Origin of the sequence: Paenibacillus medicaginis (assembly GCF_042138635.1) — a bacterium.
GTDB lineage: Bacteria > Bacillota > Bacilli > Paenibacillales > Paenibacillaceae > Paenibacillus > Paenibacillus medicaginis.
Genome location: NZ_JBHIRY010000023.1, coordinates 1 through 57671, shown reverse-complemented (window position 1 = coordinate 57671; position 57671 = coordinate 1). Strand labels below are relative to the sequence as shown.

Annotated in this window: 55 protein-coding genes, 1 tRNA gene, 1 rRNA gene and 1 pseudogene (1 of these 58 running past the window's edge); 15 read left to right on the top strand and 43 right to left on the bottom strand. The window is 49.0% G+C overall.

All coding sequences use genetic code 11. From position 1 onward, the window contains the following. From yycI to ACE5LO_RS20105, 5 genes are all read right to left on the bottom strand, one after another. Positions 1-97, bottom strand: the 5' portion of a protein-coding gene (gene yycI, locus ACE5LO_RS20125; RefSeq protein ID WP_375521784.1) for a two-component system regulatory protein YycI. Its footprint begins 656 nt before the window's first position; only the first 97 of its 753 coding nucleotides appear in the window; the start codon lies at positions 95-97; its stop codon lies off the left edge, out of view. 50 nt (positions 98-147) lie between these two features. After that, positions 148-1455: a YycH family regulatory protein gene (locus tag ACE5LO_RS20120; protein WP_375521783.1), complete on the bottom strand. Its 1308-nt coding sequence runs from the start codon at positions 1453-1455 to the stop codon at positions 148-150. Further along, positions 1452-3203, bottom strand: a complete 1752-nt coding sequence (gene walK, locus ACE5LO_RS20115) for a cell wall metabolism sensor histidine kinase WalK (RefSeq protein ID WP_375521814.1) — start codon at positions 3201-3203, stop codon at positions 1452-1454. The genes ACE5LO_RS20120 and walK overlap by 4 nt, the downstream gene beginning before the upstream one ends. A gap of 71 nt (positions 3204-3274) precedes the next feature. Then, positions 3275-4003 (bottom strand): response regulator YycF, encoded by a 729-nt coding sequence (yycF, locus tag ACE5LO_RS20110; protein WP_375521782.1) that lies wholly within the window; start codon positions 4001-4003, stop codon positions 3275-3277. 308 nt (positions 4004-4311) lie between these two features. After that, positions 4312-4611: a DUF6809 family protein gene (locus ACE5LO_RS20105; protein WP_375521781.1), complete on the bottom strand. Its 300-nt coding sequence runs from the start codon at positions 4609-4611 to the stop codon at positions 4312-4314. Between the two features lie 221 nt (positions 4612-4832). Here ACE5LO_RS20105 and ACE5LO_RS20100 point away from each other — a divergent pair, with 221 nt between their 5' ends. Beyond that, positions 4833-5015, top strand: coding sequence for a hypothetical protein (locus ACE5LO_RS20100; protein ID WP_375521780.1), 183 nt, complete (start codon positions 4833-4835; stop codon positions 5013-5015). A gap of 406 nt (positions 5016-5421) precedes the next feature. Here the strand turns inward: ACE5LO_RS20100 and ACE5LO_RS20095 are convergent, their stop codons facing one another. Then, a complete protein-coding gene (locus tag ACE5LO_RS20095) occupies positions 5422-5763 on the bottom strand; it encodes a DUF3139 domain-containing protein (RefSeq protein WP_375521779.1) in 342 nt (113 codons plus the stop codon). 100 nt (positions 5764-5863) lie between these two features. Here ACE5LO_RS20095 and ACE5LO_RS20090 point away from each other — a divergent pair, with 100 nt between their 5' ends. Together ACE5LO_RS20090 and ACE5LO_RS20085 are read left to right on the top strand one after the other, a co-directional pair. Beyond that, positions 5864-6493 (top strand): hypothetical protein, encoded by a 630-nt coding sequence (locus ACE5LO_RS20090; protein WP_375521778.1) that lies wholly within the window; start codon positions 5864-5866, stop codon positions 6491-6493. A gap of 155 nt (positions 6494-6648) precedes the next feature. After that, positions 6649-8101 (top strand): annotated as a pseudogene (locus ACE5LO_RS20085) (IS1182 family transposase). A gap of 272 nt (positions 8102-8373) precedes the next feature. Here ACE5LO_RS20085 and ACE5LO_RS20080 read toward each other — a convergent pair. From ACE5LO_RS20080 to rpsF, 22 genes are all read right to left on the bottom strand, one after another. After that, positions 8374-8742, bottom strand: coding sequence for a VOC family protein (locus ACE5LO_RS20080; protein WP_375521777.1), 369 nt, complete (start codon positions 8740-8742; stop codon positions 8374-8376). 300 nt (positions 8743-9042) lie between these two features. Continuing rightward, positions 9043-10584 (bottom strand): peptidoglycan DD-metalloendopeptidase family protein, encoded by a 1542-nt coding sequence (locus tag ACE5LO_RS20075; protein ID WP_375521776.1) that lies wholly within the window; start codon positions 10582-10584, stop codon positions 9043-9045. Between the two features lie 264 nt (positions 10585-10848). After that, positions 10849-11478 carry a hypothetical protein gene (locus ACE5LO_RS20070; protein WP_375521775.1) on the bottom strand — a complete coding sequence of 210 codons (630 nt, stop codon included), beginning with the start codon at positions 11476-11478 and terminating at the stop codon, positions 10849-10851. A gap of 192 nt (positions 11479-11670) precedes the next feature. Then, the gene (locus ACE5LO_RS20065; RefSeq protein ID WP_375521774.1) at positions 11671-12957 is read right to left on the bottom strand and encodes an adenylosuccinate synthase; all 1287 of its coding nucleotides are present in this window, start codon (positions 12955-12957) and stop codon (positions 11671-11673) included. A gap of 355 nt (positions 12958-13312) precedes the next feature. Continuing rightward, a complete protein-coding gene (dnaB, locus tag ACE5LO_RS20060; RefSeq protein ID WP_375521773.1) occupies positions 13313-14671 on the bottom strand; it encodes a replicative DNA helicase in 1359 nt (452 codons plus the stop codon). A gap of 1 nt (position 14672) precedes the next feature. Continuing rightward, entirely contained in the window at positions 14673-15116 is a 444-nt protein-coding gene (gene rplI / locus ACE5LO_RS20055) for a 50S ribosomal protein L9 (protein WP_375521772.1), read from the bottom strand. Continuing rightward, positions 15113-17107, bottom strand: coding sequence for a DHH family phosphoesterase (locus ACE5LO_RS20050; protein WP_375521771.1), 1995 nt, complete (start codon positions 17105-17107; stop codon positions 15113-15115). The genes rplI and ACE5LO_RS20050 overlap by 4 nt, the downstream gene beginning before the upstream one ends. Before the next feature lie 11 nt (positions 17108-17118). Further along, positions 17119-18033 (bottom strand): DUF2232 domain-containing protein, encoded by a 915-nt coding sequence (locus tag ACE5LO_RS20045; protein ID WP_375521770.1) that lies wholly within the window; start codon positions 18031-18033, stop codon positions 17119-17121. A gap of 6 nt (positions 18034-18039) precedes the next feature. Then, positions 18040-18342, bottom strand: coding sequence for a MazG-like family protein (locus tag ACE5LO_RS20040; RefSeq protein ID WP_375521769.1), 303 nt, complete (start codon positions 18340-18342; stop codon positions 18040-18042). Between the two features lie 152 nt (positions 18343-18494). Continuing rightward, complete coding sequence (locus tag ACE5LO_RS20035) at positions 18495-18923, bottom strand: CBS domain-containing protein (RefSeq protein WP_375521768.1); 429 nt, start codon at positions 18921-18923, stop codon at positions 18495-18497. A gap of 117 nt (positions 18924-19040) precedes the next feature. Then, the gene (locus tag ACE5LO_RS20030) at positions 19041-20093 is read right to left on the bottom strand and encodes an LCP family protein (protein ID WP_375521767.1); all 1053 of its coding nucleotides are present in this window, start codon (positions 20091-20093) and stop codon (positions 19041-19043) included. Positions 20094-20445: 352 nt separating this feature from the next. After that, complete coding sequence (locus tag ACE5LO_RS20025) at positions 20446-21396, bottom strand: D-alanyl-D-alanine carboxypeptidase family protein (RefSeq protein WP_375521766.1); 951 nt, start codon at positions 21394-21396, stop codon at positions 20446-20448. Positions 21397-21474: 78 nt separating this feature from the next. Continuing rightward, the gene (locus ACE5LO_RS20020; protein ID WP_375521765.1) at positions 21475-22467 is read right to left on the bottom strand and encodes an ABC transporter ATP-binding protein; all 993 of its coding nucleotides are present in this window, start codon (positions 22465-22467) and stop codon (positions 21475-21477) included. After that, entirely contained in the window at positions 22464-23480 is a 1017-nt protein-coding gene (locus ACE5LO_RS20015; protein ID WP_375521764.1) for an ABC transporter ATP-binding protein, read from the bottom strand. The genes ACE5LO_RS20020 and ACE5LO_RS20015 overlap by 4 nt, the downstream gene beginning before the upstream one ends. A 32-nt stretch (positions 23481-23512) precedes the next feature. Further along, on the bottom strand, positions 23513-24478 hold the full coding sequence (locus ACE5LO_RS20010) for an ABC transporter ATP-binding protein (RefSeq protein WP_375521763.1): 966 nt from the start codon (positions 24476-24478) through the stop codon (positions 23513-23515). Next, on the bottom strand, positions 24475-25458 hold the full coding sequence (locus tag ACE5LO_RS20005) for an ABC transporter ATP-binding protein (protein WP_375521762.1): 984 nt from the start codon (positions 25456-25458) through the stop codon (positions 24475-24477). Before ACE5LO_RS20005 ends, ACE5LO_RS20010 begins: the two co-directional genes overlap by 4 nt. Before the next feature lie 39 nt (positions 25459-25497). After that, a complete protein-coding gene (opp4C, locus tag ACE5LO_RS20000; protein WP_375521761.1) occupies positions 25498-26421 on the bottom strand; it encodes an oligopeptide ABC transporter permease in 924 nt (307 codons plus the stop codon). A 54-nt stretch (positions 26422-26475) separates the two neighbouring features. Next, positions 26476-27441, bottom strand: coding sequence for an ABC transporter permease (locus tag ACE5LO_RS19995; protein WP_375521760.1), 966 nt, complete (start codon positions 27439-27441; stop codon positions 26476-26478). 255 nt (positions 27442-27696) lie between these two features. Further along, on the bottom strand, positions 27697-29436 hold the full coding sequence (locus ACE5LO_RS19990) for an ABC transporter substrate-binding protein (RefSeq protein ID WP_375521759.1): 1740 nt from the start codon (positions 29434-29436) through the stop codon (positions 27697-27699). A 694-nt stretch (positions 29437-30130) separates the two neighbouring features. Next, positions 30131-30400, bottom strand: coding sequence for a 30S ribosomal protein S18 (gene rpsR, locus ACE5LO_RS19985; protein WP_355323004.1), 270 nt, complete (start codon positions 30398-30400; stop codon positions 30131-30133). 20 nt (positions 30401-30420) lie between these two features. After that, positions 30421-30909, bottom strand: coding sequence for a single-stranded DNA-binding protein (gene ssb, locus ACE5LO_RS19980; RefSeq protein ID WP_375521758.1), 489 nt, complete (start codon positions 30907-30909; stop codon positions 30421-30423). Positions 30910-30957: 48 nt separating this feature from the next. Then, positions 30958-31242, bottom strand: coding sequence for a 30S ribosomal protein S6 (rpsF, locus tag ACE5LO_RS19975; protein WP_375357745.1), 285 nt, complete (start codon positions 31240-31242; stop codon positions 30958-30960). Positions 31243-31438: 196 nt separating this feature from the next. On the opposite strand from rpsF, the gene ACE5LO_RS19970 reads away from it, so the two are divergent. Continuing rightward, a complete protein-coding gene (locus tag ACE5LO_RS19970) occupies positions 31439-31633 on the top strand; it encodes a YjzC family protein (protein ID WP_375521757.1) in 195 nt (64 codons plus the stop codon). A gap of 348 nt (positions 31634-31981) precedes the next feature. Next, positions 31982-32299: a hypothetical protein gene (locus ACE5LO_RS19965; protein ID WP_375521756.1), complete on the top strand. Its 318-nt coding sequence runs from the start codon at positions 31982-31984 to the stop codon at positions 32297-32299. Between the two features lie 99 nt (positions 32300-32398). On the opposite strand, the gene ACE5LO_RS19960 is transcribed toward ACE5LO_RS19965, so the two are convergent. The 3 genes from ACE5LO_RS19960 to ACE5LO_RS19950 form a co-directional block, all read right to left on the bottom strand. After that, positions 32399-32489, bottom strand: a tRNA-Ser gene (locus ACE5LO_RS19960). 65 nt (positions 32490-32554) lie between these two features. Then, a complete protein-coding gene (locus ACE5LO_RS19955; RefSeq protein WP_375521755.1) occupies positions 32555-32776 on the bottom strand; it encodes a DUF951 domain-containing protein in 222 nt (73 codons plus the stop codon). Next, positions 32766-33701 carry a mechanosensitive ion channel family protein gene (locus ACE5LO_RS19950; protein ID WP_375521754.1) on the bottom strand — a complete coding sequence of 312 codons (936 nt, stop codon included), beginning with the start codon at positions 33699-33701 and terminating at the stop codon, positions 32766-32768. Before ACE5LO_RS19950 ends, ACE5LO_RS19955 begins: the two co-directional genes overlap by 11 nt. 136 nt (positions 33702-33837) lie before the next feature. On the opposite strand from ACE5LO_RS19950, the gene yyaC reads away from it, so the two are divergent. After that, positions 33838-34446 (top strand): spore protease YyaC, encoded by a 609-nt coding sequence (gene yyaC, locus ACE5LO_RS19945; RefSeq protein WP_375521753.1) that lies wholly within the window; start codon positions 33838-33840, stop codon positions 34444-34446. On the opposite strand, the gene ACE5LO_RS19940 is transcribed toward yyaC, so the two are convergent. From ACE5LO_RS19940 to rpmH, 11 genes are all read right to left on the bottom strand, one after another. Beyond that, the gene (locus ACE5LO_RS19940) at positions 34397-34918 is read right to left on the bottom strand and encodes a DUF4446 family protein (RefSeq protein ID WP_375521752.1); all 522 of its coding nucleotides are present in this window, start codon (positions 34916-34918) and stop codon (positions 34397-34399) included. The two genes, yyaC and ACE5LO_RS19940, sit on opposite strands and share 50 nt — an antisense overlap. A 225-nt stretch (positions 34919-35143) precedes the next feature. Continuing rightward, a complete protein-coding gene (locus ACE5LO_RS19935; protein WP_375521751.1) occupies positions 35144-35986 on the bottom strand; it encodes a ParB/RepB/Spo0J family partition protein in 843 nt (280 codons plus the stop codon). Further along, positions 35979-36740 (bottom strand): ParA family protein, encoded by a 762-nt coding sequence (locus ACE5LO_RS19930; protein ID WP_375357737.1) that lies wholly within the window; start codon positions 36738-36740, stop codon positions 35979-35981. The genes ACE5LO_RS19935 and ACE5LO_RS19930 overlap by 8 nt, the downstream gene beginning before the upstream one ends. A 117-nt stretch (positions 36741-36857) precedes the next feature. Next, positions 36858-37676 carry a nucleoid occlusion protein gene (gene noc / locus ACE5LO_RS19925; RefSeq protein WP_375357736.1) on the bottom strand — a complete coding sequence of 273 codons (819 nt, stop codon included), beginning with the start codon at positions 37674-37676 and terminating at the stop codon, positions 36858-36860. A 516-nt stretch (positions 37677-38192) separates the two neighbouring features. Next, positions 38193-38924 carry a 16S rRNA (guanine(527)-N(7))-methyltransferase RsmG gene (gene rsmG, locus ACE5LO_RS19920; protein WP_375521750.1) on the bottom strand — a complete coding sequence of 244 codons (732 nt, stop codon included), beginning with the start codon at positions 38922-38924 and terminating at the stop codon, positions 38193-38195. After that, entirely contained in the window at positions 38924-40810 is a 1887-nt protein-coding gene (mnmG, locus tag ACE5LO_RS19915) for a tRNA uridine-5-carboxymethylaminomethyl(34) synthesis enzyme MnmG (protein ID WP_375521749.1), read from the bottom strand. Before mnmG ends, rsmG begins: the two co-directional genes overlap by 1 nt. Positions 40811-40902: 92 nt before the next feature. Next, positions 40903-42279 (bottom strand): tRNA uridine-5-carboxymethylaminomethyl(34) synthesis GTPase MnmE, encoded by a 1377-nt coding sequence (gene mnmE, locus ACE5LO_RS19910; protein WP_375521748.1) that lies wholly within the window; start codon positions 42277-42279, stop codon positions 40903-40905. A gap of 105 nt (positions 42280-42384) precedes the next feature. After that, a complete protein-coding gene (jag, locus tag ACE5LO_RS19905) occupies positions 42385-43137 on the bottom strand; it encodes an RNA-binding cell elongation regulator Jag/EloR (RefSeq protein ID WP_375521747.1) in 753 nt (250 codons plus the stop codon). Next, entirely contained in the window at positions 43134-43991 is an 858-nt protein-coding gene (locus ACE5LO_RS19900; RefSeq protein ID WP_375521746.1) for a YidC/Oxa1 family membrane protein insertase, read from the bottom strand. Before ACE5LO_RS19900 ends, jag begins: the two co-directional genes overlap by 4 nt. Before the next feature lie 71 nt (positions 43992-44062). After that, the gene (gene rnpA / locus ACE5LO_RS19895) at positions 44063-44413 is read right to left on the bottom strand and encodes a ribonuclease P protein component (RefSeq protein WP_375521745.1); all 351 of its coding nucleotides are present in this window, start codon (positions 44411-44413) and stop codon (positions 44063-44065) included. A 199-nt stretch (positions 44414-44612) separates the two neighbouring features. Continuing rightward, positions 44613-44747: a 50S ribosomal protein L34 gene (gene rpmH / locus ACE5LO_RS19890; RefSeq protein ID WP_068778604.1), complete on the bottom strand. Its 135-nt coding sequence runs from the start codon at positions 44745-44747 to the stop codon at positions 44613-44615. A gap of 855 nt (positions 44748-45602) precedes the next feature. On the opposite strand from rpmH, the gene dnaA reads away from it, so the two are divergent. The 6 genes from dnaA (at position 45603) to gyrB (ending at position 52077) form a co-directional block, all read left to right on the top strand. Then, positions 45603-46949 carry a chromosomal replication initiator protein DnaA gene (dnaA, locus tag ACE5LO_RS19885; protein WP_375521744.1) on the top strand — a complete coding sequence of 449 codons (1347 nt, stop codon included), beginning with the start codon at positions 45603-45605 and terminating at the stop codon, positions 46947-46949. A 219-nt stretch (positions 46950-47168) separates the two neighbouring features. Next, on the top strand, positions 47169-48311 hold the full coding sequence (gene dnaN / locus ACE5LO_RS19880) for a DNA polymerase III subunit beta (protein WP_375357727.1): 1143 nt from the start codon (positions 47169-47171) through the stop codon (positions 48309-48311). A 123-nt stretch (positions 48312-48434) separates the two neighbouring features. Then, positions 48435-48653: a S4 domain-containing protein YaaA gene (yaaA, locus tag ACE5LO_RS19875; protein WP_375521743.1), complete on the top strand. Its 219-nt coding sequence runs from the start codon at positions 48435-48437 to the stop codon at positions 48651-48653. 57 nt (positions 48654-48710) lie between these two features. Then, complete coding sequence (gene recF, locus ACE5LO_RS19870) at positions 48711-49826, top strand: DNA replication/repair protein RecF (protein ID WP_375521742.1); 1116 nt, start codon at positions 48711-48713, stop codon at positions 49824-49826. A 17-nt stretch (positions 49827-49843) separates the two neighbouring features. Then, entirely contained in the window at positions 49844-50095 is a 252-nt protein-coding gene (remB, locus tag ACE5LO_RS19865; protein WP_375357724.1) for an extracellular matrix regulator RemB, read from the top strand. 71 nt (positions 50096-50166) lie between these two features. Continuing rightward, positions 50167-52077, top strand: a complete 1911-nt coding sequence (gene gyrB, locus ACE5LO_RS19860; RefSeq protein WP_375521741.1) for a DNA topoisomerase (ATP-hydrolyzing) subunit B — start codon at positions 50167-50169, stop codon at positions 52075-52077. A 67-nt stretch (positions 52078-52144) separates the two neighbouring features. On the opposite strand, the gene ACE5LO_RS19855 is transcribed toward gyrB, so the two are convergent. Then, the gene (locus ACE5LO_RS19855; protein WP_375521740.1) at positions 52145-53020 is read right to left on the bottom strand and encodes a YheC/YheD family protein; all 876 of its coding nucleotides are present in this window, start codon (positions 53018-53020) and stop codon (positions 52145-52147) included. A 458-nt stretch (positions 53021-53478) separates the two neighbouring features. Between ACE5LO_RS19855 and gyrA the strand changes: the two genes are divergently transcribed. From gyrA to ACE5LO_RS19840, 3 genes are all read left to right on the top strand, one after another. Continuing rightward, complete coding sequence (gene gyrA, locus ACE5LO_RS19850; RefSeq protein ID WP_375521739.1) at positions 53479-56001, top strand: DNA gyrase subunit A; 2523 nt, start codon at positions 53479-53481, stop codon at positions 55999-56001. Between the two features lie 83 nt (positions 56002-56084). Further along, positions 56085-57194, top strand: a complete 1110-nt coding sequence (locus tag ACE5LO_RS19845; protein WP_375521738.1) for an HD-GYP domain-containing protein — start codon at positions 56085-56087, stop codon at positions 57192-57194. Positions 57195-57604: 410 nt separating this feature from the next. Beyond that, positions 57605-57671 (top strand): 16S ribosomal RNA (locus ACE5LO_RS19840); the annotation flags it as partial.

Below are 57671 nucleotides of genomic sequence, written 5' to 3'. Positions count from 1 at the left end.
CTGTCTCGCGCATATCGCTCCACAGCTGGTAGCCCAACACCAGATTCAGCAGCAAAAAGGTGAAAATCAGCACATTTTTGGCGCGGCTCCAATCCATTCCTGTTCCTCCTTCATTCCTTCAATCACAGCACTTGCCTGCGCTGGCGATCAACTGCTGCTTTGTGCAGAAGCAGAGGACGCCTCCACCGTAAACTCGCCACCGTTGTCCAGCTTAACCCGCCATACCGGCACAAGCTCAATTCCCTGGTCGATCAGCTTCGGCACATAAGCCGGGCTGATGCCGGTAACGGCTTGGCCCTCCGCCTGCTTGGCTAACTGCTGCTTGAGCTTCTCTCCCCCGGGCAGCATCACCTTTTTGGCAGAGTCCTCTCCGCCCTTCAGATACAGCAGTGAGCGCTCGTAGACAGACGCCGTTTCCTGCTGCATCTCCAGCTGAATGGTCCCGAAGCGAAAGGAGGGCTTGTCCATCATCGGGAAGGACTTGTAATACTGCTGAAATGACACCTTGGTCCCGTAATCCAGGCTGCTCTGCATCGCCAACCGGTAGCGGCCGTCCCAGCCACCATGCTGGTTGACAAATTCCACACCTGCAAGCAGATCACGGACGGTGTCGTTTTCCTCCGAGGAAGGGGCGGCCGGGTCCGTATAGCTCATCCAGCGCTGCTCCTGCTTCACCTGAAGACTGCGCTTGCTGTCCGTATAAATTTCCGATCCATCCTTCTCCTGAATATTACGCGTAATGCTCGGGTCGAAAAACAGGTTGCGCTGCATCTGCTCAATGGTGAACAATCCCGACAGCACGACAGGCTGCTCAACCTCCAGATCCTCCTGAGGGATGTAATATTGACCGTCTACCATTTCATATGGCGGTGAGCTGATACCAAAGGCTACATGCTGCTGCACATCCTCAACCGTCAAATCCGCCTGGGTCGCTTCATATACGACATCTCCGCGGGTGCTGAAGAACAGCGCGTGCGTCTTCGACGCCTGACTGTCCGTATAGATCCATATCCGGTTGATCGTTTCCGCGCGAAAGACAGGGTCCGGTGTGATCCGCATCAGCCGCTCCAGCAGCGTAACCGGCACACCCCCGCTGAAGGAAAGCTCAATCCCCTTGTTCTTCTCGCGGATTGTGTTCCAGTCTGCAGACTGGATGCTCCGTCTTTGATAGCTTTCAAAGATCCGCCCTTCCAGACGCGAAAGAATCAGATCATAGAAGGTGGTTCCCGGATAAAACACCGTATGTTTGTTTTCCCCCATATGGATGATCATCCGGTCAGGGAATATCAGATCCTCAACACTCTGCTCCTGGCCCATATTCTCTGTCTGCACATAACTCGTCTCCGATGTAAGAAGCGTGCCACTTCCAGGCAGACGGTAGATCAGGAAATAGCTCTGCACCAGGCTTCCCAATACCAGAACGGTGAGCGCTGCCGACTTCAGGCGTTCTTTCACTGCGCTTCCCTCCCTTCACCCGGCAGCGGCAGTGTAAACGTCGCACGCGTACCTTTGCCGAACTCGGATTCCAGAGTGATTGTGCCGCCATGCGCTTTGACAATTTCCCGGGCAATCGACAAACCCAGCCCTGTTCCACCCATGTTTCGCGAACGGGCTTTGTCGACACGGTAAAAACGTTCGAAAATCCTGTCGAGATCCTTCTTCGGGATGCCAATGCCTGTGTCCTGCACGGATATCGCAAGCAATCCGCCACTGCGGCGGGCCTCGATCATAATGCTTCCGCCTTCCGGCGTATATTTGAGTCCGTTCGATACCAGATTATCCAGCACCTGGTCCACCTGGTCCCGATCCATCATAACGGCGCCGATGCCCTGTTCAATGATGACCCGGTCCGTGATCTGCTTTTCCTGCATTTGAAACGAGAAGCGGTCCGCCACGTCCTCCAGCAGTTCTTCAACATCCACTGGCTGGATACGAAGCGGAGCCTCATTGGAATCCAGTCTGGACAGGTGCAGCAGATCCGTAACGAGCCGGATCATCCGCTCAGTCTCGTTGCGGATGACGCCAACAAAGCGCTCGCCAAGCTGCGGCTCCTGCATAGCGCCCTCGTCCAGCGCCTCCGCGTAGCTCCGGATTGTCGTCAGCGGTGTCCGCAGTTCGTGCGACACGTTCGCCACGAACTCGCGCCGCGTGTGTTCCATCTCTTCCTGCTCGGTCACATCCTGCAGTACGGCTATGGTGCCAGTAATGCCGATCTCGCGGCGGTGAATCGGCGTGAACGTGACCCGGATAACGATCGGCTCGGATTGGTCCTGCGGCTCCAACTGCAGCAATGCGGATGCGGGCACGCCTGTAATCAGGGCATCCGCTTCCTCCGGATCGAGACCGAGCAGCAGCGCGATATGCCTGCCGGCAATCTCGTTGTTGTTCACCCCGAGCATGGAGCTGGCGCGCAGGTTGACGAGAATGACCCGCCCGTTCTCGTCTGTTGCGATGACACCATCGCTCATGTTCGACAGAATGGAAGACAGCTTCTCCTTCTCTTCCTCGTTCTGGGCGAGCGCATCGCGCAGTCTGCTGGTCATATAATTGAAGGCACTGCTCAGCTGTCCGATCTCGTCGCTGCCGAACACGGGCATCTTCTGAGCGAAATTGCCCTCCGCCACGGCTGTCGCGTGCTTCGTCATCAGCCTGATCGGATGGGTGATTGTATGAGCGAGCACGACCCCCAGTACGGCGGTCAGTCCGAGCGCGATCAGCATCCCGGACAGAAACACGTTGTTGATCCGCTGCATCGTGTCATACAGCTCAGCCATGGAGGCAGCAATGTAGACGGCACCGACAATTTTGCCGTCGCTGATGACCGGTTTGGCCACGACCTTTTTGCGCACATTGTCCTCGTCGATCATATATTCCTCATTATCGCGGATGCCCTGCAGCGCACGGCTAACCACGGTTTGCGTGTTTTTGCGGCCGACATAATCGGCATGCGAGCCCTGGGAGGTGATCAGCACCTTGCCGCTCGCGTCCAGCACCTGAATCTCGGCACCGCTGAAATCAAACAGATTGTTCACGCGCGCGCGCAGGCTCTCCACACTGTCTTCCACACTCTTGCCGCCGCTTCCGCCCAGATCCTGCTCCGCAAGCACGGCCAGCATTTCAGCCCGGGCCTGCAAATCCTGTGTGAAATTGCTTGTCAGCGAGTTCTTCATGGAACTGACGAAATACACGCCGATCAATTGCATAGCCACCAGGATGAGCAGCACATAAATAATGATCAGCTTCGCCTGGATCGTGCGGAAGAACTCCATCCACTTCATCCGAAGCTGCCACCTTTGCCATTATGGATCAAATAGCCAAGCCCGCGCCGGGTCAAGATGGTCTCCGGCTTGCTCGGATTCTCCTCAATCTTCTCGCGCAGCCGCCGGATGGTGACATCCACCGTCCGCACGTCGCCATAATATTCAAAGCCCCACACCGCCTGCAGCAAATGCTCGCGTGTCATCACCTTGCCCGCATTCTTCGCCATATAGTGCAGCAGCTCATATTCACGGTGCGTCAGATCCAGCAGTGCTCCATTTTTATAAGCGGTGTACATATCCGTATCAAAATAAAGCTCTCCGACGCGCAGCACCTGCCGCTTATCCTCAGCCGGCTTGGATTCTGCAGCTGCAGCGCCGCGCTGACGGCGCATCTGGGCCTTCACCCGCGCCAGCAGCTCGCGCGTGCTGAAAGGCTTCGTCACATAATCGTCTGCCCCCAGCTCCAGACCAAGCACCTTGTCGATCTCCCCGTCCTTGGCGGTAAGCATAATGATAGGGGTCTGCAGATGATGTCCCCGCACCTCGCGGCACACATCCATACCGTCCATGCCCGGCAGCATCAAATCCAGCAGAATCAGATCCGGCTGCTGCTTGACAGCGATATCAACCGCACTGATTCCGTCAAAGGCGCAAATGACCTGGTAGCCTTCCTTTTCCAGATTGAATTTCAAAATATCGGCGATAGGCTGTTCGTCATCCACCACCAGAATCGTTCCCTGCATGCCGTATCTCACCTCGATCGATCAATGATATGAAGCTGATGGAGCTATTTTGGCATTTTGTATTTTTTCGTTTATTGCAAATATTTATTTTATATCCGACCTTCATTTTAGCATAGCGGACCTGTCGTTACATCCTTCGCAGCCATGTTGTCTGCCAAAAAACACCCTTACCGCGCAGAAAACAGCAAAAAAACATGCCCGGCAACCCCGAAGATACAAAAAAGCGTCCGAATGGAGACAGGCTCCATCCGAACGCTGGAACAGAATAGAAGTGGCCGCCGCCGATCGCCACGGCAAGATGCACTTCTCTATTTCGTCTCATGGGTAAAGGAAAACTGTTCCCGCGCCATCATCACTTCAACCAGCAGCGTAGCCCCCAGGTTGAAGCCATGATAAAAGGCAGCTTCAGCCTGCATCCCGCTGGACTGGTTGTTTAGGTCGAATAAGTCCTCCAGCTCCCGGAACGCTTCCTCACCTAGTCGCTTTTTCCACTGCTCCGTGAGCGATGCAATGTTTCGGTTCAACGCCCGGTACTCGGGATGCGCAGGCATGATTTCCTCATCCGGCAGTAATCTCCCCCGGTATAGAGCTTCCAAAATAGAACCCATTATTCATCCTCCTTTGTGGATTGGACAGTATAGGCAACCACGCCGTTACAATTTGTGGGACCCCTATAGAAAGCATACACTAATCGTTAGCCAAAACTAAAGGACCCTATAAGTTCAATTTATGTTTTTTGAACTTTTAAGGCTCTCCAAGTACCTCCCGCCGTTGGTCTACACTTTTAATAGGGGGACGTCCAGCTGAAATCGGAGAACAAAACCTCCAATTGCGGACGCTTGAAAAAATTGCGGAAGCCCTACATACCGAAGTGACCGTTACGTTTGGATCAAAGCAAGCTGCGGCTGAAATCGAGGAAAAATGGTTAGAAGAAATCGCTCAGTTGCTACGCGGCCGAACCGTACAAGAGCAGGAGCGCGCGTACCGCGTGTTGCGCGAGCTGCTTATTTAAGAGGATAGGCAATTCGTCGACATGAAAAAACTCCCCTCACAGTAAGAAGCCGCTGCTTATCGTTATACGGTCAATGGACCTGGTGAACGAAAATATGTACCTGTTTATGATGGAACTGTATGCAATATTCCCGCTGAAGATCTTTACCCGAAGGAAATCATCGAAGGATTACATAGTTAAGATTAAAGAACCACTTATTGCGCGAAAAAAAGCGTGGAAAATGACTGTGGAAGATAAATGGAAAGGTTGAAAGCCATATGACGCTGTTATGGCCCAAGGTTCGCAATGATCTTGAAGAGATGCTTGCAGAGTATTTGGGTGTTGATATATTAAAGTTGGATAGAAATTGGTAGGCTATAAGTACCAGAAAGACCGCTGAACTCTACAGCGGTCTTTTAGTGTTTACTTATAACCCAAGATCTTTTTCTTTATGTTTGAACTCAGGTCTACCCCCTTGATTAGTAGCTGGAGCATAAGTATATTGTTCGATGCGCCCCATATCCTTCTTATAGAAGTATCTCGCATTCAACTCATCTTTAAAAACTACACTAGTACTTACAATAGGAGTTTTACTAATCACGGTTTGAATTTCAATTATGTCATCTTCTTTGTAACCTTTTTGTTCAATTAAATAAGATTTTACTTCATCGGTAGTCTTGTTTTTAAATATCTCTATACCTATATATCCTGTCAATAAAAATGAGGCTATAATAATTAATACGACAATACCCCAAATCTTAACTTTCAAATAAATCACCACCTAAAGGTTGTTTTCCAATAACTGTTTACAACTAGTAATTAATAGTATATGATACATACATATTATACCATAGAAAGGAAGTAGATGTATGAAAAAGCTAGGTTTAAGTTTGTTTTTCGTGTTTGTTGCCTTATTCATGTTTGCTGGTATTTCAAGTGCAGATGCTAATCAACCTGTCTCGGAAGCTACTTATTCACCTGAAAATGATGTCCTCGTCCCATTTGCTGAACCTGGCCCCAAATATCCTAGTATCAACGTGTATATGCGTCCGGGAGACATCATTTATAACCCAAAGAGTATATCAACATTTTTTGCCGGCCATGTCGCAATAGTAGGCCCTGATTATAAGCTTCGGCATTCGCATCCATATGGGCCGGGAATATCAGAAACACTTGAAAGTTACATAAGTCGCTTCTCATCAGGAGATCAGTTTACCGTTTTACGCCCACGTGGCGGCATTGGAGCAGCAGCAGCACAGTGGTCACTAAATAACATTAATAAAGTAAAAGCATATAATTTCGCGCCCGGAATGGCTGATATAGCAAATAACTATTGTTCAAAATTTGTATGGCAAGCTTATTGGTATGGTGAACATAAAGACGTAGCCTTTGGTAACAAATATAATAGTGTTGGACCACCAGCGGGGATTGTCTACGTTATACCACATTACATTCTTGATTCACCAGATATGGCTATTCAAGGAGTTTTTTATAAGTAATTAATGATATGGTCAAATGAAAAAAGCCACCCTAAAATAAGAGGCCACTGAAAAAGTCCCTAAAGACCAAAAAGAGACAACTTCTCATTTTTATGAGGAGGTTGTCTCTTTTTTTCGGTATAATCTGTATATCATATCGAAGGCTGGTGGTCCCGATGCTTCCAAAGCAACAAAATTTGGTCTTGAGTCCGTATATCGAACTTTACAATATACTCATTCCTAAAGATAACCTGCTGCGGAGAAAAACGAACTGGTGGATTTCACTTTTGTCTATGAGGAACTGAACGAAAGCTATTGCCACAACAACGGACGGACAGCGCAAGACCCCATCTGGATGTTTAAATATCTGCTGCTCAAAACCATCTTTGACTTGTCTGACGTGGATCTGGTGGAGCGCTCGAAAACCGATTTGGCTTTCAAGTTTTTTCTGGACTTGGCTCCGGAGGAAAGTGTCATCGATTCCAGTCTGCTGACCAAGTTCCGTAAGTTGCGGCTCAAAGACATGAAGCTGCTGGACCTGCTGATTGGAAAAACTGTGGAAATCGCCATCGAAAAAGGCATCATTCGCAGCAAATCGGTGATTGTGGACGCCACTCACACCAAAGCACGCTATATGCAAAAGACACCGCAAGAGGTATTGCAGGAGCGCTCCAAAAAGCTGAGAAAAGCGATGTACACGCTGGATGAATCCATGAAAAACAAATTTCCGTCCAAACCGGTTACGAAGGACATTCAAGATGAAATTCGCTATTGTGAGCAATTGGTTACCGTGATTGAAGAAGACGGGCGTTTTACCGAACTCCCTAAAGTGAAGGAACCGCTAAACTTGTTAAAAGAGACGATTGCCGATGATCTGGAGCATTTGCAGACTTCAGCCGATCCCGATGCCAGAGTAGGCCACAAAAGTGCGGACTCCTCCTTTTTCGGGTACAAAACTCATATGGCGATGAGCGATGAGCGAATCATTACCGCTGCGACGATTACGACGGGTGAGCAACCTGACGGCAAACAACTCCAAACGCTCATTGAAAAAAGCAAAGCGGCGGGGGTGGAAGTGGAGACGGTCATTGGGGATACGGCCTACTCGGAGAAAAACAATCTGGCGTACAGTGAGCAACATAAAATCGAACTCGTATCCAAATTAAATCCGTTAATTACTCAAGGCAACCGAAAGAAAGAAGACGAATTTGAGTTTAACAAGGATGCTGGAATGTATGTCTGCAAGGCTGGACATTTGGCGACACGCCGGGCTCGGCAAGGAAAAAAAGGGCAAGGGGCGAACCAGGTCGACACCTATTTTTTGATGTTGAGAAATGTAAACGTTGTCCGCTTCGGGAAGGGTGTTACAAAGAGGGGGCCAAAAGCAAGACGTATTCGGTCAGCCTAAAAAGCAATGAGCATCTGGCACAGGCTGTGTTTCAGGAAAGTGAAGCATTTAAAGCCAAGGCCAAAGAACGGTACAAAATTGAAGCCAAGAATAGTGAACTTAAACATAGACACGGGTATGATATTGCATCCTCCTCGGGTCTGGTTGGCATGGAAATCCAAGGAGCGATGGCCATATTTGCAGTGAACCTAAAACGAATATTGAAGCTGATGGAGGAGTAATCCTCCTCCTATCCCATGACAGCAAGCGAAAAGACGGCACTCATTCACGTATTTCTGAATGAAATGCCGTCTTTTTTGATGAATTCTCTTTTAGCCCTCAGAGAAGTTATGTTTTTCAGTGGCCTCCACAGTAACAGGGTTTATTATTTCACCTGTCTACCGTATGGGGAGTATATCACTTTTAGGAACACGATCTTCATGTTGCAATAATCACTTAGCCCCCTGTGACAGAGGAAATTATCACTATTATTAAGCTGGATACAAATTGCGTATTAGGCTTTACTGTGAAGGGTAACTAGGTAACCGTCTGGGTCGGCAAATGTAAAGGTTCGCCCGAATGGTCCATCTATTGGTGCGGATGTAATCTTTACACCTGCTGCAATAAGCTTGTCGTGGATTTCTTGCGTATCAGGGGCATGAAGCCACAGAGCGACACCAAGTCCAGGCTGAGTACCTGAACCGAGTTCTGTTCCTGGCATTAGGTCACGCAGAGCAAATGCAATCGGCTTTGTTTCAAAGACCACAGCATGGGGTGGTCCCGCCTGTGAGCGGACCAGTCCGAGATAGTTTTGATAGAATTCCGCAGAGCTTTCAAGGTTGCTCACTTGAAGTGAAATGAAATCGGGTCCAATTACTGACATAATAATGTCTCCTTTGTATATGGGGTTGTTTATATTATTAGCATTTGCAAATCTTTAGTGCACCATTCGTTTCATTATAAAGACATGTAAATAACCTCACTTCCATTTGGTATGTCTTGATTATACAAGCCCCCTACTGCCAACAGTATGTCAGTAGCGTTCTTTCATTTTTTCGATTTTTTCTCTTAACAAAATGCACCTCTGCTCACTCATTGCAAAGTACACAATGAAGAAAGCCGAAGGTGCATCTAGTTTGACAAAATCCTATGTCTTTTTAAAAAATTAGGTGTGACTTTCGTTCTATCTCAGATAAGTGAGCGGATTTTGCGCTGTATTGTTTTTACGAATTTCAAAATGAAGATGCGTTCCGGTTGAACGGCCGGTGTTGCCCATCACGCCGATAGAGTCGCCCTTGCTTACAGTCTGGCCGGCGGAGACGCCGATGCTGCTCAGATGACCGTACAACGTCTGATATCCGTTGCCATGGTCGATAATAATCACATTTCCATATCCATTCTGCTGTCCCTCAAATACAACCCTGCCTTCATCCGCTGCCTTGACATCGCTGCTGCCCACCATGTCGATGCCTTCGTGCATTCTGCCCCAGCGCGAGCCATAGCTGCTCGTCAGAGAAGCTCCGGATACCGGCCATGCAAAATCGCCCGAGCCCTGGCCAATTACCTTGGTCCCGCGCAGCACCACTTCCGGTATGGAAGCCTTCAGCACCTGCTGGCCGAGCCACTCTTCCTTCACGACTTCCCCGTTTTCTTTCGTGATCCGGTAATCCATCTGCTTCAATCCGGCCTGTCCGGGACGAACCACCTTGGAGGTTCCGGCTTTCAACTCGTCGCTCTCACGAACGACCCGCTCCGGCTGAATCTTGATCTGTTCAACCACCTTCTCCACCGTTTTGACCGTTACCGGTGGCTTTGGCGCCGTAATTTTAAGCTCATCGCCGATTTGCAGGTACTTCTCCTTCGTTCCAGGGTTCTTTTGCTTGATCTCCCATGCCGTCATTTCGAACTTGCTGGCAATGGTAGAGAGCGTATCCCCTTCTCTTACCGAATACGTCACCGGCTCTTCCCGTTCCTTCATCAAGGTGTTGAGCGCTTCCTCCTCCGTGAGCACCTTGTTCGGATCCGCCTTCACCGGCTCAAAATCGATGTCCTCATTGATGCCGACAGAGGTCAGCCAGGTCTTTGGCGCTGCGGCAGCCGTCCCTGTCGAAGTCTTCCTGGCGCCGGATTGAATCCCCGTCGTTCCATCACTGTCCGGTACGTATTGCTTCTGGACCTGTTTCAATACAGCCTTAGCTGATTCAGTATCCTTAACAATACCGATGGCTTCTCCATCCACGACCAGTTCAACGCCCTTGGCATATGCAGTCAGCATGTCGTCCAGCTTGTTCAGCGTCACATTGCTGTCGATATCCGCCTTGTAGGCTTTCTCGACCTTGGTCGAGACGCCTTCGGTATTCAGCACCATTTCTACATCCGGATATTTCTCGGCATACTCTTGCGCTTTGTTTTTATACAGCTTCTGCAATTGCTCTTCGCTCTGGAGAGCTCCTACTTCGGTGCCTTTAATATACACCTTGTAGTAAGGGACCGTATTGGCAGCAACATATTGATTGCCTGCAAATATGATCCCGCCCACGATAATGATGCCACCGGCCGCCGCCGCAGCCCATTTGCGGGGCCCGTGCAGGCCGTGGTTCCACTGCCTGATGTCAAAAGTGAGCTTCTTCTTGTCTCCCTTCTCTTCATTACCGGTGGTCTGTTCACCGGATACGCCGCTTCCGGGCTTCTTGCCTTTCAAGCGTGTTCCCTTGAAACCCTTCATGGTTCTCTCCCTTTCATATCTTTCTATGGCTCGCGGTTGAATATTTGTAGTAAGGATAAGGTCATGTTATTTATTCGTATATCGTATGACTTTTAAAACTGCATATATGCGAAAAAGGTTTCAAAATTTTAACCTTTTCATAATACCTGTATACTTTAACACAGCTTTTACCGGGATTTCAACTTTACTAAACAGCGAAAAAAGCCGCGCGGGGCGCGGCTTGAACACGGTTTTTTCCATTGGCTCGCTTTTGTTTTTTGGATTTTATTCCTTAAGCAATTTCATTAATTTGGTGTACTCCTCCGTGGTCATCCGTTTGGCAATCACCTGTTCGATCTCCTGCAGCTCTGTTTCCGTCAGCCCGTCTTCCATCGCAGCGGAAATCCGCTGCATATCCTCAGCTGGCAGCTTGTTCATCAGCATGGTAAAGATCTCCTGTTTCTCCGCTTCCGGCAAGCTATTCTTCTTCTCCGCAATTTCACCCGAGGTCATGACCAAGTCCTCTCCGTCGGTCTCCGCCCCAGCAGTTTCACCGGCATCCTCCTGTGGAGCAGCCTCATCCTGACTGCTCCCCATAACCGGCAACGCATCGTCCGGCACCTCTTCAGAGCTCGACTTCACCGGTTCATTCTCTTGTACTGACGTGCTGTCCGTTGCTCCCGAGCCGCTCAAGCCGGCAGATTCCGTTGTGCCGGTATCCGGTTGCTTGCCCCCGAACAGGCTTCCGCCGAATCCATTCAAGCCTATGGCCGGTTCGTTCTCAAGCTGTATATTAAAAGATTCCAGCAGCGATTTCACATACGCAGTCACGACCATCCCCGTAGTCAGCATCGTCAACCCGCTGATCAGGACCACGGTCAGGCCTGTCTTCACCAGCCATCCGAGCCATCTCATGTTCGATCTCCTCCTCTTGGCACCACACAACAGCTTTCATTACCCTTTTCTTCCAGTATGGACGAAAAAGAAGCGCCTTAACCCTGGATGGCGTGCAGAAGAGATAAGTGTACAGGTTTCATGAGATAACGAAAAAGCGTGCCGGCCGCATATTTGTAAATACGCGGTCAGCACGCTGAAAATATTGCTCTATTATACGTAAATTGGCAGCACCTGGTTCGTCTGCTCGCGGTTGCGGCCGACGGAGAAGATGGCAATCGGGATGTCTGTGAGCTCGGATACGCGCTTCACATAATTGCGTGTATTCTCAGGCAGCTCATCAAGCATCTTCACACCGCTGATATCCTCGCTCCAGCCTGGCAGCTCTTCATAGACAGCTTCGCACTCAGCCAGCATTTTCAGGCTCGCCGGATAGTGTGTAATGATCTCCCCACGATATTTGTAGCCTGTGCAGATTTTCACCGTCTCCAGGCCAGTCAGAACGTCCAGCGAGTTCAGGGACAGCCCCGTAATACCGCTCACACGGCGGGCGTGGCGGACAACCACGCTGTCGAACCAGCCGACACGGCGCGGACGCCCGGTCACCGTTCCGTACTCATGGCCTTTTTCCCGAATAAAATCACCGATCTCATTGTTCAGCTCTGTCGGGAACGGTCCGTCACCTACACGAGTCGTATAGGACTTCGCCACACCAATGACCTCTTTGATCTTGGACGGGCCGACGCCTGAACCGATACATACACCACCTGCCGACGGGTTGGAGGAGGTTACGAACGGATAAGTTCCCTGGTCGATATCCAGCATAACGCCTTGCGCACCTTCGAACAGCACCCTCCGGTCCGCATCAATCGCATCATTAAGCACCACCGAAGTATCTGTAACGTATGGACGAATGATTTCCGCATAATCCAGGTATTGCTTCAGGATTTCTTCCACATCCAGAGGCTCGGCGCCGTATACCTGTGTGATGACCTGATTCTTTTCCTTCATCAAATGGCGCAGCTTCTGCTCGAATTCCTCCGCATCCAGCAGATCGGAAATCCGGATACCGTTGCGTGCCGCCTTATCCATGTAAGCAGGACCGATGCCCTTGCGGGTCGTTCCGATCTTGTTTGGTCCTTTGCGGTCTTCCTCCAGCGCATCCAGTGTCATGTGATAAGGCATGATGACATGAGCACGATCGCTGATGACCAGATTTTTAGTAGAAAATCCATTTTCATGAATGTAATTGATTTCTTCAATTAAAGCTGCAGGATTAATGACCATGCCGTTGCCAATAACACAAGTCTTCTCCGCATAAAATACACCGGATGGGATCAGGCTGAGCTTATACTTTTTGCCTTCGATCAGAATGGTATGTCCGGCATTGTTGCCGCCTTGGTACCGGGCCACTACATCAGCGCTTTCTGCCAGAAAGTCCGTGATTTTGCCCTTTCCTTCGTCTCCCCATTGTGTTCCCACAACGACTACAGTTGACATAGTTTCATTCCTCCGTGGAGTGCCCCAGACACTCTGATTTTGGACTGCTTCCCCACCCGGGCAACACCTCACTCCGGTGCAGCGGACAGGATTTGGACAACAGGAAAAACGTCCGGCAATTGTTCCTGGACTGCGGAACATCCCGGGCGTGCATGATCCTGCCGCTTTCGAGCAGCAACTCAAGTGTAACAGCCTCCATTTTTAAAGTCAATAAAAAACGAACAATATATAACATGGAAATTGAATTGTTCGTAATTAAGCCTTTTCCCTTCAAAAAAGGCATCCGGCAGCCATTGTTCTATGGCTTTGGGATGCCCTTCAGACTACATGCGTATCTGATACAGCGGCAGACGGTTTAACCTGCAAACGCATCGGCATACGCCCGCTCGTAGTTGGCGAATTTATTATAATTTTTGAGAAATACGAGCTCCACCGTACCTACCGGGCCATTACGCTGTTTGGCGATAATGATTTCAATAATATTCTTCTTCTCGGTTTCCTGATTGTAATAATCATCCCGGTACAGGAAGGCCACGATGTCGGCATCCTGCTCAATCGAGCCCGATTCCCGCAGGTCACTCATCATTGGACGCTTGTCCTGCCGTTGTTCCACGCCCCGGCTGAGCTGGGACAGGGCAATGACCGGCACTTCCAGCTCACGCGCAATCTGCTTCAGCGTACGGGAAATTTCCGAGACCTCCTGCTGGCGGTTCTCGCCGGCTTTGCCGCGCCCATGAATGAGCTGCAGGTAGTCGATAACGATCATGCCCAGGCCCTTCTCCGTTTTCAGACGGCGGCATTTGGCGCGGATATCCGCGACCGTTACCCCCGGCGTATCGTCAATATAGATCTCCGCTTCCGCCAGGGCCGCAATGCCCATCGTCAACTTGGCCCAATCCTCATCACCTTTGAATTCCCCGGTCCGCATGACGTTCGCATCCAGATTCGCCTCCGCGCAAATCATACGCTGTACGAGTTGAGCTGCCGACATCTCCAGACTGAAGATGGCCACGGTCTCCTTGGCGCGTACGGCGACGTTCTGCGCAATGTTCAAGGCGAAGGCGGTCTTGCCCACGGAAGGTCGTGCCGCTACGATGATCAGGTCACTGCGCTGAAACCCTGCGGTCATTTTATCGAGATCCACGAAGCCCGACGGTATACCTGTCGTGGTGCCCTTGTTCTGATGCAGCTTCTCCACCTTATCGAACACTTCCATCACGACATCGCGTATGGCAATAAAACCGCTGCCCGAACGGCTGTTGGAGATTTCCAGAATACGCCGCTCGGCGTCGCTGAGCATGCCCGGCACGTCTTCGCCGCCAGCGTATCCTTCGCTTACAATCTGCGTAGCTGCCCGGATCAAACGGCGCAGCATCGCCTTCTCTTCGATAATCTGGGCGTAATAATCCACATTGGCGGCAGTCGGCACACCGTGGGCCAGCCTGGAAAGATAGCTTACGCCCCCGATGTCCTCCAATTGACCCTTGTCCTGCAGCTTGGAGGTCAGAGTGATCAGGTCAATCGGCTGACCCGCCTCACCAAGCTCAATCATCGCTTCAAAAATCAGCTGGTGCGATTTATCGTAAAAATCATCTGTCTGAACCCGCTCCATCGCCGTAATGAGCGCTTCGGCCTGCAGCAGAATTGAACCGATTACCGCCTGTTCGGCCTCCAGATTCTGCGGAGGAATCCGGTCATAAAATTCGCCGCCCATATTACTCTTCAGTCACCTGAACCTTAAGAGTCGCCTTCACTTCCGGATGAAGCTTGACCAGCATTTGGGTCACGCCGAGCGCCCGGATCGGCTCCTCCAGTTCAATTTTCCGCTTATCCAGCTTTACGCCGCTGGACGCCAGCACATCCGCAATCTGCTTGGAGGTAATGGCCCCGAACAAACGGCCGCCTTCGCCGGCCTTCGCCTTCAGTTGCACAGTCATCGCCTCCAGCTTTTTGCCAAGCTCCTGGGCTTCCGCCTTCTCCTCCTGCTTGCGTCTTTCTTCCGCCGCATGTTGGTTCTCCATTACCTTCATGTTGCCTTCCGTTGCTGGACGCACCAGATTGCGGGGCAGCAGAAAATTCGTTGCATAACCATCCGATACTTCCTTAATCTGTCCTTTTTTGCCTTGACCCTTTACGTCTTTCAGAAAGATAACCTTCATTCGAACAGCCCCTCTTCCCCTTCTATTTCAGCCAGTACTTCGGTCAGCCTGCGCTCCGCTTCTTCCAGTGAACAATCCAGCTGGACCGCCGCGTTCGTCAGGTGGCCTCCGCCTCCCAGCCTTTCCATAACTACCTGTACATTCATACGCCCGAGAGAACGGGCACTGATTCCCATCAAGCCGTCCGGACGTTCGCTGACGACGAAGGACGCCAATACGTCCGTCATATTGAGCAGCGTGTCCGCGACCTGGGCAATGAGCAGCTGCGGAATTTTCCGGCCGGGCTCGGTCACCGCCAGCGCAATGTGCCCATACAACATTTTAGCATGCTTGATGATTTCTGCCTTAGCAATATATTCATCCAGATCTTCTTTAAGCAGCCGTTGAATCATTACCGTATCCGCACCACTTCTTCGGAGGAAGCCCGCCGCCTCAAAGGTCCGTGATCCGGTATGCAGGGAGAAATGCTTGGTATCCACGGTAATACCGGCCAGCAGCGCCGTTGCTTCCAGAGGCGTAAATTGCACTTTATCATGAATATACTGCAGCAGCTCCGTGACCAGCTCGCATGCCGAGGAGGCGTAAGGCTCCAGATAGATCAATACCGCGTCATTAATAAATTCTTCCCCACGGCGGTGATGGTCGACAACGACCACGCGGCTTGCTTGCTTGACGAGCCGCGGCTCCATGGTCATCGACGCTTTGTGCGTATCCACCACGACCAGAAGGCTGTGCTCGCTCATCATCTGCATCGCCTGCTCCGGCGAAATGAATGCGCCCGCCAGCACCTCCTCCTTGTTCACCTGGTCCATCAGGCGGGTGATCGACGGATTCGACCTATCCAATACGATATGAGTGTCCACGTTGAACAACGAAGCCGCCTTCCACACGCCGATGGCAGCGCCGATAGCGTCCATATCGGGGTTCTTATGCCCCATAATAATCACCCGGTCGCTTTCCTGCATCAGATCACGCAGGGCATGGGCGATTACTCGCGCTCTTACCCTCGTCCGCTTCTCAACAGCATTGGATTTGCCTCCATAAAAGGACAGCCGTTGTCCCGCTTTCACGGCCGCCTGATCTCCGCCGCGTCCAAGCGCCATATCCAGACTGGATTGCGCCAGCTCGCCCAGCTCGCTGATCGTCTCCGCTCCGAAGGCAAGGCCGATGCTCAGCGTCATCGGCACCTTAAGATCGGCCGTCATTTCACGCACGGTGTCCAGAATCACGAAGCGGCTCTGCTCCAGTTCGGCCAGTGACTTGTAGCTGAGCATCATGAGATAGCGCTCCGAGGAGAGCCTGCGCAAATAAACACCATACTGCTTCGCCCAGGACGTAATCTCGCTGGATACCTTGGCAATCAGCGCCGTCCGCTGCTGGTCATCCATGCTTTGGGATGCCTCATCCAGATTATCTAGAAGTACGATCCCGATAGCGAGACGTTCGTTCTCGTATTTATCCCTCAGTACAGCCAGCTCCGTAATTTCATAGAGGTAGACAAGCCTTTCATCCGGAATGATGAGGAAGCGGTAAAACCTGCTGTCATGCTGCAGTTCTACCTGATGCTCCTTCACCGCTTCCTTGCTGTCCTTGTCCTTCCTGGCCTGCAGGACGCCGGCCAGCTGCGGAAACAGTTCCTGCAGCGGCTCACCGATCAAGGACTGCTCCACGAACAGATCTGCGGCAAACTTATTAGTCCACTCCACCGAACGGTCCTCGCTGTAGAGAATGATCCCGTACGGCAGTGTGTTGATCACTTCTCCCTCGACCCTTTTTACACGGAAAGAAAGACCGGTAATGTACTCCGACAGATCGTTTCTGAACCGCATCTCGGCCCGCAGCAGCACACCCCCCATGACAAAAGACAGCAGCAGACCGATTACGCCAAGCTTCCAGTTGTACCATGTCAGCGAAATGACCAGCAGCAGCAGCAACAGAAACGCCCATACAGTATGATAGCCGTGCCAGCGTTGCTGAAGAAATTTAGGCATGACTCTTCACCCTACCTCTTCGATCTTGTAATGGCTTCACGCAATGGAAAGGCTAAGTCGATAATGCCGATGATGCGCAGCGGATGAATAAGCAGCACGATCCCTGCGAACACGAAGGAAAGCACCGGATTCCATTTGCGGGCATGCACGAGAAAAAAGAAGAATCCGATTGTCTGAATCAGAAAGCAAATATTGATCAGCGGAACAAGATTGGCGGCAATCGTGGTCGCCCAGCCTCCATCCGATCCGTTGGCAATCCATTCTATGATGACGGCCAGCAGATAATACCAAATTAGCGCACGCGGCAGTCTCCATTCGCGGGCAGGCTTCATTTTTGGCACCGCCATGCCCATGGAGCTCAAGATCGGCCTTGTCAACGCATGCGTAATGACAGCCATCGTGAACGAGGTGACAATCAGGGCATACGGAATCATAAGCACCGTTACATCGGCGATATTCTTCGTTGCCGCATCATCCCATCTCATTTGGGTAAGCGGGTTGTTATTGGTCATATCCTGCAGCGGGGCCACCATTTCCGTTACGATTTGCCGGATATATTGGGACAGATCGAACTGAAAAAACAAGGTTCCCACCAGCAACAACAGCAAAAATTCGGCGATAATGACACCGGTGCCGATCATGAGGGTATGGAAAGCGGGTGCGCTTTTCTTATACGACCTGCCCATGATTATCGCCGGAATCAAAAAGTATGCCATAGGAATCAAAAACAGCGGACTGATTATGGCAAGAATCAGCGCCACCGGTATAACACACACTACAAACTGCCTGACGGGCTGGGACGCGAACAATACGGCACCGGGCACGATCAGGAAAAACGGGGTAAGGACCCTCAGTGGAGTGAGCAATGATAATAGCAGCAGCAGATAGATGATGCTCCATACCACCGCAGCCACGCTTGATTTCAAATGTGTTCACCTCTTACGCATATGTTCTTCGAGTGCGGAAATATCCTGATACCAGTCTTCAAGCTGGTGGCCCTCCTGTCTGTGCTTTCTCAGTTTGGCGAGCAGCTGCTGATCCAGGTCGCTGTACGTGATACCCATCCGCCTGCCCAGTATGTAAGTGCTCATGATCAGACTTGCCAGACTGTCTCCGATGCGGGAAGTGCTTCCTTCCCAAATTGCCCTGAACAAGCGCGACACCTGATCGAGCACTTCCGTCTTCAGCCATTCTATAACCTTTGCGCGTTTGGCTACATCCAGTTCTTTAGACATATAGTGAAGAGCCACATCCTTCTGAAAGAGCATTATTCTCCATTATAGCATAACCCAAGTTCATTACGAAGGAACATCCCGGCACGCAGAAGAAAAGCCCGCCTCACCCCTGGAGCCTCAGGCCAGCAGACTTTCCTCCAGCAATATTCCTTTTATCCGCCCGAATTCATGGATTCCCTTGATACAAATTTTTCACAATACTCGATGATTTGACTGCGCCTTACGATGCCTATAAAACGTTCCATGTCATCCACTACAGGAACAAAGTTTTGTACCTTGGCAAGATTGATCAGATCTTCCATATTCGCTTCAATCGAAACAGGCTTGATCTTCGCCCGCAGCGGCACATCCTTAAGCAGGAACTTTGAAGCGTTCTCAAAAGTGATTAGCCCTTTTGAATTTTTCATATGCCAGAGCAGATCCCCTTCCGTCACCGTTCCGAAATACCTGCCGTCTTTATCCAGAATCGGGACAGCTGTAAAGCGGTGATACTCCATGCGCTCCAGCGTTTGCCGCAGCGTAGAATCGGATGTAACATAGGCTACCTCCTGTTTGGGCAGCAGAAAAAATGCAATATTCATAACCGCTCAATATCCTCCTTCAGATTCCCTGGACCCCTGTCCACTGTTCCACGAGGAACAAAATCAGCAGTCGGCGAACCGGCTGCTGATGAATGGACTGCTATACGCTCTTTCGTTTCACTCAATTTCCTGGCGGTCCGGAAGCTTTAACGTCGCAGACGTTGTATTGGGGTCCATCCAGTTTTCAATGAGCGATTTGGCGTACTCCAGGTCTTCCTCGTTTGCTTTATCATAATAAGTGCCATTCATCTTTAACCCTTCTCCCATAATGGTGAAACTGGAGATTTGAGGTTTGGTCTGTGTCAATACCTGTCTGCCCAAATCCACAATAAAGCCTGGCTGCATGTCTGTCTGGAAATTCTGTCCCATGATGTCCAGCAGCTCAGGTATTTGAGTGATCCCGTTAATGGTCAGTACTTTTTGGGCCAGCGCGTTCAGAAAAATTTGCTGGCGTTTCGTCCGGTTAAAATCACTGTCCTCGCGGTAACGGACATAATACATCGCTTCTTCTCCATTATATACGGACTTGCCGCCTTCGATCTTGAACTTCACATGATTCGGATTCTTGTTCTCCATATCCTCTTCAATAGGCAGAGACACGCCTCCGACGGCATTCACGACATCCTGTATGGCCTGGAAATTGATGGTTGCATAATAATCAATTTTATGGTCTAGGAGGTTCTCTACCGTATCGATGGACATTTCCTCTCCGCCGTACGCATAGGCATGCGTAATTTTGTCGAAGTCGTCCTGCCCGTCATGGTCTGCATCCCTGCCAACGACCTGCACATACGTATCACGTGGAACCGATACAAGGAGCACCCGCGATTCCTTCGGCCTGACCGCCGCAAACATGATCGTGTCCGAGCGTCCCCTGGTCTTCTCGTACGGACGCTTGTCAGAACCCAGCAGCAGCACGGAAAACGGCTTATCTTGATACGATACCGGCTCAGGGGCCGGTAAATTGCCTCCGCCCCGCGGCTGATAGGATTGCTGAAGCTTGCTCTCCAGCGTCGGGGAAATGAACCAATCAAAAGCAAGCGCCGTCAGCGGTTTACGGAACAAATACGCGCCTCCGGCCAGCAGGACAAGAACCAGGAGACCGATCAGCCAACCGTTTCCCCTCTTCTTCCTCCTTTTTCTTCTCTTTTCCGCAGATTTTTTCTCCATCGTATGATTCCTTCTTCACATATAAAATAGAACCGCCCGTATGATCCACCCTATCAACAGCAAGCCCGATAGTTATTTGCTTGCTTTTTCTCATTTGTTAACGCCATTCATGAACATTGGAGCACATGGGGCTCTGTTACCAGCATAAGTTTTTATACAGCCTTCTGTCAAAAACATAGGTCTTTTGACGGGATCAAGCCCTCCCTATTGTAATCTCGTTGATGGAAAAAGGGAATGCCCTTTTCTTTAGTATATTCCAATATATATGCACAATAATGCACTATTCACGCCGGCCCCTACAAAAAAAGGTTTTGCCCAGGGGCAAAACCTGATTGCAATTTTTAAAAAAATCTCACAGTTCAGATAATTCAGGAGCCAAATAACTCCAGCTCAAGAGGCGATCCTTAAGTGACGGCTCGAAGTCAAAACCGTAATCAAACAATTTGCGTGTCTCCTCAAATCGCTCCTCCCGGCTTGACGCGCCCATGACGACGGCGATCAGCCGTTTCCCGTTTTTCTCCGCTGTGCCGGTAAAGCAGTATCCCGCTTCAGCCGTATATCCAGTCTTTAATCCGTCCGTACCCGTATATGAGTAAGGCCCGTCCAACGAAGAAAGCATCCAGTTCGTGTTGCTGAGATACAGCCCTTTGCCTTTCAGCTCCATCTGAGTGAGACGGGATGTGCTCAGAATTTCAGGATGGGAGGAAAGCAGATAGGAAGCCAGCTTCGCCGTATCTGCGGCTGTCATCCGTGTATTTCCATGGATATTTGCCGGGTGATTCAGACCAAGCTCCTGCTGTTCCGCTCCGGAAGCATTGGCAAAGTATGTACCGCTAGAGAGCCCGATCTTCGCCGCTTTCTCATTCATCCGCTGTACAAAAGCGGCCTCCGAGCCGGACAAATGTTCAGCGAGTGACACGGCTGCGTCATTCGCGGAGTAGATTACCATGCTCTGGAACAGCTCGCTGACGGTTATAAATTCCCCATGACGCAGGGACAGATTCACGCCGCCTACTGTGCTCGCATAACGGCTGATGGTGACTTCATCGCTCCAATTCACCTTTCCCGCAGCAACATCCTCCAGCACCAGCAGCTCTGTCATGAGCTTGGCCATGCTTGCGGACGGAAGTGGTTTCCCGCCGTTCACGTCTATCAGCACTTTGCCTGTTCGCAGGTCCAGCAGAACTACGGCTTCCGCGCGCACATCAGGCTTGCCGATCAGCACGATCGGGTAGGCCGCCAAAAATATAATTACTATTAACGCCGGGATAAGCCCCCAGCGGAACCACCGCATTTTCATCATCGTCCAACCCCCATATCTATTAGACGATGGAAAAGGCCATTTTGTCTGCAATTTTTGAAAAAAATCCAAAAAATTTTTTTAATTCACTTCAACGGTGATTCCGAGCGGGAAATGACAAGCCACCTGCCGTCCCGGCAGCACCTCTGTCAGCTTTGGCTCCTGCTGGCTGCATGCCTCCTGCGCCAGCGGGCAACGGGTATGAAACCGGCAGCCCGAAGGAGGATTGGCAGGAGACGGCACGTCACCCGTCAGCACGATACGGTCCCGCTTCTTTTTCGGATCGGCCCGCGGGATGGACGACATCAAAGCCGCCGTATAAGGATGAAGAGGCTGGGCGAACAGCTCTTCCGTGGTCGATACCTCTACCAGTTTGCCCAGGTACATCACACCTACACGGTCTGAAATATGACGGACGACATTAAGTCCATGGGCAATGAACAGGAAGGTCAAGCCCAACTCCCGCTGCAGCTTCATCATCAGATTGAGTACCTGGGATTGTACAGACACATCCAACGCGGATACCGCTTCATCCGCAACAATAAATTTCGGGTTCAGGGCAATCGCACGGGCGATACCTACCCGTTGGCGCTGGCCACCGGAAAACTCATGCGGATACCGGTTGCGCCGCGAGGCGTCCAGGCCAACCAGTTCCATCAGTTCAACGACACGCTCATCGATCTCCTTGGCCGACATGCGGCGGTGCACCAGCAGCGGTTCACCGATAATTTCCCGTACTGTAAAACGGGGATTCAGCGAGGCAAACGGGTCCTGGAACACAATCTGCATTTCTTCCCGCAGTTCCCGCAGCTTGCCTTCCGGCAGCTTATGGATATCCGTCCCCTGGAAGCGCACTTCCCCCTCCGTAGCCTCCTGCAAGCGCAGAATGACACGGCCAAGGGTGGATTTTCCGCAGCCGGATTCTCCAACCAAACCGAAGGTTTCCCCTTTGCGGATCGCCAGAGACACATCGTCGACCGCCTTCACATGACCGGTTACCCGATTGAACAGCCCGCTTTGAATCGGGTAGTATTTTTTCAAATGATCCACTTCAATTAAAAATTCGGTACTCATACACGTTCACTCCGTTTCTCCAGTTCACTGCCCTGCTCCTGACCGTCAAACAGCCAGCATACTGCCCTCTGATCCTTCCCGATCTGGAAGGACGGTGGCTCCTTCTCCCTGCAAATATCCATTGCATGCGGACAGCGGGGATGAAACCGGCAGCCGGACGGGAGTTGGCCGAGCGAGGGGATGCTGCCCTGTATCGTGAACAGTTCATTTCCGCGCTCCCCTTCCAGGCCTGGAATGGACTTCAGCAGCCCCAAGGTATACGGGTGACCGGGATTTTCGAAGATCTCCTCAACCGAGCCTTCCTCCACGATAGCTCCGGCATACATGACGGCAATCCGGTCCGCCATCTCCGCTGCCACGCCCATGTCATGCGTAATCAGCAAAATGGACATGCCGATTTCCTCCTGCAGCTTGCGGAGCAGATCGAGAATCTGGGCTTGTACCGTTACATCCAGCGCAGTCGTAGGCTCGTCGGCGATCAGCAGCTCCGGACGGCAGGCCAGGGCAATGGCAATAACGACCCGTTGACACATGCCGCCGGACAGCTCGTGCGGATACTGCTTGGCGCGAACTTCAGGCGCAGGAATGCCGACCATGCGCAGCAGATCGACAGCCTCCTTCCAGGCCTGCTTCTCGCTCTTCTTTTGGTGCAGCTTAAGGCTTTCCGCGATTTGCTCCCCTACGGTAAACACCGGATTCAGCGAGGACATCGGATCCTGAAAAATCATGGCAATCCGGTTGCCGCGAATATGTCTCATTTCCTCCTGGCTTTTCTCGGCCAGATTTTCACCGTGAAACAGAATGCTTCCCTTCAGCAGCTTACCGCCTGCATAATCAATCAGCCGCATGACGGAATGAGAGGTGACGCTTTTTCCGCTGCCGGATTCCCCGACAAGGCAGAGGGTCTTCCCCTTTTCCAGCGTCAGTGTGACCCTGTCCGTCGCATGGATCCATCCTTTTTCCGCTTTAAAGCCGGTCGTTAGTTGATTAATTTCCAGTATTTTCTCTGTCACCTTGCAATGATCCCCCTTCATTGAACTACCTCTTATACAAAATGGCATGCTACTAAATGTTGTCCTCCCACATCCCTGTAGGCCGGCGCCTCCTGTCTGCATTGATTCGCCGCGAGCGGGCAACGGGTATGAAATTTGCAGCCTGAAGGCGGATGGGCCGGACTGGGGATGTCCCCCTGCAGCACGATCCGCTGCCTCCGTACCGTCGGGTCCGGGATCGGTACGGCCGACAGCAGCGCTTTGGTATACGGATGCAGCGGGTTGCTGAAAAGCTCCTCCTTGCCGGCCATTTCCACCATGGAGCCGAGATACATAACGCCAATGTGTGTGCACAGATGCTGCACCACGCTAAGATCATGGGAAATGAACAGATAGGTCAGTTGCCGGTCCTGCTGCAGATCACTGAGCAAATTGATAATTTGCGCCTGAATGGACACGTCCAGCGCCGATACCGGTTCATCCGCCACGATAAAGTCCGGATTCATGATCAGAGCGCGGGCGATACCAATCCGCTGCCGTTGCCCGCCCGAAAATTCATGTGGGAACCTGTCATAATGATACGCTGACAGCCCGCAGATGCCCAGCGTCTCATACACCTGCTCCCGCAGCTCGCCGCGTCCGATCAGCCCATGGTCAAGCAAAGCTTCTCCGATAGCTTCGCCTACCTTGATTCGGGGATTCAAGGAGCTGAAAGGGTCCTGGAACACGATCTGCATCTTCGGACGCAGACGGCGGATTTTCTCCTTGGACAAGGCATGGATGTCTTCGCCCTGGTAGAGCACCTCGCCATCGGTTTTGTCCGTCAGCCTCAAAATGGTACGCCCAATGGTGCTCTTGCCGCAGCCCGATTCGCCGACCAGGCCGAAAGATTCCCCTTTATGGATGCGGAACGATACATCGTCAACCGCCTTGACATCCCCTACCCTGCGCTGGAGAATGCCCCCGGTGATCGGATAGTATTTCTTGAGCCGGTTGACCTCGACCAGTGCTTCGCTCATGACGGTCTCCCCCCTTCCTCTTCGTATAGCCAACAGGCCACCTTGTGGCCCTGCCCGTCGGCACGAAGCGGCGGAGTTTTCTCCCTGCATACTTGCATGCAAAATTCACAGCGTTCGTGAAAATGGCAGTTGTTTTCCAGGTCAAGCGGGTTGGGCACCTGGCCTGGTATCGAATAAAGCCTTTCCTGTCTTTGATTGATCACAGGCTTAGCCCTCAGCAGCCCCTGGGTATATGGGTGCTTCGGACTCTTGAACAGATCGAACACCGAAGCTTCCTCAATCACATTTCCGGCATACATCACCACGACATAATCAGCCATTTCAGCCACAACCCCCAGGTCATGCGTAATCAGCATAATTGAGGTTTTCATTTTGGCCTTCAGGTCACGCATCAAATCCAGAATCTGCGCCTGAATGGTCACATCCAGCGCCGTGGTCGGCTCATCCGCGATCAGCAGCTTGGGATTGCAGCTCAGGGCTATCGCAATCATAATACGCTGCCGCATGCCGCCGCTCAGTTCATGCGGATAGGATTTAAATATAACCTCCGGAGGGGAAATCCCCACCAGCCTGATTAGTTCAATCGCACGTTCCTTCGCTTCCCTGTTGCTCATCAGCGTATGCATCAAGAGCGGCTCCATGATCTGTTCGCCAATCGTTAACACGGGATTCAACGAGGACATGGGCTCCTGAAAAATAATGGAGATCTCATTGCCGCGAATTCTCTGCATCTGCTTCATATTGAGTGACAGCAGATTCTGTCCCTCAAACCAGATTTCCCCCTCAGAGTTATGCGGGGAGTCGATCAGACGCATCATTGTCATGGCCGTAACGCTCTTGCCGCAGCCCGATTCGCCCACGACACACAGCGTCTCGCCTTCCCTGATTTTAAAGCTGACGTCATTGACGGCTTTGACGACTCCGTTCGAGGTATGAAAATGAGTTTTCAAATGACGAAATTCAACCAATGCATTCTCCATAAGCATCGTCTCCTTCCCGGGAATAAGCTCAGCTGCAGCCTATCTTTTCATTTTGGGGTCCAGCGCGTCACGCAGCCCGTCACCGATCAGATTGATCGCTACGACGGTAACCAATATACACATGCCTGGCGGAATCCAGAGCCATGGACGTTTGCGGAAATCGATCAGGTTGTTGGCAGCCGAAATCATATTGCCCCATGAAGGCGTAGGCGGAACGACGCCGATGCCGAGAAAGCTCAGCGCGGATTCGGTAATAATCGCACCCGCGACACCCAGGGTAGCCGTGACGATAATCGTCGGAATCGTATTGGGCAGAAGATGACGGAAAATTTTGCGGCGGTCGCGAAGCCCCAGCGCTTCAGTAGCCTGCATGAACTCCTGCTCACGAAGTGTCAAAATCTGTCCCCGGACGAGCCGGGACAGCGTGGTCCAACTCAATGCCCCGATAATCAGCATCAGAAAATAGATCCGGTTCACCGGGTTAATCTTCAAATCCGACAATACCGCCCCCAGAATAATAAGCAGCGGCAGTTGTGGGAGCGACATAAATATATCGGCGACACGCATGATCAATGTATCTACACTTCTCCGGTAAAATCCGGCCAATGAGCCCAGCGTCGCCCCGATCACCACAGAAATCGCCGTTGCGACCAGTCCTACAGTCAATGAAATCTGGCCTGCCAGCATCGTCCGCAGCAGGATGTCTCTGCCCAACTTATCCGTGCCAAGCCAATGGGCAGCGCTCGGCGCCTCGTTCTTGTGGGTGAGGTTGTAATCATTCACGTTGTAAGGCGACAGTCTGGGGCCGATAAAGCTGATCAGCACCATGATGACAAGGATCACCAGCCCTATGAAAGCCAGCCGGTTGCGTATGAAGCGCCGCATCGCCATTCTCCATGGAGACTCTTCACGGCGCACAGGAGTCTTCTGATTCATTTCAACGGACACCGTTTCACTGGACAACCGAATCCCTCCTATCGTCAGAGATAAGCTTGGGCCATATATTCCACCAAAGCTTTACTTTAAGCGGATGCGCGGATCCGCCACCCCGTACAGAACATCAGACAGCAGGTTGCCCAGCAGTGTCAGAATGGCCAGAAAAATAGTGAAGCCCAGCATGAACGGATAATCCCGCATCGTGATCGATTCCAGATAGACCTGACCGACACCCGGCCAGACGAATACCTTCTCCAGAATGATGGCCCCTCCGAACAGCGCCGGCAGCTCAAAGCCCAGCAGTGTAATGGCCGGAATCAGCGCGTTGCGCAAAGCATGCTTGAATATAACGGTCCGTTCCTTCAAGCCTTTGGCCCGTGCGGTTCGTATGTAATCCTGACGGATCACCTCAAGCATACTGGTGCGGAAATAGCGGGTCAGGCTACCCGTGCTGAGCATCGTTAAGACAAGCACCGGCAAAAACATATGCTCCGCCACATCCAGCACGTATGTCCAGCTGCCTGCATGGCTTTGCCCTGCCGTGGTCATTCCCCCGACCGGGAAAAGGCCAAGATCAAGCGCGAAAATTTTGATCAGCAAGAGACCTATGAAAAAAGACGGCAAAGACATGCATAAGAAAATAAAAAGCGTCACAAGCTTATCAAACAGCGAATATTGAAACTTGGCTGAAAAAACACCTGCAAAGACGGCGATGATCCAGCTGAAGATGAGGCTGAAAAAGGCGATGATCACGGAGTTCCATACATAATTGCTGATCACCTGGGTAACCGGCTGCTTGTGCTGCAGCGATTCCCCCATATTGCCCTGCAGCATATTGCCCGCCCATATGAAATACCGTTTATATTCCGGCTGATCCAGGCCATAAATATGCCGGAGTTGGGCCTCCTTCTCGGCCGTCATGTTCGGATTGTCTTTACCCGTAATATAATCTCCCGGCACCATGGCGGAAATCGCGAACACGATGATGGAGATGCCGATCAGGGTAGGGATCATCTGCAGCAGCCTGCGTAAGATGTACTGCTTCATGGCAAGACTCCTCCCGGCTCATAAGTGATATGCCCAGCCCGGTGTGAGCTGAGCATATGAGTGCAAGTTCAAAAAGTCAGGTTTTCAGCACCGAGAAGATTGGATGAAGCTAGGGACTGAGGAGCGGAGCGTACTTGGGGTACGTGAGCACCGGAAGGCCCGGCTGAATTCAAGATTCGATGTCGAGTCCGCTTCCTGACTTCCTTCGTGATCAAAAGATGACTTTTTGAACTACCTCTATAAGGGCATTTCCGGCTATTGGGCAATTTGCATACTATATAAGCTATATTCAAAGTCTTTGAAAGGAGAAATATCAAATCCCGACAGGCGACCATTGATCGGCCACATATCCCGGCGCTGGTACATAAAGATGACCGGCAAATCCTTGTTCAGCTCCTGATAAAGCTGTTTGTACAGATCTTTACGCTTTTCCTGATCCAGTTCCTTCTTGGCAGCCAGTGTCAGTTCATCCACCTTGGTGTTAGAATAACCGATATCATTCTGGGCACCGTCGGTAATATAGACAGTTGTATCCGGATCTGGTTCCAAGCTCCAGGCCGCAAAGAACATGTCGAAGTTACCCGTATCCTTTTTGTCCATGATGGCGTTAAAGTCTAACGTTTCGGACGTGAGATCAATGCCCAGTTCCTTGTAATTGTTCGTCATAATCGGCAGCAGCGCGTCAATCACCGGGTTATCGGCGGTAGCGGAGAAATTAATCTTGAACTTCTCGCCATTTTTTTCGCGGATTCCATCCGTGCCAGCCTTCCATCCAGCTTCATCCAACAACTGTTTGGCCTTTTCCATATCAAATGAATAAGTTTCGATCCCTTCATCCGTGTACGCCCAGGACTCCGTGGATTGCGGAATATTCAGCACGTTGGCGTATGGTCCATAGACTCCCTGCACAATTTCCTCCCGGTTGAGGCCGACAGTCAACGCCTGACGAACCTTCGGATCCTGGAATTTTTTCTCCTTGTGGTTAAAAGCAATATATCCGTAGCCGTTGGTCGGCATAATATGCACATTCAAAAATCCGAGTGAACTCAACTCCTCCACATTGTCCTCGGTGACGGTTATGTTATCCATATCCGTCTCGCCCGTTTGCAGCATGGATAAGCTGGTTCCTTCCGTTGTCGTTTTGAAGATGACCGTTTTCACTTTTGGTGCACCCTTAAAGTAGTTCGGATTTGCCTCAAGCACGACTTCCTGGCCTGGCGAAAAGCTTTTCAGCACATATTGTCCGGAGCCGAGGGGCTTGTTGTGCAGTGCCTTGATTCCGTCCAGATTGCCTTTGGTATAATTCTTGCCGTAATAGCTTTCAGGCATCATCGGCAAATCCCCGAGGAAGTCTCTTGTATATGCCGTTGCTTCCGTTACAGTAATCTCAATGGTATTGTCGTCAATGATTTTAACACCCGATATATCCTTGGCGTCTCCTTCAAAATAATCCCGGCCGCCTGCGATGTTAAAAGCAAGAGCATCTATCTCTCCGTCATATGACGGGTCATGCAATACCCTCAACACAAAAGCATAATCTGTAACTGTCACTGGTGTAGCGTCGCTGTAAGTTACCCCTGGTTTAAGGTGGAAGGTGTATTTGAGTCCGTCATCGGAAACATCTACACTGTCCGCAAGATTTTCTGTATATGTACCGTCTTTCTGTACTTGCAGGAATGAATCGAATATAGATCTTGCAACATAATCATCATAAACAGTCTGGCGGAATAAACGGTTAAATACCCCTTTCGGAGCTGTCAAGCCTACAATGACCGTATCCGTACGCTGCTTCGCCAAATCCGGATTCAGCGACATATCCGCTGCTTCAATGACCCCTTCACTTGCAGGCTCGGCTATTTCGTTTGTCTTTGTATCCTCTGTCGCCGGCTCCGCAGTCTGGGCCTCGCCCCCGCCTCCCAAAGCGCAGGCTGTTAGCATCGAACCCATTAACGCAATCATCAAGACCATATAAAACCATTTTCTCATGTTTAGCATGCGGTAATTCCCCCTTCAGTAAGCATGAACTACTTACATAATAATTTGGGCCTGCAAACTTGCAGGCAAAGAAGGTGAAACACTAGCTCTGGACTTAACCACAATAGATGAAAAAATGCCCCCCTAAGCAGAAGCGGGGAAATACAAGCATAAGCTAATCTCATATGAATTCTTGGTGATTGTTGCAGGTGAAACCTGGATACTGTACGCTGCACCCCCCTCTACTTTTGATGCAAAGAAACTGTTGACCTTTAAACCGTTGGTCAATTACAACAAGCAGCTAACCTTATCCTTTAATTATGATTCATCTTACAGTGTCAATTTACTTTACGTCAATATATTTTTTGAAAGTTAAAGCCAACATTGTTTATAAAAAAATGGAATGTTACGCCATCATTCAGGACCCTTAAAAGTGTTTGATTAACATGTATATTACATAGAAAGTTAAAAATTTAAACTTACATGTAATCATATGCCTGAATCAATGGATCATATTGAAGGGTCATTATAGTGGGATTCATGCGAAGTTACAGCTATGTGAATGGAATTTGGATAGAATTGGATTAGTAATAACTTACAATGTCATGTAACTTCTGTCAAGCATGTCTGTAGAGTTAGTGGAAAAAAATCTCTTTTATTCAGCAAAAAGGCGCCCTCTCACAGAGGACGCCCGTTGTTGCTTGCTGATATGCTATTACTCCGTAGTGTACGGAAGCAGAGCGATTTGACGGGAACGTTTGACAGCGATTGTCAACATACGTTGGTATTTCGCGCTTGTTCCTGTTACACGGCGAGGCAGGATTTTACCACGCTCGCTAATAAATTTTTTCAGCAGATCAGTATCTTTATAGTCAATGTGAGTAATTTTGTTCACAGTGAAATAGCATACTTTACGACGCTTGTTGCGACCGCGACGAGCCGGTCTTTTGTTGTCGTCTCCGCCTTCTCTTTGTCTGAAGCCCATTCTGTGTCAGTCCTTTCGTATTAAAATGGCAAATCATCATCCGAAATATCAATCGGTTTACCGTCATCGGAAAAAGGATCTTGATTGTTACGCGTATAATTCCCGTTCCCGTTCCCATTTCCGCGTCCGCCGCCTCCGTAAGAAGGCTCCTCACGCATAGCTCCGCCACCGCTGCTGTTGCCGCCTTCACGGTTCGACTCCAGGAAACGGACATTATCAGCGACCACTTCAGTAACGTATACCCGTTTACCTTCGTTGTTCTCATAGTTCCGTACCTGAATGCGTCCTTCAACAGCCGTCAGACGGCCTTTGCGAAGATAATTGGCGCAGGTTTCCGCAAGCTGGCGCCAGGTAACGACCGGAATGAAATCCGCTTCCCGTTCCCCGCCTTGACTTGTAAACGGACGGTCCACAGCCAGCGTAAACTGGGTTACTGCCACACCGGATGGTGTATAGCGCAGTTCAGGATCTTTGGTTAAGCGACCAATCAGAATGACACGGTTCAACAATCTAATCCCCTCCTTTGAACGTTGTGCAACTACATCACCAGACGCTTATTAAGCAACGTCGTTCGTAATGAGATAACGAATGACTTCGTCAGAAATTTTCATTTGGCGCTCCAGCTCGGCAACTACAGCAGGCTCTGCCGTAAAGTTAACCAGAACGAAGGAACCGTCACGAAACTTCTGAATCTCATACGCAAGACGGCGTTTCGTAATGTCGTGGTTTGTAATTTCACCACCGCCATTGGAGATGATACCTTGGTACTTCTCGACTGCAGCCTGAAGGGCTTCCTGATCAATGTCAGGGCGAACAATGTACATCACTTCGTATTTGCGCATTTCATACACCTCCTTATGGACATAAGGCCCTCAATCTTGGTTGAGAGCAAGGAACGAGCCTAAACTCGCACCAAAATAGTATACCAGATGAACATTTCCATTGCAACTCTAAAACACATGTTATCATCCAGTACGGGCAAAATACGTGTGGAGCTTTCAGAATCCAAATTTCAATTCATAAAAGGAGGTCTGCCATATGGGTGAAAAAACCGAATTTGAACCAGGGGACAAAGCACCAAACAATGGAGTATACATGGAGGTTGGGGAAGCCAGCTTCCATACGGAAATCACAAATCCGCAGCAGGTGAAGCTCCATAAGGGAGAAGCATTCCCCGAAACGACGAATAAAGACCGCAAGTGGAAAAAGAAAACAAAAGCGCGGGTACACTAAATTATCATGTATAATGGGCTGCCTCCCTGCTCATAATATCATCAGGCGGTGCAGCAGAGAGGTGTGGTTCCGTTGGACGACGTAGCCGGACATGACTGTTGGAGGATCGACTCCAGGCATTAGAAGCAACAGAAAGTGCTTTTAGCACGGTATTGCCAGACAATACGCTGGGTTTCAGGATGTTAGGGAAAGATCAAAATCCATTTATGCACCGCCGGACAGAAGGAGAACCTTTAGGGTTCTCCTTCTTGATGTTCAATGCTCCCCATGGTAGAATTTAGAAGGTTTACTTAATTCGGATAGACTACATCAACCGAACTATACATACTTGATAACGGGGGTTATCCAATGAGTATTTCCCGTGTTCTGAAGTGGATTTCCGGCATTCTGGAGCTTGGATTGGCCATACCGGTCATTGGAGGCTCTATCGTTATTTTCTCGGGTTACAGCGCGCTTGGGTTTATGTTTGTGCTGCATCTGATTACCGCTATTTTATCCGTGCGTAATCAGGAGCCTGCTTACGGATCTTGGTTTGGAATTGTTGCCTCCCTGCTTGCCTGGATCCCGGTCATTGGCTGGCTGCTGCATCTCATTACAGGAATTCTATGTATCATTACAGCAATCAAAAAATCTTCCCGGTACAATTATCCACCCAATCCATTTTAACTGAAATCGCAAGAAAAACATTCCATTTCCCTGCTAAGCATGCAAAAAAACCTTCCGTTTAAACCGGAAGGTTTCATTATTCGATATTGTAGTAAGTAATGGCGGAAAGAGTGGGATTCGAACCCACGCACGCCTTGCGACGCCTAGCTGATTTCGAGTCAGCCCCCTTGGGCCTCTTGGGTACCTTTCCGCAGCAATTTTGATTTTACCACAGAATGTACAACATTGCAACTAAAAAAGCGGGGCTGCCGAATTTTACATGGATTCCGTTGGGTCGGTCTCCTCCGTTGCAGAACGCAGCACTTTTTTCATATTTTTTTCAAACTTTGCACGCGGGATTAACACACTGTGCTTGCATCCTACACATTTGATACGGATATCCATACCCATCCGGATGATCTCCATTTCATTACTCCCGCAAGGATGAGGCTTCTTCATCTGAACGATATCCCCCAACTGGAATACTTTACGCTCCATTTTTACGCTCCTCCTTCGCCTCTTCTGTGACTGCCGTTTCCTCAATAGTCAGCTTTACCGCTTCTTCCTCTTCGAGGGCTTTTCTAACCTCTGTCTGAATTTCTCGCTGCACCACGGCATTTGTATTCGGACGGCATTCCGCAACCACTCTGATTACATACTCAGCCGTCGTCATGGATTGAACACCCAACACGTCCGGAGGCGATGTCACTTTATAATTTCGCTCCTGAATGCCCTCTACGGCATTTTTCACCAATTGTATCGCCTCTTTGAGGCTTTTCTCCGTCTTGATCGGGATATCCACCACGGCTAATGAATTGGTTATGGAGAAGTTGGTTACCGTAGTAATGAGTCCGTTGGGGATAATATATACCTCACCCTGCCAGCTTACCAGCCTTGTCGTCCGCAGGCCGATAATCTCCACCGTTCCTTTATAAGTACCTGTCTGAATAACGTCACCTACTGCAAACTGATCCTCGAAAATGATAAAAAAACCAGTGATCACATCTTTGACCAGGCTTTGCGCGCCGAAGCCGACCGCCAGTCCGATGACACCTGCACCAGCGATTAGAGGAGCGAGCTCGATACCCATCTGTGATAAAACGAGCAAAATCAGAATAAAATTGGACACTACAGCCACCACATTTTTCAGCAGTTCGCCAATCGTAGTCATCCGCCGTGTATTCAAACGGATTCTTGTTCCCTCACGCCGTTCCATCACCTTATCGATCAATTTATAGATGATACGCATCCCAACCCGGGCAATAAAATAAATGACGGCTATTTTCAAGCAGACATATAAGAGATTTGTCCACATGCTGACATCCGTCAACCAGGCCCAAATCTGATCCTTCCATTGAACAGCCTGCACCACCGCCTCATCTGCAGTGTCTGTCCCATTGCTGTTCAGTATCTGCTGCAGCATACGGTTCTTCATCCTCTCCTGATAGCTCTCAACCTTCATTTATTTAAAGCTTATTCTCTCTACTGTGCCAAGTATAAAAGCAAGGAGTATTCCATATACTAGTTACTACTATATCGATGCAGGAAAGGAAGATATCATGAATCCTTCGTCCAGTACCGTCTCCAAAACGGAGCCATCCAGTCTTAAAATACCACACACCGATCATGGAATCCAATCTGCCATTATCCATCGTTTATTATTCCACCTTCACCAGGCTCACAGTTTGAAAAATCTGGTTATCGTATGTGTCGGGACGGACCGGTCCACTGGAGATGCCTTGGGACCACTGGTTGGGACAAGTCTTGCCAAATGGAAAAGCCCGCTCTTTCATTTGTACGGTACACTTGACGAACCTGTGCATGCCGTGAATTTGCAGGAAACCTTAGACAAGATTCATCGACTCCATGATGATCCTTTTATTATTGGCATTGATGCCTGTTTGGGGCAAAGCTCCAGCGTTGGCTGTATCCAGGTAGCAGAAGGACCGCTGCGGCCCGGTGCTGGCGTTAACAAAGAATTGCCGCCTGTCGGCAATATCCATTTGACTGGTATTGTGAATGTAGGCGGCTTCATGGAATATTTTGTTTTGCAGAATACCAGGCTGAGTCTGGTCATGAAGCTTTCGGATATTATTTCCAAAAGCCTCTATTCAGCGATTACGGAGTGGCATTACCGTTCTGCGCCGCTTGCTGCGCAAGAGAAATAGCTTCCTTTTCTTCATCAGACAGCATATAGGAGGAAGTGCCGCTTTGCACCGGCTTGGCATACACATAGGAACCGTCCCTGTTATAAATGCCTGTAAGCACCATTCCATCGCTTGCTTGATCCAGCAAAGCCAACGAGAAGCTTAGCTCTCCTCCCCTTTCGTTAAAAGCATTATAGCGGGTCAATCCAATGTTGGCTTTCATTCCATTCATCTGGTGTCGAATAGCCTCCATCACGGACCGGCTTTTCTGCTGTTCGTCCTCAATAGAATCCATTTGCATCTTCAAATCAATTAACAGGGTCTCCAAATCATCTACACCGCTGCCTGACATCATAACCTCATATTTACGGCGCATTTTTCGCAGTTTTGCCCCTTGCACCATAACTATAATCAGCAGGATAAATATAAAGAATGCGATTCCCGTAATGAACAAAGATAATTGTTCCATAATTAGACCGTTTAATTCAGCCATTTGCCGTTTCTACCCCTCTGTCTTATTTAATTGTCCTGCTTTTCGCATTCGGCTTTTTTTGTGTCTCGTAACAAGGCCTAAGTTTTGGATATTTCAGCAGGTAACTCGAAAATCTTGTTCAATGACTTAGTTCGGACATAAGAATGACATATCCCTTCCATTTTTTCACTGGAGGTCGATATGTCATTTTTGCTTTTTTTACACTCTCTATTTTATTCAAGAAAATTACTGCAAGAGCTCCAGCAATCTTTCGAGATCCTGTTGACTGTAATAATTCAGTTCAATCTTCCCTTTGTCTTTATTATGTTTAATCTTCACGGTCGTTTTAAAGCGCTCACGCAAGTTCTCTTCTACATTTTCAATATACGGGTCTTTCTTTTTCTTCTTAAGCTTGCTCTTGTCGTCATCCTTCTTGTGATCCAGGTTTTGGACTGCCTGCTCCAGTTCCCGGACACTCCAATGTTGATTAATGCACTGCATCGCCAGCTGCTTGAGAATCTGTTCATCTTTCACCCCGACAATCGCCCTGGCGTGTCCCATTGACAATGTTCCACGTGAAACATAGTCTTTAACCTCATCAGGAAGGGAAAGCAATCTGAGGAAATTGGCAATGTGGGAGCGCGACTTCCCGACCTTCATGGATAATTCCTCCTGAGTAAGTGAGAACTGCTCCATTAACCCCTGATACGCTACCGCCACTTCCATTGCGTTCAGGTTCTCCCTCTGAAGATTTTCGATAAGAGCAATTTCCATGACCTGCTGGTCAGAGAAGTTTCGAACTACGGCTGGAATCGTGGTATTACCGCAATATTGAGAAGCTCTAAACCGGCGTTCACCGGCAATAATCTCGTATCCTTTCAGGACGCTTCTTACGATAATCGGCTGAATTACACCATGCTGACGGATTGACTCAGCCAGCTCCTTAATCGCATCTTCTTCAAACGTTTTGCGCGGCTGGTAGGGATTGGCACGCAGCTGAGTTAGCGGGATATCCACTATTTTATCGTCATCACTGACCGTAAGAGATGGAATCAGGGCATCAAGGCCTTTTCCAAGTCTTTTACTCATAAGAAACCACTTCCTTTGCCAATTCAATATATACTTCCGCTCCACGTGAACGGGGATCATAGGTAATGATGGATTGGCCGTGCGAAGGCGCTTCACTCAAACGAACATTACGCGGAATAATTGTTTGGTAAACTTTATTCTGAAAATACTTCTTGACCTCCTCGATAACTTGAATGCCAAGATTCGTACGTGCATCGAACATCGTTAAAAGCACACCTTCGATCTGCAGCGAAGTGTTCAAATGCTTTTGAACAAGTCTTACCGTGTTTAACAATTGGCTTAAGCCTTCCAAGGCATAATACTCGCACTGTATAGGAATGATGACTGAATCAGCGGCTGTCAGAGAGTTGAGGGTCAGAATGCCCAAGGACGGTGGGCAATCAATCAGGATATAATCATATTTATTCTTTACGAGCTGAAGAGATTTCTTCAGTCGAAGCTCACGGGAAATCGTGGGCACCAGTTCAATCTCGGCACCAGCTAACTGAATGGTGGCTGGGATGATATCCAACCCTTCCACCTGTGTAGACGTTATTGCTTCATTGGGATCAACCTCATTAATGAGCACATCATATATACAGTTAGGGACATCTGCTTTATTGATGCCTACTCCGCTGGTTGTGTTGCCCTGCGGGTCAATATCCACGAGCAGTACCCGTTTGCCGAGGGAAGCAAGTCCGGCGCCCAAATTAACGGAAGTGGTCGTTTTCCCTACTCCGCCCTTTTGATTGGCTACAGCTATAATTTTGGACAATTCGTTCACCTCATAATTTAATAGGGGGTCTCTTGTAGTCATAATTTGTTCATCTGTACGCAGATGAGTTGTAGATAGAAAAAGCGGCAATCGCTGCCGCTTCTACGGTTCAATTACTCATTTGCGTTTTGGTATATGGATAACGATTTCGTAGTGGTCTTCATTGTCGGATTCTTTTGTCTTAATATCCAGTCCGGAGCCGGATACCATATCGATAGACTGCCTGATCGTATTCAGTGCCAGACGAACATCCTTGGTGAACGAAATACGTTTTGATTTTTTAATTTTGGAAGCTTCTTTATAATAAGCAATTCTCGCTTCCGTCTGCTTCACATTCAGTTCTTTGGCTATGATTTCGGAAAGCACCTTCTGCTGCAGTTCCTCATTATCCAATGAAAGCAAAGCCCGGGCATGCCTTTCGGTAATCTTGCGCTCCATCAGCGCTGTCTTCGCAGCTTCCGGCAGATTCAACAAACGAATTTTGTTGGCGATGGTGGATTGGCTTTTCCCGAGACGCTGTGCAAGACTTTCCTGAGTCAGTTGATGCAGGTCAATCAATTTCTGATACGCTACAGCCTCTTCAATCGCTGTCAGCCCTTCTCGCTGCAAATTTTCGATTAACGCAATGGAAGCAGCTTGCGAATCATTAAATTCCCGGACAATGGCCGGGATGCTATCCATGCCAAGCTTCGTTACCGCACGCCAGCGCCGTTCACCTGCAATAATTTCATAACGGCCGTCCCGGGACCGCACAACAATCGGTTGAATTACACCATGTGTTTTGATCGTCTGGCATAGCTCATCAATCTTGTCGTCATCAAAGATCGTTCTGGGCTGGTAAGGGCTGCTTACAATATCATGGATCGGGATATTCTTGACCTCGTCCCCACTTGCACGCTCAGCAAAACCAAACAGCTTTGAAATTTGTTCTTTCATTCCGTATAATACCACCTAATTTCAAAATGGACATATCTCTGTGCCTGCCAATTGTTGGCCATCTCCACTTACCCGCTGCCCCCAATTTCAGGAGACGTGAAATACAAAAACGGTTACTTCTATTCTATCACTTTTTTGCCTATAATCCTATCTGTTCCATTGCACGCTTTTTTCTTTTGAAACTATTATCCTATATGAAAGGGAAGTATCCTAAAAAAACCGTCAATTAGGGCAAACTTTTAATGTGTTGTGAGGCGCTACGTGCATATCTCTACTTAAAAACAATGATCTCCTTCCCTGTCCTTTAAACTTCTGTAATCATACAAGAAGGGAATCTCTCTTTACATAAAGAAATTGCATTAGGAAACTTCTCCTCGGTAAAAGATGGCTCGCGATTCACAATTTTTTTCTGGTAAATCCTCTTCCTCTACCGATTTAAAGTATGTATAGCACGGTCTGGATATCATTAGAAACCAAAAAGAGGGAATGTTTCACGTGAAACACTCCCTCTTCATTCTAGTTTTTGATTAACGGCATTTTCAATGGTGTTCCCGATTTTCTTGGATATTTGCGGGGAGTATCACCCGTTTTATCGATCAGGATAATATGTCTGGCTGATTCCTCAACCGGTAATTGAAAAGCCTGAACCTCTCTTACCTTACCATTAAGCTCCTTCAAGCTGAAAGCTGCCTCCTGTAGCTCCTCTCCAGGATCGCTTCCTTTCATGGCGGCAAAGGTTCCTCCTTTGTGTGTAAAAGGAAGACAGAATTCATTCAGCACGGCAAGCTTTGCAACCGCTCTGGCGGTGACCAAATCATAGCTGTCACGATAGCCCGGCTTATGGCCTAGCTCCTCCGCCCTTCCGTGAATTAATTCAACTTGCTGAAGCCCCGCCGATTCACAAAGATGCTGCAAAAAGTTGATCCGCTTTTGCAGGGAATCGATGATGGTCAGTCGCAGATGGGGAAAACATATTTTCAAAGGTATTCCCGGAAACCCGGCTCCAGATCCGATATCAGCCAGGTTTGAAACCTGAGCCATACCGATATAGAAAGCCAGCGATATAGAGTCATAAAAATGCTTTGTATATACCGCTTCACGTTCCGTAATCCCGGTGAGGTTCATCTTTTCATTCCAATCGACCAGTTCACGGAAATAAATCTCAAATTGTTCGAGCTGACGGTCCTCAAGGTGAATTCCATGGCCTGCAAGCCTCTCCTGAAATTGCTGCTGAATAACGTCCGTCATTATGCTCTTGCCGCCTTCACCCGGTTATAATGCTCCAAATAGACAAGCAGAATAGAAATATCTGCAGGGGTTACGCCGGAAATCCGGGAAGCCTGCCCGATGGAAACGGGACGAATTGTGTGCAATTTCTGTTTGGCTTCCATGGCAAGCCCTTGGATTTCGTTGTAATCAATATCGTCAGGCAGTTTCTTCTTCTCCATCTTTTGCAGACGTTCTACATGCTGAAGCTGTTTCTCGATATAACCGGCATACTTGATCTGAATTTCTACCTGTTCCTTCATTTCTTCATCCAGTTCCAATGAGGAAGGTGAAATTTGCTCAATTTGCGAGTAACCCACTTCCGGACGGCGCAGCATATTCAGCAGATTGCTTCCATCCTGAATCGGTGCCGAGCCGACTGATTCCAGCATGGCATTCACTTCTGCCGGACGAACCTTTACGGAAGCGAGACGTTCAACTTCCTGCTCCACTTTGTTTTTCTTATCCAGGAAGCTTTGATAACGATCGTCGGTGATCAATCCGATTTCATAGCCGATTGGTGTCAGGCGCAGATCCGCATTGTCATGACGAAGCAACAAGCGGTACTCCGCACGTGAAGTCAACAGGCGGTAAGGTTCATTCGTCCCTTTGGTTACAAGATCATCGATTAATACGCCAATGTAGCCTTGGGAACGGTCCAGAATCACCGGTTCTTTTCTTTGCACTTTACGGGCGGCGTTGATGCCAGCCATAATCCCCTGCCCTGCCGCTTCTTCATAGCCGGAGGTGCCATTGATCTGTCCAGCCGTGAACAGACCCGGGAGGCGCTTCGTTTCCAGCGAAGGACGCAGTTGGGTTGGCACGATGGCGTCATACTCAATAGCATAACCATTTCGCATCATCTGCACATTTTCCATCCCTGGAATAGAACGCAGCACGGACAACTGCACGTCCTCAGGCAAGCTTGTGGAGAGACCCTGGACATAATACTCCGATGTATTTTTTCCTTCAGGCTCCAGGAAAATTTGATGCTTCGATTTATCCGCGAAACGGACAACTTTATCCTCAATCGATGGACAGTAGCGCGGACCTGTTCCTTCAATGACACCGGAGAACATCGGTGCACGATGCAGGTTGTCATTGATAATTTGATGTGTTACCTCCGATGTATAAGTGAGCCAGCAAGGAAGCTGCTCATTATCAGAGGACTTCGTTTCATACGAGAAAAACTTCGGCTTGTCATCACCCGGTTGAATCTCGGTTTTGCTGAAATCAATACTGTCTTTATGCACACGCGGCGGTGTGCCTGTTTTGAATCGGACCAGCTCAAACCCGAGTTCACGCAGATTCTCCGCCAAACGTACGGAAGGCTGCTGGTTGTTCGGTCCGCTTTCATACATCAGCTCACCCATAATAATTTTGCCGCGCAGGTAGGTACCTGTGGTCAGCACTACAGCGTTCGCCCGGTATTCCGTGCCTGTTTTCGTAATGACACCGACGCACTGTCCATCTTCAACGATCAGCTCTTCCACCATACCTTGACGCATTGTCAGGTTAGGCTCCAGCTCCAGCGTTTCCTTCATCGTATGCTGATAAGAAAACTTATCGGCTTGGGCACGCAGCGCATGCACCGCCGGGCCTTTTCCGGTATTCAACATTCGCATCTGAATAAAAGTTTTATCAATATTGCGTCCCATTTCTCCGCCAAGCGCATCGATCTCACGTACGACATGGCCTTTGGCCGGTCCCCCGATCGACGGGTTGCACGGCATGAACGCTACCATATCCAGGTTAATTGTAATCATAAGCGTCTTCACGCCCATTCGGGCTGCCGCAAGTGCCGCTTCGACTCCAGCGTGTCCGGCACCTACGACAATCACATCATAGCTGCCGCCATGGTATCCCATTTCTTTCTCCTCCTTTAGGTTCCCGGAAATGACCGGTAATTAATGAAAACATATATGAACAGACCACCAGGCCCTTCTCGCTTCCGTAAAACTTACTTGCCCAGACAAAACTGGGAGAATATTTGGTCAATCAGCGCATCATGAGCCGTATCGCCCACAATTTCACCTAATTGCTCCCACGCCAGTCGCACATCAATCTGAATCATGTCAATCGGCACAAATTGATCGGCCGCCTCATAGGCATCCTTCAGCGACTGCTTCGCTTTTTTGAGCAGCGCAATATGCCTGACATTGCTTACATAAGTCATATCGGCAGATTCCAGCTTACCGCTGAAGAACAGCTTGGATATACCCTCCTCCAGCAATTCAAGCCCCTGCTCTTCCTTCACCGACATTGGAATGATAAGCTCTTCAGGGAAATAACGCTGCAAAATGTCCCGCCCCACCTGAGAAGGTAAGTCCATTTTATTCATAATGACAATCGCTTGTCTACCGCGGATTTGTTCCATTAATTCCAGCTCATCCTGATGCAAGGGCTCACCGGCGTTGATCACCATCAAAATCAGATCTGCTTCACTTACCGCGTTCTTGGAGCGTTCCACCCCGATCTGTTCCACCACGTCCATAGTCTCCCGAATGCCGGCAGTATCCAGCAGCCGCAGCGGGATATTGCGGATCGTCACATATTCCTCAATCACATCACGTGTGGTCCCCGGAATGTCCGTGACAATCGCCTTCTCCCCTTGGACCAGCGTATTAAGCAACGACGACTTGCCGACATTCGGCCGGCCGACAATCGCCGTTGTAATGCCTTCGCGCAATATTTTCCCCTGCTCCGCCGTCTGCAGCAGCCGGTCGATTTCAGCCATCACCTCACTGCTTTTTTCCTTAATGAACTGGGAGGTCATCGATTCTACATCATGCTCGGGGTAATCAATATTCACCTCGATATGCGCCAGCGTCTCTACCAGCGTATGACGGAGCTTGCGGATTTTAGAAGACAGCATGCCGTCTACCTGCTTCAATGCAATCGAGAATGCCTTATCCGATTTTGACCGGATCAGGTCAATAACCCCTTCCGCCTGGCTGAGGTCAATTCGCCCGTTCAGGAAAGCACGTTTTGTGAATTCTCCTGGCTCGGCAAGCCGGATGTTCTGCAGCAGCAGCAGATCCATCACCCGTTTAACCGCAACGATGCCCCCGTGGGAGCTGATCTCCACTACATCCTCCATCGTGAAGGAGCGCGGTGCAAGCATGACGGTCACCAGCACCTCTTCCACCTTCTCGCCATTCTCCGGATTCAGAATATGGCCGTAATGCACCGTGTGCGACGCCGCTTGTCTCAACGGGGTTTTACTTTTGAATATACGTTCCACTTCCACTACAGCGTTCGGACCGCTGACACGAATCACGGCAATGCCGCTCTCTCCTACAGCCGTGGAAATGGCTGCAATTGTATCGCCAAGCATACAGCTTTCACCTCTTTTTCAGAGAAATCATTTGGAACTTCACGTCATACGTATCTTGAAAAAAAGCAATGGCCTCTGCGTGATGCAGAAAGCCATTGCAATCCTTTACTTCTTGGCAATAATGACGCGCCGATTAGGCTCGTCTCCCTTACTGAAGGTTCTTACTTCGGCGTGACGCTGCAATGCCGCATGAATGGTCTTGCGCTCATTGGGAGGCATGGGCTCCAAAATCACTTCCTTGCCCGTGCGGGTCACCTGGGCAGCCAGCCGTTCCGCCAGATTTTCAAGTGTCTTTTGACGGCGCAGCCGGAAATTTTCAGCATCCAGAATGATCTTAACGTAGCCGCCTGCATGACGGTTAGCTACAATATTCGTTAAGTATTGAAGCGCATCAAGCGTCTGGCCGCGGCGCCCGATGAGCATGCCCAGATCCGATCCGGAAATGTCCATCACGCTCTCATCCTTGCCTCGGCGCAGATCCACCTCTACCTCAAGTCCCATTCCCGCAGCCGTCTCGCGTACAAACCGCACTGCTTCTTCATAAGGATCGATTTTGCTTGCAGGCTCTTCTGCTACCGTAGCGGAAGACTGTTTTACAAGGTGCTCTTCTTCTTCTGCGGTCTGTGCCGGGGAATCCTGCAAATGAAATGACGCTGACGCTTTAACCTCATCAACAGCCGGTTCGGGAAGGATCGTCAATTCTACCTTCGCTTTCCTGGCCCCAATGAAGCCCAGGAATCCTTTTGACGGCTGCTCCAAAACGGTAACGTGAACATGTTTCCGGCTTGTCCCCAATTGGGACAGCCCTTGTTCTACAGCATCTTCAATGGTTTTTCCTGTTGCTACGACCTTCGTCATCTCGATTTTTTGGCTCCCTTCTTCCCGCTTTTTTTATTGCCTTTGGAGCTCGATTTCACAGCTTCGGCTGCCCTCACATTAGCCATGGCTGCAGTTTTGCCGTTGTTGCGGTACAAGAAGTAGTTCTGAACGATCGTGTAAATGTTGCTGTAAAACCAGTACAGCGGCAGTGCAGACGGGAACTGGTAGGACATGATGAAAATCAGAACCGGATATACCCACAGGAGGAACTGCATCGGTCCCTGTTGCGGCGTCGGATTCAATTTCATCATCATCCAGGTCTGTACAAACGTCGTGATCGCCGCCAGAATCGGAAGAATCCAGAAGCGGTCGGGTTCACCCAGTTGCAGCCACAGGAAGGTGTGCTCCCGCAGCTCGGAGTTATAATAAATAGCATTATAAAGCGCGATAAAGATAGGCATTTGCACTAGCAATGGAAGACAACCGGCCATCGGATTGACCTTGTTCTCCTGGAACAGCTTCATCGTTTCCTGCTGAACTTTCTCCGGCGTATCTTTGTATTTTTTCTGTATTTCCTGAAGCTGAGGCTGAACGGCCTGCATCGCCTTCGAACTCTTGACCTGCTTGAGTGTCAAAGGCAAAATTAATGTACGAACGATAATCACCAGAACGAGAACGCCCAGACCGTATTCACCGTTGAACCATTTGGCAAACGTGTCCAGCGCATAAGAAAACCAATAAACCACATTCCGCTGCCAGAATGAGTTACTGTTGGCTAAATCGGCCGTGGTGTACGAATTATTGGCCGCACCACATCCGGCCAGCAGGAGAACTAGTCCAATTACTGCTATCAGGAGAAGCCATCTACCCTGTTTTGTCTTCAAACGCGACACTTCATAACCCCTTTCTTAACCATTACATTCCAACGTAAATGATATCATATCCGCCCATACAAAGAAACTTATTATCTATGCCCAGGCTTTAGCAGCGACGCTTTGCGCATCACATGCAGAACGCTTTTCTCCAATTCTTTGTAAGACATCGTTACCGCACCTTTACGGACAATAAAAATAAGGTCGACATGCTCCATAATTTCATGTTCATGATGCCTGATGATTTCCTTAAGCAATCTGCGCATCCTGTTGCGCACAACAGCGTTGCCAATCTTCTTGCTGACAGATATGCCTGCGCGGAACTGATCCACATCTTTTCGGCGGGACCAATACACCACAAGCTGATGATTGGCGAAAGATTTCCCATGGCGGTATACGCGCGAAAAGTCCGCCCGGTTTTGAAGACGCAATTTTCTCTGCACGGTGCTTCTCCTTGCTCCTCACTTTTTTGACCTTCCCGGCCGCAAAACCCATACTTCTCAGTATATCCCTCAATGCAGGATATAACCTTTTGAAAAAAAGCTTCATATATATAGTAACTAGTTTCAGACATGTGCAAGCTTTATGAAAAAGACACATGTATGAAAAAAAGACCACCGCAGTGGTCTCCATGCACCCGTATTATGCACTCAATACTTTTCTGCCTTTTTGACGGCGCGCTGCCAGCACTTTACGTCCGTTCTTCGTGCTCATTCTTTTGCGGAAGCCGTGGACTTTTTTACGTTTGCTGACGTTCGGTTTGAAAGTCGGTCTCAATGTATTGCACCTCCTTACAAGGAATACGTTTTATATGGAATAACATCATAGCTCCACAAAAAACACCTTTATACATTTAATCATGTACAGTATGGAATGTCAACCTTCTTTCAGGCTATCGTCCTCCCCCTCCTTAGACGATCAATGTGAATTTTTCACTTTTCGCAATCCTCAAAATAGATGCCTTTTGGGAATAAAGTCGTTTTAATCAGAAAAAAGTTTTCCACAGCTTTGACAGACAGTCATGGTTATACACAGATGTTTATAAACATTTTCAATGTGAGCCGCTTCGTCATAACCTGTGAATAAGTTGATTGACCAAAACAGGGTTGATGTCGAAAACTGAACAAATTATAAACAATATCTTGTGTTGTGAATAAAAATTATACACAACAGCTTGAATTTGTGGATAAAATCGAAGGATACATTGAAATAGAGGGATTCTTTTGCTATGATTATATTACTTTTGATTGTGAATATGTGATTTATCCCTCCACCTTATCAACAGCCTGTGGATAAAATTGTGAACAATTTTGAGTTATCCATATTTATATGATTGTGTACATTCTGGATTCTGGGGATATATTCTACAATTTTCATTTCATTTCGACATTTAAAATCCCTTACCCGGTCTGCAAAATGAAGAGGAACGGAACGGATCGCTCAATCATTTCCCGAACACCAAGCCCGTCATGCCTGTGCTGAACAGGCAAAACTTCCGACTTGTGCTGATTTCGGAATGATTTGTGCTGCGTTTCCCCTCATTTTGTGCCGTTTTTGTCGCCGAAGCGGATGGGCTTTTTTTGTGCTTATGGCTTAAGCCACATTTGGAGGATTTAAAAGGAGTGACAGTCTGTGGAGAGCCATACTTCCGAATTATGGCAGCAAATTTTATCCATTATACAAGCCAAACTGAGCAAACCAAGCTTTGATACCTGGTTTAAGGCGACCAAGGTCACGAAGCTGAATGATCACTCCATTGTGATTTCCGCACCGACAACTTTTGCCGTTGAATGGCTGGAAAGCCGCTATACAAAGCTGGTCGCCTCCACCGTCTATGAACTGCTCGGGAATCAGGTGGACGTCAAGTTTGTGATTGAGGAGAACAAGCCTGCTGAACCTGATCCCCAGCAGCTCCCGCAACAGCAGCCTGTCGTCCGGGAAGAAGCAGTCTCTCATATGCTGAATCCGAAATATACGTTTGATACCTTTGTCATCGGATCCGGCAACCGATTTGCCCATGCAGCTTCCCTGGCCGTCGCCGAAGCGCCGGCCAAAGCCTATAATCCGCTGTTCCTGTACGGCGGCGTAGGTCTGGGCAAGACGCATCTGATGCATGCCATCGGCCATTACATTCTGGAGCATAGCCCGACCAGCAAGGTCGTGTACTTGTCCTCCGAGAAATTTACTAATGAATTTATCAATGCCATCCGGGATAACCGTGGTGAAAGCTTCCGCAACAAATACCGGAACATTGATATTTTGCTCATTGACGATATTCAGTTCCTGGCCGGCAAGGAATCAACACAGGAGGAATTTTTCCATACCTTCAATGCGCTGCATGAAGAACGCAAACAGATCATTATTTCAAGCGACCGTCCTCCCAAGGAAATTCCGACACTGGAGGAGCGACTGCGTTCCCGCTTCGAGTGGGGCTTGATCACGGACATTCAACCGCCGGATCTGGAAACCCGGATTGCCATTTTGCGCAAAAAGGCGAAGGCCGAGAAGCTGGACATCCCGAATGAAGCGATGGTCTATATCGCCAACCAGATCGACACGAATATCCGCGAGCTCGAGGGTGCGTTGATCCGCGTCGTAGCCTACTCTTCCCTTACGAATCAGGATGTGACGACCCATCTGGCTGCGGAAGCGCTTAAGGACATTATTCCTTCCAGCCGTCCCAAAATGATTACGATCCAGGATATTCAGCAGCATGTCGGCGAGTACTATAATTTGCGGCTTGAGGATTTCAAAGCCCGCAAGCGCACCAAAGCAGTCGCTTTTCCGCGGCAAATCGCCATGTATCTGTCACGTGAGCTGACGGACTACTCGCTGCCCAAGATCGGAGAGGCTTTCGGCGGACGCGACCATACGACCGTGATTCATGCGCATGAGAAAATCTCCAAATCGATTCAAGCCGACCAGGAGCTGTACAAAGTTATTAACAATATTACAGAGAAAATCAAAAATACATCGTGAACAAGTTCAAAGCCTATGCACAATCTATACACATGTGGATAGGCTTCATTTGTTGCCTTTATACCTACTTATCCACATATTCAGGCCGCCTATTACTATTACTACTATTTTTTAATTAAGAATACATCATAAAAGAACCGGCTACGCCGAAGAAAAGAACAACTACGTACCACGCAGCAAGCAGCCTTCTTTTTGCCAATTCCCTTGTAGGAGGAACTTATGAAAATCAGTATTTTAAAGCAATTTTTGAACGAGGCCATTCAACATGTATCCAAAGCGATCTCCAGCCGGACAACGATCCCGATCCTGAGCGGCATCAAGCTGGATGTTAACTATCAGGGACTGACGCTGACCGCCAGTGATACCGACATCTCCATTCAATCCTTTATCCCGATAGAAGATGGAGAACGAACCATCGTGCAGGTGGATCAACCAGGGAGTGTTGTGCTGCCGGCCAAGTTTTTTGTAGAAATTATTAAAAAGCTCCCTTCGCAAGAGGTACAGATGGAGGTGCGCGATCAGTTCCAGACGTTCATCTCCTCCGGAGCCACCGAAATTCAAATGGTCGGCCTGGATCCGGAAGAGTTTCCGGTTTTGCCGAGCATTGAGGAGAACCAGGTGCTGTCCATCCCGGGCGATCTGCTCAAAAATATGATCAAACAGACGGTATTCTCTATTTCCACCCACGAGACCACTCCGATTCTTACTGGCGTGCTGTGGAATCTTGCGGATAATGAACTGAAGTTTGTCGCTACGGACCGCCATCGGCTGGCTACACGCAGCGCACATCTGGAAACAGCCGAAGGGCTTCGCTTCAGCAACGTCGTCATTGCCGGCAAAACGCTGAATGAGCTGAGCAAAATCATACCTGACCAGAATACGCTGGTTGATATCGTGGTGGCGGATAACCAGGTGCTGTTCAAAATCGATCGCGTCCTGTTCTACTCGCGTATTCTGGACGGAACATATCCTGATACTTCTAGAATTATTCCGACCTCCTACAAAACAGAACTGGTGGTGGATACAAAAAGTTTGAGTGAGTCCATTGACCGGGCATATCTTCTTTCACGTGAGGAGAAAACAAATATTGTAAAAATGCAGTCTATGGAAAACGGTGGGCTTGAAATTTCCTCCAGCTCATCGGAGCTCGGGAAAGTACGCGAGGAGCTGGGTGTATCCAAATTTGAAGGCGAGCCGCTCAAAATTTCCTTCAACTCCAAATACATGCTGGATGTGCTCAAAATCGTGGACAGCGAACAGCTCATGATCGCCTTCACCGGCATCATGAGTCCGATTATTTTGAAGCCGGTGGATGACAGCAATGCGCTATATATCATTCTGCCTTACCGCACCACCAACTAATTCCATATATCCTGAACCGGTAATAGGTTAAAATTATCAACAGCAGCGGGAAGAGCTGATATCACGAGCAAATTATTCACATGTGGATAATTTGCTCGTCAAAAAAGAAAGGAACGATATACCGTGAAACGGATATCCATCCAAAGTGAATTTATTAAACTCGATCAATTTCTCAAATTGGCTGATTGTGTACCGACTGGCGGCATGGCCAAAGCCTTGCTGCAGGAAGGAGCCGTCCGCGTCAACGGTGAGAGCGAAGAACGCCGCGGCCGCAAATTGTATCCGGGGGATACCGTTGAGGTAGCCGGAGAAGGCAGCTTTGAGGTGACAGCCGGCTCCTGACGGCCTCCGCAAGGCTGCAGGATCCTCCACCAGGTCATAGAATGAGGGGGACCAAGCGTGTTTGTGAACAACATCCACTTGCAGCATTACCGCAATTACTCACAGCTGGAACTGAATTCGTTCGGACCAGTGAATCTGCTGATTGGACAGAACGCGCAGGGCAAGACCAATCTGGTTGAAGCGATCTACGTACTGGCACTCACCAAAAGCCATCGTACGTCAAAGGACAAGGAGCTGATCTCTTTTGACGGCTCCTCTGCCTATTTATCGTCCTCTGTCAGCAAGAAGTATGGAGATGTCAGGCTTGAACTGGCCATATCCCCGCAGGGCAAAAGAGCAAAAATCAACGGTCTGGAGCAGCGGAAGCTCAGTGATTTTGTAGGCTCGTTGAATGTTGTCATGTTTGCGCCGGAGGATCTTGAAATCGTAAAAGGAACGCCGGGGGTCCGCCGCCGGTTTCTTGACATGGAGATCGGTCAGGTAGCGCCTGGTTATCTTTATCACTTGCAGCAGTATCAAAAGGTGCTGGTCCAGCGCAACAACCTGCTTAAGCAGGCCTGGGGCAAAGACCTGGCATCAATTCTGGTCATGCTGGACATCTGGAATGAGCAGTTAGTGGAGCACGGTGTTAAGATTGTGAAAAAAAGGAAACAATTTATAAAGAAATTACAAAGATGGGCTGAGGAGATCCATCAAGGCATTACCGGGGGCGGCGAAGTGCTGAAATTAAGCTATGTTCCTTCGTTCGGAGAGCCTGAGGAAGAAGATGAAGCTGTCTTATTGGAACGATTTATGTTAAAGTTATCACAAATGAGAGATCAGGAAATCAGGCGTGGCATGACGCTTGCAGGGCCTCACCGTGATGATCTTGCATTTGCTATTAACGGCAAAGAGGTTCATACTTACGGTTCACAGGGGCAGCAGCGGACGACGGCCCTGTCTTTGAAGCTGGCCGAAATTGAGCTGATCCACGAGGAGATCGGCGAGTATCCTGTGCTGCTGCTCGATGACGTTCTCTCCGAGCTTGATCCGTACAGGCAGACACAGCTCATTGAAACCTTTCAGAGCAAAGTCCAGACTTTTATAACCGCTACCGGGATTGAAAGCCTGAATGCCGGACGGCTGAAGGAAGCCAGCATCTATCATGTCCATGCAGGACATGTAGAATTTTAAGGAGTGAACAACGGTATATGTATATTCATCTTGGTGGAGATAAAATTATACGGTCCTCCGAGCTTGTTGCCATTTTTGACATTTCCATTGAGAAGTCCTCTAAAATCTCCAAACAATACGTTAATCATGCCCAGAAGCAAAAGCATATTGAAATGATCAGCGAGGAAGAAGCCAAATCCATTGTCGTTACCAAGAGCACGGTCTATTATTCCCCGATTTCTTCCAACACGCTGAAAAAAAGGGCAAATGTATTTATCGATCTTGCTTGAGCATATATATTTCCGTAACTTGCATTTAACGCAATTGTTAGCTATTGAATCTATAGAAGTAGGTGAAAGGCATGTCTATGAATCAACCAACTTATGATGCGGGCGAGATTCAGGTACTTGAAGGGCTGGAAGCTGTACGCAAACGGCCCGGCATGTATATCGGTTCGACCAGCGTTAAAGGGCTCCATCATCTGGTGTGGGAAGTAGTGGACAATAGCATCGATGAAGCTTTGGCCGGATACTGCGATACTATTCAGGTGATTGTTCATGAAGATAACAGCGTTACCGTCATCGATAACGGGCGGGGCATTCCTGTCAGTGAACATGCCAAAATGAAAAAATCCGCCCTGGAGGTTGTAATGACCGTCCTGCACGCCGGAGGCAAATTCGGCGGTGGGGGCTATAAAGTATCAGGCGGTCTGCACGGGGTAGGTGTATCTGTTGTTAACGCTCTTTCCAGCAAGGTACTCGTCACCGTCAAACGGGACGGACATATTTATCAGCAAGAGTACCACCGGGGTGTGCCTCAGTATGATGTAAGAGTGATCGGTGAGACGGAGGAAACCGGAACTCAAACCCGTTTTTTCCCGGACCATGAAATTTTCACAGAAACTACGGTTTATGACTATGATACGCTGCTTACCCGGATTCGCGAGCTGGCTTTCCTGAACAAGGGAATTTCTATTAGCCTGAAGGATGAAAGAACCGGAGATAGCGCTTCTTTTCATTACGAGGGCGGAATCAGTCAATATGTTGAGTTCCTCAATGAAAAGAGGGAAGTGCTGCATGAAAACCCGATCTATGTAGAAGGATCACGGGACGCCATTCAGGTGGAAGTGGCGCTGCAGTACAATGACAGCTATACAGAGAATATCTATTCGTTTGCCAACAATATCAATACACATGAGGGCGGGACGCATGAATCCGGCTTCAAGAGCGCCCTGACGCGAATTATCAACGACTATGCCCGCAAGGCGGGGATGATTAAGGATAACAATGCGAACCTGACCGGTGACGATGTGCGTGAGGGACTGACGGCGATCATTTCCGTCAAAATTCCGGAGCCGCAGTTTGAGGGGCAGACGAAAACGAAGCTCGGCAACAGTGAGGTGCGCGGGATCGTGGAATCCCTCTTTGCAGAGAAACTGCAGGAGTTTCTGGATGAAAATCCTTCCGTGTCCCGCCGTATTGTGGATAAAGCGATGCAGGCCGCCCGTGCGCGGGAAGCCGCCCGTAAGGCCCGTGAATTGACCCGCCGCAAAAGCGCGCTGGAGATCAGCTCCCTGCCGGGCAAGCTGGCCGATTGCTCCTCCAAGGACGCTTCCATCAGCGAATTGTACATCGTCGAAGGGGACTCTGCCGGAGGATCGGCCAAACAGGGTCGTGACCGGCACTTCCAGGCGATTTTGCCGATTCGCGGTAAAATTCTGAACGTGGAGAAGGCGCGTCTTGACCGGATTTTGTCCAGTGAAGAGATTCGCGCCATGGTGACAGCAATGGGAACAGGAATCGGAGAAGATTTCGATATTTCCAAGGCGCGTTATCACAAGGTTATTATCATGACGGATGCCGATGTCGACGGAGCCCACATCCGTACACTGCTGCTCACGTTCTTTTACCGGTATATGCGCCAGATCATTGATGCGGGTTATGTATATATCGCTCAGCCGCCACTGTTTAAAATTGAACGGAACAAAGTGGTGCGTTACGCGAACTCCGAGGCTGAGCGTGATGAGATTATTCGTGAATTCGGCGAAAATGTAAAACTTAACGTACAACGTTATAAGGGCCTCGGCGAGATGAATGCGACCCAGCTGTGGGAGACCACGATGGATCCGGAAAGCCGGACAATGCTTCAGGTTTCCATTGGAGACGCCATGCTGGCAGATTCGCTCTTTGATACGCTAATGGGCGACAATGTTGAACCACGCCGCAACTTTATTCAGGAGCATGCCAAATACGTTAGAAATTTGGATATTTAATTTTAAAAATCGTCGGGCTGAGTACCTGGCTGTGAAAAAGGCGCCTTCGGGCGCCTTTTTCACAGAGTTATGACGAGGATTTTTTCTTGAAAATTGTTGTAGGCCTGTTCTTTGTCCGGGCTGAGGACTTTTTGGTGGAGACAGAGGCGGTGCTTGAGGGAATGCGGCCGTAGGCAATGGCATACTTTCGTATCCGCTTGTAAATATTTTTGTCGGAAAGCTTGCCGAATACGTAAAGGGAAGGGAGGGTGTTGATTTCCAGAATCCAGGGCCGCAGCTTTTCGTCTATAGCAATATCCAAACCGATCTCCTTTAGGCGCGGGAAGCTTCTTTCCAACTGCCGGCCAGCCCTCTCTCCCAGCCATGCAAGCTTTCGTTCCAGCCGTGCGGTTTCCTGACGTTCAGAGTGGCCGGCCAGCAGCGTTTGGAACTCGGCTATGCTGCCGCCGCTATGATAATTTGTAATCACCTTTCCTGCGGCCGCCACGCGCCCTATAAAGCCGGTAGTTTCCCATTGGTCCTGCAAATTTTTTTGAGTCAGGATGCGTAGATCAAAAGGCCGGCCCTGATAGTTCAGCAATTGGATTCCACGCTGAATAATATACGTGCGGCGGGCGATTTGCGACATGATCGCTTCATGCAGATCCCCCAGTGTTTGGTAAATGCTGCGGCTGGTTCCAAAGCGGAGACTGTAAGGACCGTCAGGAATGGAAGACAGATTTCCCGGGGGAAAGATGATTTCCAGAGGAACTTCAGCTCTCATCACGCCCAATCCGTAAGTACCTGAGTCAGGCTTAACATAAACAACCTTATAAGCTTTCAGCATTTCCTCCAGGCTCTCACGGCTGTATAATCTGGTATCGGGAATATAAGGGATTAGTTTGGGATTGCGCAGCATGGCGATTGTTTTCGCCCATTTACTGGAGACCCGTTGGATGGACAAGGATCATCATCCTTTCATGTAAACTACAGAAGCATAAAGCGGACAACAAAGATTGAATTTCCAAAAATATACAAACTAAAGGACAAGCCAGTAAAACAGTGATATAATAAAGAAATACGGCGTTTTTTTGTGTTTATTGCATAATAAAACAACTTCTTTTTTTTCATGTATTCATACCCTGATAATCTCCGGTATTTCCAGATGGAACTGTGAAAATGGCGGGCGAATGAGCCGTATATATTATTTGTATGTTGAGTAGGTGGAAAAGGCAGGGCGAATCCCCAGACGTTTTTCTTAATTTCCTGTGTGGTCGCTTTTTAACATGCGTTTAATTGTGATCTGATTGTGAAAATATTATAATTATAAGGATGTAGTATAGCGTTTGGACGGCGTTTTGAGCCTTGCAGGCTTTTCACAATAGATTAGTGCAGAGTGGTATAAGAAAGAGGAGGTCCAGCATGGCGGAAAAAAATAACCCGCAGATCGTGAACAGGGACATCGGTACTGAAATGCGTGAATCGTTTATGGATTACGCGATGAGTATTATCGTTAGCCGTGCCCTGCCGGATGTGCGGGACGGATTAAAGCCGGTTCACCGTCGTATCCTGTATGCGATGTCCGAGCTTGGTATGTCTCCGGATAAACCTTTTAAAAAGTCAGCAAGAATTGTCGGTGAAGTGATCGGTAAGTATCATCCCCATGGTGACTCGCCGGTATATGAGACCATGGTGCGTATGGCACAGGACTTCTCCCTTCGTTACATGCTGGTTGAGGGGCACGGCAACTTTGGCTCCATTGACGGCGATATGGCAGCAGCGATGCGTTATACGGAAGCCCGCCTTTCCAAGATCGCAATGGAAATGCTGCGCGACCTGAATAAAGAAACAGTCGATTTCATGCCTAACTATGATGGCGAAGAGAGCGAACCGATTGTATTGCCGGCCAGATTCCCGAACCTGCTGGTGAATGGTGTAGGCGGGATTGCGGTCGGTATGGCTACGAATATTCCTCCGCACAATCTGGGAGAAGTCGTTGACGGGGTTCAGGCCATGATCAAGAACCCGGATATCACATCCATGGAATTGATGGATTATATCCAAGGACCCGATTTCCCGACAGCAGGTTATATCCTGGGACGTTCGGGGATACGGCAGGCCTATCAGACAGGCAGAGGTTCTGTTACGATGCGTGCGAAGACCACCATTGAGGAGATCGGCAGCAAAGCGCGGATTATTGTGGACGAACTGCCTTTTCAGGTAAATAAGGCACGCTTGGTCGAGAAAATTGCTGAGCTTGTCCGCGATAAGCGGATTGAAGGAATTACAGATCTTCGCGACGAGTCCGACCGTAACGGTATGCGGGTTGTCATCGAGCTGCGGCGGGATGTTAACCCTAATGTGGTATTGAATAACCTGTTCAAGCACACCGCGATGCAGTCAACGTTCGGCATCAATATGCTGGCTATTGTCAACAATGAGCCGAAGATTCTGACTTTGCGGGATGTTCTTTATCATTATCTGCAGCATCAGATCGAAGTGATTCGTCGCCGGACGGAATTTGATCTGAAAAAAGCAGAAGCCAGAGCCCATATCCTGGAAGGCTTGCGGATTGCACTTGATAATCTGGATGAAGTCATCGCCCTTATCCGTTCCTCTCCAACGACCGATGCGGCGCGTGAAGGATTGATTGAGCGTTTCTCACTCAGTCAGGAGCAAGCACAGGCGATTCTGGATATGCGTCTGCAGCGTCTTACAGGCTTGGAACGCGAGAAGATCGAGAATGAGTATAACGAGCTGCTGCAGAAAATCCAGGAATACCGTGAAATTCTGGCAAATGAGCATCTTGTCCTGAATATTATTAGTGAAGAACTGAATGAACTAAAGGAACGCTTCGTTGATAAACGCCGTACCGAGATTACAGTCGGTGAAGAGAGCATCCTCGATGAGGATCTGATTCCGCGTGAAGATGTGATCATCACCATTACTCACACCGGTTATATCAAGCGTCTGCCCGTTACGACATACCGCAATCAAAAACGCGGTGGCCGGGGTGTCGTGGGGATGGATACCAAAACGGAGGATTTTGTAGAGCATCTGTTTGTAACGAACTCCCACCATCATTTGATGTTCTTTACCGATAAAGGGAAGGTTTACCGGATTAAAGCTTACGAAATTCCGGATCTGAGCCGGACGGCACGCGGAACACCGATCATCAATCTGATCCAGATTGAACAGGGTGAATCCGTTAATGCGGTCATTCCGGTCGAGGAGTTTGAGGATGGAAAGTATCTTTTCTTCGCGACACGCCAAGGTCTCATCAAGAAGACACCGCTTGTTGATTATGTAAATATCCGCAAAGGCGGGCTTATTGCGATCAACCTTCGTGAAGATGATACGTTGATTGAGGTGAAGCTGACGGATGGAGAACAGGAAATGGTTATCGGTACCGCCAACGGCATGTCCATCCGTTTCCCGGAAAGCGATGTTCGTTCTATGGGACGAAGTGCCACAGGCGTCAAGGGGATTACCCTTGATGAAGAAGATACGGTCATTGGTATGGATATCGTGGATCCAAAGCTGGATATCCTGATCGTAACTACGAGAGGCTACGGTAAACGGACTCCTGCTGCGGAATATCGTGTTCAAAGCCGTGGCGGAAAAGGGATTAAAACGATTAACATCACGGAGAAAAATGGACCGGTTGTGGGACTCAAGGTTGTTAAGACGGAAGAAGACCTTATGATCATCACGGCCAGCGGCACGCTCATTCGTACCAGCATGGAGGGCATATCCACCATGGGACGGAATACACAGGGGGTTAAGCTGATCAATATTCGTGAAGAGGATGCCGTTGCAACGGTATGCCGAGTTAACAAGAGCGAAGAATCGGAAGAACTGATGGATGAACTATTGGAGAATGAAGCAGATGCTCAGGATCCGGTTGAAAGTAGCAGCGACGATTCATCAGAAGAGCAGCAATAGAAGTGGATAGTGAAAGGGGTTCCGTAAGGGAATCCCTTTTTTTCTAGCCACGTTAAAAGTCGATAGAGAGGTTCTGGACAACAATGACAATGCTATCCATTAAAGATGTCGTCCCTGGATTTAAATTGAAAAGTGATGTTCATACGGAGCTTGGGAGTGTTCTTCTCCCTAAAGGGCAGGTTTTGCTTCCTCGCGATTTGGAGATTTTGCATGCATTTTTGATCAAAGAAATAGAAATTGAAATAGACCAGACTGCCCAAGGCTATAAATCGCCGGAAAGCATTATGCAAGCAGCGAAGCAGCAGGTCAAGAACATAACTGTTGCACCATTTGATTTTATGGCTGAAGAGAATGAATGGGGAAAATTTAATGAGGCATACGATAAGACTTTGCTGCTTGTTAAGCAGGCCTTCCATTTAATTCTCGTTGCAGAGCTGCCGTTATTGGAGCTGCGTACCCGCTTAAAGGAGATGTTCAACTACATACACAAATATAATGTGATCACGTTCACTCCACGATCCATGTCTAATGAGGATTATATGTACCACAATGCGGTCATGTGCTCGCTCACCTCCTATTTGCTTGCACAGTGGACAGGGCTTCCGCAAAAAGACTGGATACCGGCAGCATTTGCAGGTCTGCTTCATGACATTGGAAATGCAAGGGTGGATCACAATATACTTCACAAGCCTTCCGCTCTTACAACAGAGGAAGCTGCTGAAATGAGAAAGCATACCACTTACGGGTATGAATTGCTCACAAAGGTTAAAGGGATCAATGAAGGTGTGCGTCTGGCTGCTCTTCAGCATCACGAAAAAGTAGATGGGTCAGGCTATCCGATGAAGATCAGAGGGCAGGAAACGCATATTTACGCCAGAATTGTGAGCGTGGCTGACATTTTCCATGCGATGACATTACAAAAGGCATATCGTAAGGCGCAGTCCCCCTATTTGGTGTTGGAAGAGATCAAAAGCGAGGCATTCGGCAAGCTGGATCCGGCTATCGTGCAAACTTTCATCAGCAAAGCCACTCAGCTTGGAATAGGGACAAAAATTCGGTTGAATGATCAGCGGTCAGGAGAAATTGTATTTGCAGACAGGGATCATCCCACTCGTCCTATGGTCAATATTGATGGGGAGATTATCAACCTTGTACAGCTTACCAACCTCTACATTGAAGAAATCATTTCTTGAAGCTTGCTTTCTTGTAGCGAAATGTGATATATTAATTCTTGCCGCTAAAATAGTGAGCAACTTGATATACATGGATAACTCAGAAAAGTTTAAAAAAAAGTGTTGCAATTGATGAGTGAACGTGATATATTATAAGAGTTGCTGACAAGGTAATAAATCAGCGATGAAACAAGAATTTGATCTTTGAAAACTGAACAACGAGTGAGTAGATTTCACGAAGTGAAATCGCCCCGCGAAGGTTTTGGGTACATGTCTATGACTGTATGAAAACCGGAGTGGATCATTGAGATATTAAATCTCGTCAGATTCAAATGAGCTTAATCGCTTTTGCAATAGACTGCATTCCATTCATCCACTCATTTCGAGATGGACCGAATGGAATGCAGGGACGATCATCTTCTGGATGATCTTTATTGGAGAGTTTGATCCTGGCTCAGGACGAACGCTGGCGGCGTGCCTAATACATGCAAGTCGAGC

Excerpts from the sequence above, each read along its gene's own strand:
- walK (WP_375521814.1), bottom strand. The coding sequence starts at position 3,203 with ATGCAATTGATCGGCGTGTATTTCGTCAGTTCCATGAAGAACTCGCTG.
- yycF (WP_375521782.1), bottom strand. The coding sequence starts at position 4,003 with ATGCAGGGAACGATTCTGGTGGTGGATGACGAACAGCCTATCGCCGAT.
- ACE5LO_RS20105 (WP_375521781.1), bottom strand. The coding sequence starts at position 4,611 with ATGGGTTCTATTTTGGAAGCTCTATACCGGGGGAGATTACTGCCGGAT.
- ACE5LO_RS20090 (WP_375521778.1), top strand. The coding sequence starts at position 5,864 with ATGAAAAAGCTAGGTTTAAGTTTGTTTTTCGTGTTTGTTGCCTTATTC.
- ACE5LO_RS20080 (WP_375521777.1), bottom strand. The coding sequence starts at position 8,742 with ATGTCAGTAATTGGACCCGATTTCATTTCACTTCAAGTGAGCAACCTT.
- ACE5LO_RS20075 (WP_375521776.1), bottom strand. The coding sequence starts at position 10,584 with ATGAAGGGTTTCAAGGGAACACGCTTGAAAGGCAAGAAGCCCGGAAGC.
- ACE5LO_RS20070 (WP_375521775.1), bottom strand. The coding sequence starts at position 11,478 with ATGAGATGGCTCGGATGGCTGGTGAAGACAGGCCTGACCGTGGTCCTG.
- ACE5LO_RS20065 (WP_375521774.1), bottom strand. The coding sequence starts at position 12,957 with ATGTCAACTGTAGTCGTTGTGGGAACACAATGGGGAGACGAAGGAAAG.
- dnaB (WP_375521773.1), bottom strand. The coding sequence starts at position 14,671 with ATGGGCGGCGAATTTTATGACCGGATTCCTCCGCAGAATCTGGAGGCC.
- rplI (WP_375521772.1), bottom strand. The coding sequence starts at position 15,116 with ATGAAGGTTATCTTTCTGAAAGACGTAAAGGGTCAAGGCAAAAAAGGA.
- ACE5LO_RS20050 (WP_375521771.1), bottom strand. The coding sequence starts at position 17,107 with ATGCCTAAATTTCTTCAGCAACGCTGGCACGGCTATCATACTGTATGG.
- ACE5LO_RS20040 (WP_375521769.1), bottom strand. The coding sequence starts at position 18,342 with ATGTCTAAAGAACTGGATGTAGCCAAACGCGCAAAGGTTATAGAATGG.
- ACE5LO_RS20035 (WP_375521768.1), bottom strand. The coding sequence starts at position 18,923 with ATGAATATTGCATTTTTTCTGCTGCCCAAACAGGAGGTAGCCTATGTT.
- ACE5LO_RS20030 (WP_375521767.1), bottom strand. The coding sequence starts at position 20,093 with ATGGAGAAAAAATCTGCGGAAAAGAGAAGAAAAAGGAGGAAGAAGAGG.
- ACE5LO_RS20025 (WP_375521766.1), bottom strand. The coding sequence starts at position 21,396 with ATGATGAAAATGCGGTGGTTCCGCTGGGGGCTTATCCCGGCGTTAATA.
- ACE5LO_RS20020 (WP_375521765.1), bottom strand. The coding sequence starts at position 22,467 with ATGAGTACCGAATTTTTAATTGAAGTGGATCATTTGAAAAAATACTAC.
- ACE5LO_RS20010 (WP_375521763.1), bottom strand. The coding sequence starts at position 24,478 with ATGAGCGAAGCACTGGTCGAGGTCAACCGGCTCAAGAAATACTATCCG.
- ACE5LO_RS20005 (WP_375521762.1), bottom strand. The coding sequence starts at position 25,458 with ATGGAGAATGCATTGGTTGAATTTCGTCATTTGAAAACTCATTTTCAT.
- ACE5LO_RS19995 (WP_375521760.1), bottom strand. The coding sequence starts at position 27,441 with ATGAAGCAGTACATCTTACGCAGGCTGCTGCAGATGATCCCTACCCTG.
- ACE5LO_RS19990 (WP_375521759.1), bottom strand. The coding sequence starts at position 29,436 with ATGCTAAACATGAGAAAATGGTTTTATATGGTCTTGATGATTGCGTTA.
- rpsR (WP_355323004.1), bottom strand. The coding sequence starts at position 30,400 with ATGGGCTTCAGACAAAGAGAAGGCGGAGACGACAACAAAAGACCGGCT.
- rpsF (WP_375357745.1), bottom strand. The coding sequence starts at position 31,242 with ATGCGCAAATACGAAGTGATGTACATTGTTCGCCCTGACATTGATCAG.
- ACE5LO_RS19970 (WP_375521757.1), top strand. The coding sequence starts at position 31,439 with ATGGGTGAAAAAACCGAATTTGAACCAGGGGACAAAGCACCAAACAAT.
- ACE5LO_RS19965 (WP_375521756.1), top strand. The coding sequence starts at position 31,982 with ATGAGTATTTCCCGTGTTCTGAAGTGGATTTCCGGCATTCTGGAGCTT.
- ACE5LO_RS19955 (WP_375521755.1), bottom strand. The coding sequence starts at position 32,776 with ATGGAGCGTAAAGTATTCCAGTTGGGGGATATCGTTCAGATGAAGAAG.
- ACE5LO_RS19950 (WP_375521754.1), bottom strand. The coding sequence starts at position 33,701 with ATGCTGCAGCAGATACTGAACAGCAATGGGACAGACACTGCAGATGAG.
- yyaC (WP_375521753.1), top strand. The coding sequence starts at position 33,838 with ATGAATCCTTCGTCCAGTACCGTCTCCAAAACGGAGCCATCCAGTCTT.
- ACE5LO_RS19940 (WP_375521752.1), bottom strand. The coding sequence starts at position 34,918 with ATGGCTGAATTAAACGGTCTAATTATGGAACAATTATCTTTGTTCATT.
- ACE5LO_RS19935 (WP_375521751.1), bottom strand. The coding sequence starts at position 35,986 with ATGAGTAAAAGACTTGGAAAAGGCCTTGATGCCCTGATTCCATCTCTT.
- noc (WP_375357736.1), bottom strand. The coding sequence starts at position 37,676 with ATGAAAGAACAAATTTCAAAGCTGTTTGGTTTTGCTGAGCGTGCAAGT.
- rsmG (WP_375521750.1), bottom strand. The coding sequence starts at position 38,924 with ATGACGGACGTTATTCAGCAGCAATTTCAGGAGAGGCTTGCAGGCCAT.
- mnmG (WP_375521749.1), bottom strand. The coding sequence starts at position 40,810 with ATGGGATACCATGGCGGCAGCTATGATGTGATTGTCGTAGGTGCCGGA.
- mnmE (WP_375521748.1), bottom strand. The coding sequence starts at position 42,279 with ATGCTTGGCGATACAATTGCAGCCATTTCCACGGCTGTAGGAGAGAGC.
- jag (WP_375521747.1), bottom strand. The coding sequence starts at position 43,137 with ATGACGAAGGTCGTAGCAACAGGAAAAACCATTGAAGATGCTGTAGAA.
- dnaN (WP_375357727.1), top strand. The coding sequence starts at position 47,169 with ATGAAAATCAGTATTTTAAAGCAATTTTTGAACGAGGCCATTCAACAT.
- remB (WP_375357724.1), top strand. The coding sequence starts at position 49,844 with ATGTATATTCATCTTGGTGGAGATAAAATTATACGGTCCTCCGAGCTT.
- gyrB (WP_375521741.1), top strand. The coding sequence starts at position 50,167 with ATGTCTATGAATCAACCAACTTATGATGCGGGCGAGATTCAGGTACTT.
- gyrA (WP_375521739.1), top strand. The coding sequence starts at position 53,479 with ATGGCGGAAAAAAATAACCCGCAGATCGTGAACAGGGACATCGGTACT.
- ACE5LO_RS19845 (WP_375521738.1), top strand. The coding sequence starts at position 56,085 with ATGACAATGCTATCCATTAAAGATGTCGTCCCTGGATTTAAATTGAAA.